Source organism: Streptomyces sp. NPDC051243 (assembly GCF_044455405.1).
Taxonomy (GTDB): Bacteria; Actinomycetota; Actinomycetes; order Streptomycetales; family Streptomycetaceae; genus Streptomyces.
In genome coordinates this window covers 373,943-430,631 of record NZ_JBITES010000006.1, presented here as the reverse complement: position 1 = coordinate 430,631, position 56,689 = coordinate 373,943, and the positions used below count along the sequence as shown (strand labels likewise).

Annotated in this window: 49 protein-coding genes and 4 pseudogenes (1 of these 53 only partly in view); 23 read left to right on the top strand and 30 right to left on the bottom strand. The window is 70.5% G+C overall.

Annotated features, from left to right (window positions below):
• Positions 1–488 carry the 3' end of a pyridoxal-phosphate-dependent aminotransferase family protein gene (locus ACIBAG_RS18215; protein ID WP_399106143.1) on the top strand. The gene continues 622 nt to the left of window position 1, outside the view, so only the last 488 of its 1,110 coding nucleotides appear in the window; the start codon falls outside the window, past its left edge; the stop codon is at positions 486–488.
• A gap of 3 nt (positions 489–491) precedes the next feature.
• Here ACIBAG_RS18215 and ACIBAG_RS18210 read toward each other — a convergent pair whose 3' ends face one another.
• Together ACIBAG_RS18210 and ACIBAG_RS18205 are read right to left on the bottom strand one after the other, a co-directional pair.
• Positions 492–3,446 (bottom strand): tetratricopeptide repeat protein, encoded by a 2,955-nt coding sequence (locus ACIBAG_RS18210; RefSeq protein ID WP_399106141.1) that lies wholly within the window; start codon positions 3,444–3,446, stop codon positions 492–494.
• A gap of 176 nt (positions 3,447–3,622) precedes the next feature.
• Positions 3,623–4,099: a hypothetical protein gene (locus ACIBAG_RS18205; RefSeq protein ID WP_399106139.1), complete on the bottom strand. Its 477-nt coding sequence runs from the start codon at positions 4,097–4,099 to the stop codon at positions 3,623–3,625.
• Between the two features lie 106 nt (positions 4,100–4,205).
• Between ACIBAG_RS18205 and ACIBAG_RS18200 the strand changes: the two genes are divergently transcribed.
• The 5 genes from ACIBAG_RS18200 to thpD all read left to right on the top strand — a co-directional run bounded on the left by ACIBAG_RS18200 (position 4,206) and on the right by thpD (position 8,219).
• Positions 4,206–4,730: a DinB family protein gene (locus ACIBAG_RS18200; RefSeq protein ID WP_399106137.1), complete on the top strand. Its 525-nt coding sequence runs from the start codon at positions 4,206–4,208 to the stop codon at positions 4,728–4,730.
• A 305-nt stretch (positions 4,731–5,035) separates the two neighbouring features.
• The gene (gene ectA, locus ACIBAG_RS18195; protein WP_399106135.1) at positions 5,036–5,542 is read left to right on the top strand and encodes a diaminobutyrate acetyltransferase; all 507 of its coding nucleotides are present in this window, start codon (positions 5,036–5,038) and stop codon (positions 5,540–5,542) included.
• A gap of 55 nt (positions 5,543–5,597) precedes the next feature.
• Positions 5,598–6,869, top strand: a complete 1,272-nt coding sequence (gene ectB, locus ACIBAG_RS18190) for a diaminobutyrate--2-oxoglutarate transaminase (RefSeq protein WP_399106133.1) — start codon at positions 5,598–5,600, stop codon at positions 6,867–6,869.
• A 51-nt stretch (positions 6,870–6,920) separates the two neighbouring features.
• Positions 6,921–7,325 (top strand): ectoine synthase, encoded by a 405-nt coding sequence (locus tag ACIBAG_RS18185; protein ID WP_399106131.1) that lies wholly within the window; start codon positions 6,921–6,923, stop codon positions 7,323–7,325.
• A 15-nt stretch (positions 7,326–7,340) separates the two neighbouring features.
• Positions 7,341–8,219, top strand: a complete 879-nt coding sequence (gene thpD, locus ACIBAG_RS18180; protein ID WP_399106342.1) for an ectoine hydroxylase — start codon at positions 7,341–7,343, stop codon at positions 8,217–8,219.
• Positions 8,220–8,231: 12 nt separating this feature from the next.
• Here thpD and ACIBAG_RS18175 read toward each other — a convergent pair whose 3' ends face one another.
• From ACIBAG_RS18175 to ACIBAG_RS18150, 6 genes are all read right to left on the bottom strand, one after another.
• Entirely contained in the window at positions 8,232–9,251 is a 1,020-nt protein-coding gene (locus ACIBAG_RS18175) for a maleylpyruvate isomerase family mycothiol-dependent enzyme (protein WP_399106129.1), read from the bottom strand.
• 103 nt (positions 9,252–9,354) lie between these two features.
• Positions 9,355–9,972, bottom strand: a complete 618-nt coding sequence (locus tag ACIBAG_RS18170; RefSeq protein WP_399106127.1) for an RNA polymerase sigma factor — start codon at positions 9,970–9,972, stop codon at positions 9,355–9,357.
• A gap of 45 nt (positions 9,973–10,017) precedes the next feature.
• Positions 10,018–11,070 (bottom strand): aminotransferase class V-fold PLP-dependent enzyme, encoded by a 1,053-nt coding sequence (locus ACIBAG_RS18165; RefSeq protein ID WP_399106125.1) that lies wholly within the window; start codon positions 11,068–11,070, stop codon positions 10,018–10,020.
• Between the two features lie 106 nt (positions 11,071–11,176).
• Positions 11,177–11,893, bottom strand: a complete 717-nt coding sequence (locus tag ACIBAG_RS18160) for a DsbA family oxidoreductase (RefSeq protein WP_399106123.1) — start codon at positions 11,891–11,893, stop codon at positions 11,177–11,179.
• 76 nt (positions 11,894–11,969) lie between these two features.
• On the bottom strand, positions 11,970–12,476 hold the full coding sequence (locus ACIBAG_RS18155; protein WP_399106121.1) for a GNAT family N-acetyltransferase: 507 nt from the start codon (positions 12,474–12,476) through the stop codon (positions 11,970–11,972).
• Entirely contained in the window at positions 12,473–13,468 is a 996-nt protein-coding gene (locus tag ACIBAG_RS18150; RefSeq protein WP_399106119.1) for a GlxA family transcriptional regulator, read from the bottom strand. The genes ACIBAG_RS18155 and ACIBAG_RS18150 overlap by 4 nt, the downstream gene beginning before the upstream one ends.
• 70 nt (positions 13,469–13,538) lie before the next feature.
• On the opposite strand from ACIBAG_RS18150, the gene ACIBAG_RS18145 reads away from it, so the two are divergent.
• A complete protein-coding gene (locus ACIBAG_RS18145; RefSeq protein ID WP_399106117.1) occupies positions 13,539–14,927 on the top strand; it encodes an MFS transporter in 1,389 nt (462 codons plus the stop codon).
• Here the strand turns inward: ACIBAG_RS18145 and ACIBAG_RS18140 are convergent.
• Both ACIBAG_RS18140 and ACIBAG_RS18135 read right to left on the bottom strand, forming a co-directional pair.
• On the bottom strand, positions 14,887–15,498 hold the full coding sequence (locus ACIBAG_RS18140; RefSeq protein WP_399106115.1) for a DUF1349 domain-containing protein: 612 nt from the start codon (positions 15,496–15,498) through the stop codon (positions 14,887–14,889). The genes ACIBAG_RS18145 and ACIBAG_RS18140 overlap by 41 nt on opposite strands.
• A gap of 54 nt (positions 15,499–15,552) precedes the next feature.
• Positions 15,553–16,149: a hypothetical protein gene (locus ACIBAG_RS18135; protein ID WP_399106113.1), complete on the bottom strand. Its 597-nt coding sequence runs from the start codon at positions 16,147–16,149 to the stop codon at positions 15,553–15,555.
• A 246-nt stretch (positions 16,150–16,395) separates the two neighbouring features.
• Between ACIBAG_RS18135 and ACIBAG_RS18130 the strand changes: the two genes are divergently transcribed.
• Together ACIBAG_RS18130 and ACIBAG_RS18125 are read left to right on the top strand one after the other, a co-directional pair.
• The gene (locus ACIBAG_RS18130; protein ID WP_399106340.1) at positions 16,396–18,120 is read left to right on the top strand and encodes a sensor histidine kinase; all 1,725 of its coding nucleotides are present in this window, start codon (positions 16,396–16,398) and stop codon (positions 18,118–18,120) included.
• A 93-nt stretch (positions 18,121–18,213) separates the two neighbouring features.
• A complete protein-coding gene (locus ACIBAG_RS18125; RefSeq protein ID WP_399106111.1) occupies positions 18,214–18,876 on the top strand; it encodes a response regulator in 663 nt (220 codons plus the stop codon).
• 40 nt (positions 18,877–18,916) lie between these two features.
• Here the strand turns inward: ACIBAG_RS18125 and ACIBAG_RS18120 are convergent, their stop codons facing one another.
• Entirely contained in the window at positions 18,917–20,446 is a 1,530-nt protein-coding gene (locus ACIBAG_RS18120) for an aldehyde dehydrogenase (NADP(+)) (RefSeq protein ID WP_399106109.1), read from the bottom strand.
• Positions 20,447–20,578: 132 nt separating this feature from the next.
• Between ACIBAG_RS18120 and ACIBAG_RS18115 the strand changes: the two genes are divergently transcribed.
• From ACIBAG_RS18115 to ACIBAG_RS18090, 6 genes are all read left to right on the top strand, one after another.
• Positions 20,579–21,352 (top strand): IclR family transcriptional regulator, encoded by a 774-nt coding sequence (locus ACIBAG_RS18115; RefSeq protein ID WP_037743746.1) that lies wholly within the window; start codon positions 20,579–20,581, stop codon positions 21,350–21,352.
• 19 nt (positions 21,353–21,371) lie between these two features.
• A complete protein-coding gene (locus tag ACIBAG_RS18110) occupies positions 21,372–21,842 on the top strand; it encodes a GNAT family N-acetyltransferase (protein ID WP_399106338.1) in 471 nt (156 codons plus the stop codon).
• Between the two features lie 171 nt (positions 21,843–22,013).
• The gene (locus ACIBAG_RS18105) at positions 22,014–23,030 is read left to right on the top strand and encodes a hypothetical protein (RefSeq protein ID WP_399106106.1); all 1,017 of its coding nucleotides are present in this window, start codon (positions 22,014–22,016) and stop codon (positions 23,028–23,030) included.
• The gene (locus tag ACIBAG_RS18100; RefSeq protein ID WP_399106104.1) at positions 23,027–24,283 is read left to right on the top strand and encodes a sensor histidine kinase; all 1,257 of its coding nucleotides are present in this window, start codon (positions 23,027–23,029) and stop codon (positions 24,281–24,283) included. The genes ACIBAG_RS18105 and ACIBAG_RS18100 overlap by 4 nt, the downstream gene beginning before the upstream one ends.
• Entirely contained in the window at positions 24,280–24,942 is a 663-nt protein-coding gene (locus tag ACIBAG_RS18095) for a response regulator (protein WP_399106102.1), read from the top strand. The genes ACIBAG_RS18100 and ACIBAG_RS18095 overlap by 4 nt, the downstream gene beginning before the upstream one ends.
• Positions 24,943–24,997: 55 nt before the next feature.
• Positions 24,998–26,443 carry a peptidoglycan D,D-transpeptidase FtsI family protein gene (locus ACIBAG_RS18090; protein ID WP_399106100.1) on the top strand — a complete coding sequence of 482 codons (1,446 nt, stop codon included), beginning with the start codon at positions 24,998–25,000 and terminating at the stop codon, positions 26,441–26,443.
• Positions 26,444–26,456: 13 nt separating this feature from the next.
• Here the strand turns inward: ACIBAG_RS18090 and ACIBAG_RS18085 are convergent, their stop codons facing one another.
• Positions 26,457–27,908, bottom strand: coding sequence for an NCS2 family permease (locus tag ACIBAG_RS18085; protein ID WP_399106098.1), 1,452 nt, complete (start codon positions 27,906–27,908; stop codon positions 26,457–26,459).
• A 249-nt stretch (positions 27,909–28,157) separates the two neighbouring features.
• On the opposite strand from ACIBAG_RS18085, the gene ACIBAG_RS18080 reads away from it, so the two are divergent.
• From ACIBAG_RS18080 to ACIBAG_RS18065, 4 genes and pseudogenes are all read left to right on the top strand, one after another.
• Positions 28,158–28,727 carry a SigE family RNA polymerase sigma factor gene (locus ACIBAG_RS18080; protein ID WP_399106096.1) on the top strand — a complete coding sequence of 190 codons (570 nt, stop codon included), beginning with the start codon at positions 28,158–28,160 and terminating at the stop codon, positions 28,725–28,727.
• Positions 28,724–29,575 (top strand): hypothetical protein, encoded by an 852-nt coding sequence (locus tag ACIBAG_RS18075; RefSeq protein ID WP_399106094.1) that lies wholly within the window; start codon positions 28,724–28,726, stop codon positions 29,573–29,575. The genes ACIBAG_RS18080 and ACIBAG_RS18075 overlap by 4 nt, the downstream gene beginning before the upstream one ends.
• 84 nt (positions 29,576–29,659) lie before the next feature.
• Positions 29,660–30,394 (top strand): annotated as a pseudogene (locus tag ACIBAG_RS18070) (pectate lyase); the annotation flags it as partial.
• 96 nt (positions 30,395–30,490) lie between these two features.
• Positions 30,491–30,754: pseudogene (locus ACIBAG_RS18065) on the top strand (polysaccharide lyase family protein); the annotation flags it as partial.
• A 97-nt stretch (positions 30,755–30,851) separates the two neighbouring features.
• Here the strand turns inward: ACIBAG_RS18065 and ACIBAG_RS18060 are convergent.
• Positions 30,852–32,006 (bottom strand): right-handed parallel beta-helix repeat-containing protein, encoded by a 1,155-nt coding sequence (locus ACIBAG_RS18060; protein WP_399106092.1) that lies wholly within the window; start codon positions 32,004–32,006, stop codon positions 30,852–30,854.
• Positions 32,007–32,241: 235 nt separating this feature from the next.
• Between ACIBAG_RS18060 and ACIBAG_RS18055 the strand changes: the two are divergent.
• The 4 genes and pseudogenes from ACIBAG_RS18055 to ACIBAG_RS18040 all read left to right on the top strand — a co-directional run bounded on the left by ACIBAG_RS18055 (position 32,242) and on the right by ACIBAG_RS18040 (position 38,131).
• A pseudogene (locus tag ACIBAG_RS18055) lies at positions 32,242–34,436 on the top strand (family 43 glycosylhydrolase).
• A 264-nt stretch (positions 34,437–34,700) separates the two neighbouring features.
• Complete coding sequence (locus ACIBAG_RS18050) at positions 34,701–35,099, top strand: hypothetical protein (RefSeq protein WP_399106090.1); 399 nt, start codon at positions 34,701–34,703, stop codon at positions 35,097–35,099.
• 165 nt (positions 35,100–35,264) lie between these two features.
• Positions 35,265–35,885, top strand: a complete 621-nt coding sequence (locus ACIBAG_RS18045; RefSeq protein ID WP_399106088.1) for an ABC transporter ATP-binding protein — start codon at positions 35,265–35,267, stop codon at positions 35,883–35,885.
• Positions 35,882–38,131: an ABC transporter permease gene (locus ACIBAG_RS18040; protein WP_399106086.1), complete on the top strand. Its 2,250-nt coding sequence runs from the start codon at positions 35,882–35,884 to the stop codon at positions 38,129–38,131. Before ACIBAG_RS18045 ends, ACIBAG_RS18040 begins: the two co-directional genes overlap by 4 nt.
• Positions 38,132–38,218: 87 nt before the next feature.
• Here ACIBAG_RS18040 and ACIBAG_RS18035 read toward each other — a convergent pair whose 3' ends face one another.
• The 17 genes and pseudogenes from ACIBAG_RS18035 to ACIBAG_RS17955 all read right to left on the bottom strand — a co-directional run bounded on the left by ACIBAG_RS18035 (position 38,219) and on the right by ACIBAG_RS17955 (position 56,529).
• Positions 38,219–39,331 (bottom strand): pectate lyase, encoded by a 1,113-nt coding sequence (locus ACIBAG_RS18035; RefSeq protein WP_399106084.1) that lies wholly within the window; start codon positions 39,329–39,331, stop codon positions 38,219–38,221.
• Between the two features lie 39 nt (positions 39,332–39,370).
• Positions 39,371–40,543, bottom strand: a complete 1,173-nt coding sequence (locus tag ACIBAG_RS18030; protein ID WP_399106082.1) for a dienelactone hydrolase family protein — start codon at positions 40,541–40,543, stop codon at positions 39,371–39,373.
• A 32-nt stretch (positions 40,544–40,575) separates the two neighbouring features.
• Complete coding sequence (locus tag ACIBAG_RS18025; protein WP_399106080.1) at positions 40,576–41,610, bottom strand: pectinesterase family protein; 1,035 nt, start codon at positions 41,608–41,610, stop codon at positions 40,576–40,578.
• Between the two features lies 1 nt (position 41,611).
• Positions 41,612–42,748 carry a pectinesterase family protein gene (locus ACIBAG_RS18020; RefSeq protein ID WP_399106078.1) on the bottom strand — a complete coding sequence of 379 codons (1,137 nt, stop codon included), beginning with the start codon at positions 42,746–42,748 and terminating at the stop codon, positions 41,612–41,614.
• An 88-nt stretch (positions 42,749–42,836) separates the two neighbouring features.
• Positions 42,837–44,150 (bottom strand): polysaccharide lyase family 1 protein, encoded by a 1,314-nt coding sequence (locus tag ACIBAG_RS18015; protein WP_399106076.1) that lies wholly within the window; start codon positions 44,148–44,150, stop codon positions 42,837–42,839.
• 41 nt (positions 44,151–44,191) lie between these two features.
• Complete coding sequence (locus tag ACIBAG_RS18010; protein ID WP_399106074.1) at positions 44,192–44,989, bottom strand: rhamnogalacturonan acetylesterase; 798 nt, start codon at positions 44,987–44,989, stop codon at positions 44,192–44,194.
• 108 nt (positions 44,990–45,097) lie between these two features.
• Positions 45,098–46,441, bottom strand: a complete 1,344-nt coding sequence (locus ACIBAG_RS18005; protein WP_399106072.1) for an ABC transporter substrate-binding protein — start codon at positions 46,439–46,441, stop codon at positions 45,098–45,100.
• A 49-nt stretch (positions 46,442–46,490) separates the two neighbouring features.
• Positions 46,491–46,721 carry a hypothetical protein gene (locus ACIBAG_RS18000; protein WP_399106070.1) on the bottom strand — a complete coding sequence of 77 codons (231 nt, stop codon included), beginning with the start codon at positions 46,719–46,721 and terminating at the stop codon, positions 46,491–46,493.
• 161 nt (positions 46,722–46,882) lie between these two features.
• Positions 46,883–47,905 (bottom strand): annotated as a pseudogene (locus ACIBAG_RS17995) (pectinesterase family protein); the annotation flags it as partial.
• A complete protein-coding gene (locus ACIBAG_RS17990) occupies positions 47,902–48,783 on the bottom strand; it encodes a PmoA family protein (protein ID WP_399106068.1) in 882 nt (293 codons plus the stop codon). The gene ACIBAG_RS17990 and the pseudogene ACIBAG_RS17995, both read right to left, overlap by 4 nt.
• Complete coding sequence (locus ACIBAG_RS17985; RefSeq protein ID WP_399106066.1) at positions 48,783–49,937, bottom strand: Gfo/Idh/MocA family protein; 1,155 nt, start codon at positions 49,935–49,937, stop codon at positions 48,783–48,785. Before ACIBAG_RS17985 ends, ACIBAG_RS17990 begins: the two co-directional genes overlap by 1 nt.
• Complete coding sequence (locus ACIBAG_RS17980; RefSeq protein WP_399106064.1) at positions 49,934–51,187, bottom strand: pectate lyase; 1,254 nt, start codon at positions 51,185–51,187, stop codon at positions 49,934–49,936. Before ACIBAG_RS17980 ends, ACIBAG_RS17985 begins: the two co-directional genes overlap by 4 nt.
• Complete coding sequence (locus ACIBAG_RS17975; RefSeq protein ID WP_399106062.1) at positions 51,184–52,080, bottom strand: carbohydrate ABC transporter permease; 897 nt, start codon at positions 52,078–52,080, stop codon at positions 51,184–51,186. Before ACIBAG_RS17975 ends, ACIBAG_RS17980 begins: the two co-directional genes overlap by 4 nt.
• Complete coding sequence (locus ACIBAG_RS17970; RefSeq protein WP_399106060.1) at positions 52,077–53,012, bottom strand: carbohydrate ABC transporter permease; 936 nt, start codon at positions 53,010–53,012, stop codon at positions 52,077–52,079. Before ACIBAG_RS17970 ends, ACIBAG_RS17975 begins: the two co-directional genes overlap by 4 nt.
• Positions 53,013–53,219: 207 nt before the next feature.
• Positions 53,220–54,950 carry an L-arabinonate dehydratase gene (araD, locus tag ACIBAG_RS17965; protein WP_399106336.1) on the bottom strand — a complete coding sequence of 577 codons (1,731 nt, stop codon included), beginning with the start codon at positions 54,948–54,950 and terminating at the stop codon, positions 53,220–53,222.
• Positions 54,951–54,955: 5 nt separating this feature from the next.
• The gene (locus ACIBAG_RS17960) at positions 54,956–55,864 is read right to left on the bottom strand and encodes a dihydrodipicolinate synthase family protein (RefSeq protein ID WP_399106058.1); all 909 of its coding nucleotides are present in this window, start codon (positions 55,862–55,864) and stop codon (positions 54,956–54,958) included.
• Positions 55,861–56,529 (bottom strand): GntR family transcriptional regulator, encoded by a 669-nt coding sequence (locus ACIBAG_RS17955; RefSeq protein ID WP_399106056.1) that lies wholly within the window; start codon positions 56,527–56,529, stop codon positions 55,861–55,863. The genes ACIBAG_RS17960 and ACIBAG_RS17955 overlap by 4 nt, the downstream gene beginning before the upstream one ends.
• Positions 56,530–56,689: the final 160 nt, after the last annotated feature.

The following is a 56,689-nucleotide window of genomic DNA, read 5'->3' as shown; positions in this document are numbered from 1 at the left end:
AGCGGTGGGTCGACGGCGGCCGGAAGGTGCTGCTGCATGCGCCCGCGCAGCTGGAGATGCTGGCGCTGGAGGCGTGTGTGGAGCGGCTCGAGACGGAGGGCCTGGATGCGGTGATGGGCCGGCATCGAGCCGCTGCGCTGTCTACCCGGGAGGGAGCGTTGGCGCTGGGCGGGGGTTTGGAGCCGTATGTGTACGAGGCCGGGGAGGCGGCGCCGGTCGCTACGACGCTTCGGACCACTTCCGGCGTGGATGCGTCGTCGGTGGTGGCCAAGGCACTGAGCACAGCCCCTGCCGCACCGCTGGCGGCGGGTGGGGGTCCCCTGGCCGGCGAGATGATCCGCGTGAACCACTACGGCCAGGATGCCTGCCAGGACCTGGTGGAGACCTGTCTGGTCGCCTTGGGCACGGCGCTCGCGGAGTTTGGGGTGACGGTGGACCCGGAGGCGGCTCGGCGGGCAGTCGCCGCAGCCTGGGCGCAGGGGAAGTAGCGCTCAAGGACTCTGTTGGGCGGCCAGGAACTCCCTTACCTGCGTCAGGGGTTCGGCCGCCTCTTCAAGGCCTCTGTGTACGGCTTCGACCAGCCAGGGCTCGGCTTGTGCCAGCTGCCCGCGCCGGGCGAGCAGGACGCCGAGGTTGAGGGCTGCCCGCGGGTGCCCCGCCTCGGCCGCCGTACGGCACCAGCGCTCCGTGTTCTCCTCGTCCTCGCGCTGTGCGAAGTAGGACGCGTATTGGAAGGCCTCGTCCGCGTCCGCGTGCTCTTCGCCCCGCTGCAACCAGTACTCGGCCTCTGTGTGATCGCCGGGTTTGTCGAAGAGCAGCAGACCCAGCAGGAAGGCGGCTTCGGAAAACTCGTCGGCCAGTTGCCGCAGGCGCTCCTCCGCTTCGTCCGGCGCCCCCGAATCGATGAGCCATGCGGCGAGTTTGAGGCTTGCCCGGCGGTGGCCTGCCTCGGCGGCCCTGCGCCACCAAGAGGCCGCCTCCTCATCCTCGTCGCGCTTGGAGAGCAGGGAGCCGACGTTGTATGAGGAGGCGGGGATGCGGGGGGCGGCGACACGCCACCAGCGTTCCGCGTCTTCGGCCAACCCTGCCGCGTAGTAGTGCAGCCCAAGGTTGTGGGCGGCGTCGGGGCGTCCGGCTTCGGCGGCCCAGTGCAGGATGGTCCGGGCCGTCTGCGGCCTCCCGGCACTCCGGAGCCTTTCGGCGAATGTGAGGGCTGCTTCCGCGCTGTCGGGGTCACTGAGCAGTCCGAGAAGGAGCGGCTGGGCTTCTTCCGGCCGCTCTTCGCTGATCAGCAAGTCGATCAGGTTGAGGCAACCGAGGACATCACCGGAGTCCGCGGCTCGGCGCAGCGCCACCTCGGCGGCGGCGAGGTCACCCTCCTGGCGCAGCAGATTCCCAAGGTTGTTCAGGGACTCGGAGTTCCCGGCCTCGCCGGCCCGCCGGTGCCAGTCCTTGGCGGCCTCGACGTCACCCTCGTCGAAGAGCCATTCGGCGAGGTTGAACATGGCCACCTCGTGACCGCCCTCGGCCCCCTTGGCGTACCACGTGGCGCCCTCGGCCCGCTCGCCCCGAGTGCTGAGGAGCACTCCGAGCTGGTTGGCCGCCTCCAGGTTTCCCGCCTCGGCGGCCATCCTCCACCAACGCTCGGCATCGGCGAGATCACCGCGCCCGTCGGCCGCGCGCCCCAGTATCTCCGCGGCTGTGTCATGGCCTTGTTCAGCGGCACGGCGCAGCCACATCTCGGCCTCGTCGTTCCCACGCAACCGGAGCAGGTGCCCGTGAACGTACATGGCCTGGGGATCTCCCGCGATGGCTGCCTCGCGCCACCACGGCTCCGCCTCGGCCTCGTCACCACGCTTGTGCAGGAGCGTCGCCAACGTGGTCATAGCCTCGACGTAGCCGTCCTCCGCTGCCCTCCGCAGCCACCTCTCGGCCTGCTCGTCATCGCCCTTGGTGCGCAAGTGCATGAAGAGGCTGTAGGAGGCGATGGACACTCCGGCCTCCGCGGCCGCCAGCCACCATCTCTCGGCTTCGTCGTCCGCGTTCTGCATCTTCAGGACACCGGCGAGGTTGAGCTGGGCGAGCGGACTCCCGGCCTCGGCGAGCGGACGCAGCAGCGGTTCGACTTCGGCGGGATCCGCACGCTGGAGCAGTTGCGCGAACGTGTAGTTGATGACCGCTTCCTCCACGCCGGCCTCAGCCAGGGGCTTCAATGCCTGCTCGGCGATCGCCCACCGGCCGCTGAACGTCGCCGTCCACGCGATCACTTGGCGCGTCCGGTCGTCGGCGTACTTCAACGCGGTGAGCCACATGGAGTCCGGTGGGTCGGGCACCTCGGGATCGCGGGCGACCGAGTCGACCAGGTAGTCGAAGGGCCGCTTGGTCCCTTCCTGCTCGCCTTCCATCAGCAGGCTGGCGACGCCGTACCGGACCTGGGAGGCCCACTCGAGGGCCTCGGCGTAGGACTCCGGGCGCAGTACGGATCCGCCGAGGGCACGGAGGTAGGCTTCGTGCGCCTCGCGGAGCAGGGCTTCCGGCAGGTCGCCGATCAGGCCGATGTGGGCGAGGTCGACGGCAGCCGCGACGAGTGCGGCACCTCGGGGGTGTCCGCCCTTGGCGGTTGCTCGCTCCGCTCTGCGCCACTCGCCGAGAAGTTCCGGTCCGGCGGCCAGGTACTCGGCGATGCCGTGTGTGCCATGCCGCCCGTGTGCTTCGTTCAGGCGGCTGTCGTTCATCTGTGCCACCCGCGCCAGCTCCGCGTCGCTCCACAACCGCCGCACCGCGATGGGCTCCACCATGTTGAGTACACGCAGCCCGGTCTCGGCGGCCATGCGGTTGGGGCCGCCGTCCCCGGAGAAGCCGTCGGCTGCTTCCCGGAGGGTGTCGTAGCGCTCGTCCCGCAGGGTCGCCAGCACCACCAAGCCCGCTCTGCTCAGGGACGTCAGCAGGGACGGTTCGAGGCAACCGGGTCCGAGGTAGTGCTCCAGATCGTCGAGCCACAGGACATGCCGGTCGTACCCGGGCTCGCCGGGCGCCCGGCGCAACGGCCGCAGGTCGGCTCCCGATGGCGGGGCAAGGAGCACATGGCCGGGGAGCACGGCCCGTACCGCCTCGAGGGCCGTGCGGCTCTTGCCGGCGGTCGAGTCACCGGTGAGCAGCACGAGCCCGCCGGTCTCTGCCGCCCTCCTCAGTTCGGTCCGTACCTGGCTGTCCACGTCGCGCAGGACGTAGGGCGGCAGCGCCGAACCGTCGCTTTCCCCGGCACGCGCCCGGTGCACCCCAAGGCCGAGCAGCTCGATCTGGCTCACCGGCTGCCAGTTGCCCAGGGCCGTCAGCTCCGCAGCGGCTGGGGTGTAGTGGTGGTGGATTCCACCGGCGACATAGTGCGCCGCGACCCCGCCGTGGGCGGCGAGGACATAGGCCGCCTCGGTGCCGGGCCGAGGCACTGGAGCGGCGACGCACGCGTCTTCGGGAACGCTCAGTTCTCCATTGGGAGCGGCTGCGGAGGATGCCAGGGGGCCGCGTCCTGTGCTCGGCACGGCTTGGTCGGCGCGATACGCGAGAGCCCTGGACGCAATGGGGGCGACAGCGGGCAGGGTTGGGCTCGAGTCGGCCGGTCCGTTCAGCCCTGGGACGGATCCGGCGTCTGAGGGCGTCCGATGTGCGCGCCTCCATGGATGACGCCCGCCGCGATCGAACCGCCCTCGGCGCGGAAGTCCGCATTGCCGCCCACGGCCAGGCCTCCCTGCCCGGCCGATGCCCTGCTTTGCGGGGTCTGCTCGGCCAGCAAAGCCCGCAACTCCTCGGCGGCTCGCGCTCGTTCCTCCTGGTCCAGGTTCTCCAGCAGGGCCTCGATGCGCGCCTGCCAGGCCGCTTCCTCACGGATGCTCAGGCGCTCCGCCTGGTCCGCCTCCGCGGACCGAAGCTCATCGGCGGTCCGGTCCAGGCGTTCGAGTTCCGCGTGTTCGCGCTGTCCGTCACCGCGGCTGAACCAGCGCGCCACGGCCTGGCGCAGCCCGGTCCACGCATCCGTCCCCGCCGCCTGCACCACTGCCGCTCCGCCGGCTGCGGCCAGGGCTGTCAATGCTTGCTCCAGCATCCCCGTTCGCCCTCCCCAGGACCACTGATCTCGTCAGAAAGGTACGGCCGCGGCCCGGTCCCGCGCAGCAATACCGGAAAAGACCCGCATGGGCCATGGTGGCACCATGACCACCACCGCCCAGACCCTCCCGGACGGCCGCCCCGTCCCTCTCATGACCGGCCCCGAGCGCCCCATGCTCGAAAGCTGGCTCGACTTCCATCGGGCCACCCTGGAGCTGAAGTGCGCGGGGCTGGACGACGCGCAACTGCGGCTCGCCTCCGCCGACCCTTCCGAGCTGACCCTGCTCGGGCTCGTGCAGCACCTCGCCGAGTGCGAGAGGAACTGGTTCCAGCGGGTGGTCGGCGGGCTGGACGTGCCGCCGGTGTTCGAGGAGGAGACAGGGTACGTCCTCGACGCCAGGCGCGGGATCGACGAGGTGCTCGGCGTGTGGCGGCGGGAGATCGCACGAGGGTTGGAGGCGTGCGCCGGGCGTTCGCTGGAGAGTGTGGGCCGGATCGCAGATGGCCCCATGGCAGGCCTGGAGGTCAGTCTGCGCTGGGTGTTCATTCACATGATCGAGGAGTACGCCCGGCACAACGGCCACGCCGACATTCTCCGGGAGCGCATCGACGGAGTTACCGGGGCTTGAATTCCGGGTAATTCCCGAATTCCTTTCCAGGGCAGCTTCCCATTCTCTTCTGCCCGCTTTCGGCAGACCTAAACGCAAAGATTCCGCGAACACCAACCGGCGTAATTCGGGCAGATCTCGTGAGAGTTACATGGCTGTGACGAGTTCCACATCGCACCCTTTTTGTCCGGTATTAACCGGACAGACCTGGCATTCCACAGCCCTCTCGCGCCACCCCTCACGCCCGCGTGATAACACACCCGGAGCTCACACGTAACCCCTCACGGCCATGCAATTTCAAATTTCCCTCGGTAAATTCAATTCGCATGACTGCCGCACAAGCAGACCTGCAAATCGACCGTCCGGCGGTGGCCGACGGGGCCGCGCTGTGGCGGATTGCCAGAGACTCCAAGGCCCTCGACCTCAACTCGTCGTACAGCTATCTGCTGTGGTGCCGCGACTTCTCCGGCACGTCGGCCGTCGCGCGCGACGAGCGCGGGGAGCCGGTCGGCTTCGTCACCGGATACGTACGGCCGGAACGCCCGCGCACCCTGCTCGTCTGGCAGGTGGCCGTGGACGACGCCTACCGCGGCCGCGGCATCGCCGCCGCGCTGCTCGACGGGCTCGTCGCACGGGTCGGCGGCGAGTACGGCGTCACGAGCGTCGAGACCACCATCACGCCCGGCAACACCGCCTCCGAGCGGCTGTTCACCTCCTTCGCGGAGCGGCACGGCGCCGCCCTGGAGCGCGAGGTGCTGTTCCCCACGAGCGTGTTCCCGGACGGGCCCCACGACCCCGAAGTCCTGTACCGCATCGGTCCCCTCTCCCGGTGACCTGCCCACTGACTCCCCCACTGACCTCCCCCCACGCAACGAGGAGCGATTCGTCGTGACCATCACCCAGCCCGACCTCAGCGTCTTCGAGACCCTGGAGTCCGAGGTACGCAGCTACTGCCGCGGCTGGCCCACCGTCTTCGACCGTGCGCGAGGCAGCCGCATGTACGACGAGGACGGCCACGAGTACCTGGACTTCTTCGCCGGGGCCGGCTCGCTGAACTACGGGCACAACAACCCGGTCCTGAAACGGGCGTTGATCGACTACCTGGAGCGGGACGGCGTCACGCACGGGCTCGACATGTCCACCAGCGCCAAGCGCACCTTCCTGCAGACCTTCCAGGACCTGGTGCTGCGGCCGCGCGACCTGCCGTACAAGGTCATGTTCCCGGGCCCGACCGGCACCAACGCCGTGGAGTCCGCGCTGAAGCTGGCCCGGAAGGTGAAGGGGCGCGAGGCCATCGTCTCGTTCACCAACGCCTTCCACGGGATGTCGCTGGGCTCCCTCGCCGTCACCGGCAACGCCTTCAAGCGGGCCGGCGCCGGGATCCCGCTGGTGCACGGCACGCCCATGCCGTTCGACAACTACTTCGACGGCACCGTCCCGGACTTCCTGTGGTTCGAGCGACTGCTGGAGGACCAGGGCTCCGGGCTCAACAAGCCCGCCGCCGTCATCGTGGAGACCGTGCAGGGCGAAGGCGGCATCAACGTCGCGCGTCCCGAGTGGCTGCGCGCGCTCGCCGAGCTGTGCGAGCGGCAGGACATGCTGCTGATCGTCGACGACATCCAGATGGGCTGCGGGCGGACGGGTGCCTTCTTCTCCTTCGAGGAGGCGGGCATCACCCCCGACATCGTCACCGTGTCCAAGTCCATCAGCGGCTACGGGCTGCCCATGTCGCTGTGCCTGTTCAAGCCCGAGCTGGACATCTGGGAGCCGGGCGAGCACAACGGCACCTTCCGCGGCAACAACCCCGCCTTCGTCACGGCCACCGCCGCCCTGGAGATGTACTGGGCCGACGGCAGCGCGATGGAGAAGCAGACCCGGGCGCGCGGCGAGCAGGTCGAGCAGGGCCTGATCGCCATCTGCGAGGAGAACCTCGCCGATGTGAAGGAGTACCGGGGCCGCGGGCTGGTGTGGGGCATGGAGTTCCACGACAAGGAGCGGGCCGGGCGGGTCGCCCAGCGCGCCTTCGAACTCGGGCTGCTCATCGAGACGTCCGGCCCGGAGAGCGAGGTCGTCAAGCTGCTCCCCGCCCTCACCGTCACCCCGGACGAGCTCGACGAGGGCCTGAGCATCCTCGCCCGCGCCGTCCGCGAGACCACCTGACCAACCCCTCATCCACCGAGCACACCACCACCTAGGAGGCATCGCAGCACCGTGATCGTCCGTTCGTTCAAGGACATCGAAGGCACCGAGCGCCATGTGAAATCGGCGTCCGGCACCTGGGAGAGCAAGCGCATCGTCCTCGCCAAGGAGAAGGTCGGCTTCTCGCTGCACGAGACGGTCCTGTACGCGGGTACGGAGACGTCGATGTGGTACGCGAACCACGTCGAGGCCGTCGTCTGCGTCGAGGGCGAGGCCGAGCTGACCGACCACGAGACCGGGCGGACGTACACCATCACGCCCGGAACCATGTACCTCCTGGACGGGCACGAGAGGCACACGCTGCGGATCAAGGAGGACTTCCGCTGCCTGTGTGTCTTCAACCCGCCCGTGACCGGCCGGGAGGACCACGACGAGAACGGCGTGTACCCGCTGCTCACCGAGCCCGAGGAGGTGTGAGACATCGTGACGACGATGACTGACCTGTACCCCAGCCGCGGCGCCACCGAGGTGTCGACCCCGCGTCAGGACCCCGTGGTGTGGGGCTCCCCCGACACCCCGGGCCCGATCGCGACCACCGACCTCCAGTCCTTCGAGCGCGACGGCTTCCTCGCCATCGACCAGCTGATCACCGAGGACGAGGTCGCGGTCTACCGGCAGGAGCTGGAGCGGCTCGTCACCGACCCGGAGATCCGCGCGGACGAGCGGTCGATCATCGAGCCCAAGTCCAAGGAGATCCGGTCCGTCTTCGAGGTGCACAAGATCAGCGACGTGTTCGCGGCGCTTGTGCGCGACGAGCGCGTCGTCGGCCGGGCGCGGCAGATCCTCGGCTCGGACGTGTACGTCCACCAGTCGCGGATCAACGTGAAGCCGGGCTTCGGGGCCAGCGGCTTCTACTGGCACTCGGACTTCGAGACCTGGCACGCCGAGGACGGTCTGCCGAACATGCGGACGGTGTCCGTCTCGATCGCGCTGACCGAGAACTACGACACCAACGGCGGGCTCATGATCATGCCCGGCTCGCACAAGACCTTCCTGGGCTGCGCGGGCGCCACGCCGAAGGACAACTACAAGAAGTCCCTGCAGATGCAGGACGCGGGCACGCCCTCGGACGAGGCGCTGACCAAGATGGCCTCCGAATACGGCATCAAGCTCTTCACGGGCAAGGCCGGTTCGGCGACCTGGTTCGACTGCAACTGCATGCACGGCTCCGGGGACAACATCACGCCGTTCCCGCGCAGCAACGTGTTCATCGTGTTCAACAGCGTGGAGAACGCGGCCGTGGAGCCCTTCGCGGCTCCGGTACGGCGGCCGACGTTCATCGGAGCAAGGGACTTCACGCCGGTGAAGTAACCGAAGCGGCCCTCACAGCCACGACAGCGACGCGGCCCGCTCCAGTACGTTCCGTACGGCGGCCGCGTCGCCCGTTTGGCCCCTGGGCACCGCCTCCGGGGCGTACCGTCCGCCGACGAGCAGGCAGAAGTCGACGGGATCGAGGCTGAGTTCGGCCTGGACGGGCTCGGCGTCGGAGCCCAGTACCCACTCCTCGCCCCCGGTGACCGAGAACAGCACCGGGGGCGCCGTGGGTCCGAGGGCGAGGCCGAGGACGCGCACGGCGAGGCGGATCAGCTGCCCCAAGTGCTCCGCGGGCGGCGGCGGGACGGCGAGGCCCAGGGCGCGGCCGATGTCGTCGGTGTGGATCCACGTCTCGAAGGCACGCACCAGGAAGTGGTCGGCGACGGGCAGCCGCATCCCCATCAACGTCACGGCACGTGCGGCGAGTTCGGGATCGTGGGCTTCGGGCGAGGCGAGCAGGGAACTCGCCTGCGCGGACCAGGCGGCGACCGTCTTCTCGGGGCTCCGGCGTCGCTCGTGGACGATCACGTCGGCCGTGCGCCGGTTCCAGTCGGCCTCCCAGCCCGCGCCCTCCTCGACCCGCGAGGGCGGCACCTGCGCGTCGATCCCGAGGAGAACCGCCAGATGCTCGTCGGCGGCGAGGAGATGGGCGACGGTCGCGTGCACGTCCCAGTCGTGCACGACCGGGGCGCGCCAGCGGTCGTACCCCCAGCGGCCGTACACCTCGGGCAGCAGGCCCTTCAGCCCGGCCACGGCGGCGGCATAGGGCGCGGCGTGCCCGGCGACGCGCGGCGCGGCGGGCCGCTCGCGCAGAGCGCGGGACAGCACATCGGTGGCCGGCCGCTCGGGGATGCCGGGCAGCGCCGGCCCGTCCAGCAGCCGTACCGTCTCCCGCAGCCGTTCCGCCTCCGCCGCGCAGCTCTCGCACGCGGCCAGGTGTGCCGGGACCGTCTTCTCGTCGGCCGGGTCGAGGGCGCCGAAGGCCCAGGCGGCCAGCAGGTCGCGTACCGCCTCGTGATCGTCGGTCATCCCGCGCCTCCTCCCCCTGGCCCGCCCCTGTGCCCGTGCCCGTGTCCGCGCATGTGCCCGTGTCGGTAGCCGTGTCCGTGCCCTGCTCGTACCCCTCTCGCCATCATGCGCCCCTTTCCAGCGCCGGGTCCGGCGGGTCGGCCAAAGTTTCCGCCAAGGAGCGCAGGGCCGTGCGCAGCCGGGTCTTGGCCGTGCCCTCGGGTATCCCCAGCTCGACGGCGGCCTGCCGGTAGGTACGGCCGGCGAAGTAGGCAAGGTGGACCACCTCCCGCTGCTGCTGCGGGAGTTCGGCGAGGGCGGAGTGCAGCAGGAGGGAGCGCTCCCGGTCGACGACCGTCTCGTCGGGGCCGGGCCCGGCGTCGGGGATGGCCTGGAGCGCCGAGTCGTCGGACCCGGCGTCCTTGCGGTGCCGGGCCTCGCTGCGGACCCAGTCCACGGCCCGCCGGTGGGCGAGCACGGACAGCCAGGTACGCAGCGTGCCGCGGTGCGGGTCGAAGGCGTACGGCCTGCTCCACAGCTGGGCGAAGACCTCCTGCGCCACGTCCTCGGCGCCGCCCGGCGAGCGCGTGACCCGCACGGCGACCCGCCGCACCAGCCCGCCGTACTCCGCGTACACCTCGGCCAGCGCGGACTCGTCGCCGTACACCAGCCGCCGGTGCACCTCCGCGTCGGCAAGCGGCCGGCCGGACGTGTCGCCCGTGGACTCCACCTGCACCACCACCCCTGGTGCCCTTCCTAGCGTCCTCGGCGGGCCCGCGCCAGTGGTTCAGTCGGACAGGGCGTCCAGCAGGCGGTCGACGTCCTCGACGGTGTTGTAGAGGTGGAAGGCCGCGCGCAGGTTGCCCGCGCGGTCGGAGACCTGGATTCCGGCGTCGCTGAGCGCGGGCTGGCGGTCGCCGAGTCCGGGCACGGAGACGATCGCCGAGCCGGGTGAGGGCACCGGTTGGTGGCCGAGGGCGGCCAGTCCCGCCCGGAAGCGGTCGGCGAGGGCGAGGTCGTGGGCCTGGATCGCGGGCACGCCGAGTTCCTCGATCAGCTCCATGGAGGCGCGCAGTCCGGCGTAGGTGAAGAGGCTGGGGCTGATGTCGAAGCGGCGGGCGGAGTGGGCGAGGTCCTCGACGGGGCCGTAGCAGCTGTCCCAGGGGATCTCCCCGGCGACCCATCCGGCGAGCAGCGGTGTCAGCCCGCCGAAGTCCTCGGGGACGACGCAGAAGGCGGCACCGTGCGGGCCCAGCAGCCACTTGAACCCGACCGCGGCGACGTAGTCGTACGCGCCCGCCTCCAGCGGCAGCCAGCCGGCCGACTGGGAGGCGTCGATGTAGGTGCGGGCCCCGTGCTCCAAGGCGGCGGCGCGCACCGCGGGCAGGTCGGCGATCCGGCCGTCGGCGGACTGCGCGGCGCTGACCGCGACGAGGGCGGTGTCCGGGCGGACGGACTCGGCGAGGCGGTCCAGCGGGACGGCGCGCACCTTGAGGTCGCCGCGCATGTGGAAGGGGTTCACGAGGGAGGAGAAGTCGCCGTCGGCGGTGAGAACTTCGGCGCCGGCGGGCAACGAGGCGGCGATCAGCCCGCCGTACTCGGCGACCGAGGCCCCGGCCGCGACGCGCTCGACGGGGACGCCGACGATCCGGGCGAAGGAGGCGCGGACGGCCTCCACGTCCTCGTAGAGCGGGCCGAGCGGGACGCCCTCGGCCCGCATCCGCACCGCCCGGTCCAGGGCGGCCACGGTGCGGGCCGGGAGCAGCCCGTTGCTCGCGGTGTTGAGATAGACGTTCTTCGGGGCGAACTCGGCGCGGACCAGGCTCTCGAAGGTCTTCATGGCTCCACTGTGGGCCCTGAAGACCTATCAGTCCATTGCGATTCTTTACGTGGTTTCGCTAAGGAACGCTTATAGATCCGCCACCACCTGCGCGTTCGCCGACGGCTCAGTGCTGCGGCACCGCGCACCCGTCGGGACCGCACGCCTCGGCGTCCCCCTGGTCGACGATCCGCAGCGGCGAGCGCTCGCCCCACGCCTGCGTCAGCGCCCGCTCGAAGACCTCGGCGGGCTGGGCGCCGGAGACGCCGTACTTGCGGTCCAGGACGAAGAAGGGCACGCCGTTCGCGCCGAGCTGGGCGGCCTCGCGCTCGTCGGCGCGGACGTCGTCGGCGTAGGCCTCCGGGTCGGCCAGCACCTTGCGGACGTCGTCGGCGGCGAGCCCGGCCTCGACGGCCAGCTCCACCAGCCGCTCGTCGCCCTCGGAGAAGACGGACCGCTCCTCGGCGAAGTTGGCCCGGTAGAGGATCTGGATCAGCTCGTCCTGCCTGCCCTGCTCCTTGGCGAGGTGCAGGAGGCGGTGCATGTCGAAGGTGTTGCCGTGGTCGCGGCCCTCGGTGCGGTAGTCGAGACCCTCCGCGGCGGCCTGCGCACCGAGGTTCTGCTCACCGGCCTGGGCCTGCGCCGCGCTCATCCCGTACTTCTTGGTGAGCATGGTGATCACGGGCTGGATGTCGCCCTTGGCGCGCCCCGGGTCCAGCTCGAACGAGCGGTGCACCACCTCGACCTGGTCGCGGTGCGGGAAGGCCTCGAGCGCCTTCTCGAAGCGGGCCTTGCCCACGTAGCACCAGGGGCAGGCGATGTCGCTCCAGATCTCGACGCGCATGTCTGTGGCTCTCTCCAGCTCGTACGGGAAACGGAGACTCCCTCCGTCGACTGGATGAACGTTCAAGCAGCGGGGTTCATTCCCGGGGAACCTCCAGGCGCATGGCGAGGTGGTGACTCCCGTCCCGCGGCTCGGCGATCCAGCCCTGGCGGAGGTAGAAGGCCTGCGCCCGCTGGTTGTCGACGTGCACGTCGAGGACCGCCGTGCGCTTGCCGTCGGCCCGCCACTCCTCGGCACAGGCCGTGTGCAGGGCCGTACCGATGCCGGCGCGCCAGTGGTCGGGGTCGACGTGGAACTGGAAGAGCTTGACCGTGTCGGCGGGGGTGCCCTCCGGGGTGCGGAAGGAGGCGACTGCGATGATCCGGCCCTGCTCGACGACGCACAGCACGTGGCCGTCGGGCCGCTGGACGGCGGTCCGCCAGGCGGCGAGCCAGTCGGTGCCGTCGTCCGGGACGCCGTCCGGGTAGTAGGTCGCCCGGGCCCGTGCGTGCAGTGCGACGATGGACTCCACCTCGGCGGACACGGCGGTGCGGACGACTCTGCCCGTCCTGACCGGGCCCGTCCTGACTGGTTCGCTGATCATGCAACCGAGGACGTGCCCCCGCCCGCCCCGGTTCCGAGCCGGCTGAACTGCGCCCGATAGGCGCTCGGCGTCAGTCCCGTACGGCGGACCAGATGCCCCCGCAGCGAGTCGGCCGTGCCCAGGCCGCAGGCGCGGGCCACCTGGTCCATGGGCAGGGCGGTGGTCTCCAGCAACTCCTTGGCGCGTTCGATGCGCTGGTGGAGCAGCCACTGCAGCGGACTCACCCCGCTCTCGGCGTGGAAGCGGCGGGTCAGGGTGCGGACGCTGACGCCCGCGTGGCGGGCCAGGTCGGTGAGGGTGAGCGGCTTGTCGAGGTTGCGCATGGCCCAGCCGCGCGTGTCGGCACAGGCGTTGCCGCGCTCGGGCGGCAGCGGGGTCTGGGTGAACTGGGTCTGGCCGCCGGGCCGTACGGGGGCGACGAGGGCGCTGCGGGCGACCTCGTTGGCGACGGCGGCGCCGTAGTCGGTGCGGATGACGTGCAGGCACAGGTCGATGCCGGCGGCGTAGCCGGACGCCGTCAGATACGGGCCGTCCTGCACGTACAGCACGTCTGCGCACAGGTCGATCTGCGGGTACCGCCTGCGCAGTTCCTCTGCGTGCGCCCAGTAGGTGGTGGCCTTGCGGCCCTGGAGCAGGCCCGCCTCGGCCAGCTGGAACGCGCCGGTGCACAGCGACGCGATGCGCTTGCCGGCGACCGCCGCCTCCCGGAGGGCGGCCACGATCCGCGCTTCCGGCTCGTACGGCGCCCCGGTGCCGGCCACGATCACCGTGTCGGCCTCGCGCACGGCGTCGAGGCCGTGGCGCACGTACAGGTCGAGGCCGCCGGAGGTGGGCACGGGACCCGGCTCGGCCGCGCAGACGATCACCTCGTAGCCCGGCCGCCCGTCGCTGACGACCTTGCCGAAGAGCATCTCCGGGATGGCGAGGTTGAACATCGACACGGGCGACGGCGCGATGACGGCGATGCGGTGCGGCGCGATCGGCTGCGACATGGCCAGAACCTCCGGGTGCATGGCATTCCGGCCACTACTGTACGGCGGCGAAGATCCGCAGCATGGAGCCATGTCAACGAACCCGACCCTCAAGGGCGACCAACTTCCCCTCGCTCACGGCGAGTCGGACCCCAAGACGCCCTCCGCCGCTCTCACCCTCACCGCCGGTCTCCTCGGCTTCGCGCTGGTCTGCCTCGACGCGTCCATCGTGAACGTGGCCCTGCCCGCCATGGGTTCGTCCCTCGGCGCCGGGATGTCCGGCCTGCAGTGGGTCGTCGACGCCTACACGCTGGCCTTCGCCGCGCTGATGCTGTCGACCGGGGCGTTCTCGGACCGGGCCGGGGCGAGCCGGGCGTACGCGCTCGGTGCCGCCGTCTTCACGCTCGCCTCGGCGGCCTGCGGCCTGGCGCCGAATCTGCCCGCGCTGATCGGGGCGCGGCTGGTGCAGGGCATGGCGGCGGCCGTCGTGCTGCCGGCCTCGCTGGCGCTGGTGCGGCAGGCATACGCCGATCCGGCGCGGCGGGCCCGTGCGGTGGCCGTGTGGGCGGCGGGCGGTTCGGTGGCGGTGGCGCTGGGTCCGGTGGCGGGCGGTGTGCTGGCCACGGCCTGGGACTGGCGCGGGATCTTCTTCGTCAACCTCCCCGTCGGAGCGTTGATCCTCGCCCTGCTGCTACGGGCCCCGCGCTCGGAGCGCCGTCCGGCTCCGCTGGACCTGCCCGGTCAGGTGACGGCGGTGGTGGCTCTCACGGCACTCACGTTCGCGGTGATCGAGGGCGGACCGGAGGGCTGGGCGGCGCTCGCGGTGGCGGTGGTGGCGGCGGTCTCCTTCCTCCGGATCGAGGCGCGCCAACCGCACCCGGTCGTCCCGCTCGACCTCTTCCGCAACCGGACCGTCGCGGTGACCGTGGCCGCGGGAGCGGCGGTGAGCGTGGCCTTCTACAGCCTGGTGTTCGTCTTCTCGCTCTTCTTCCAGCAGGTCCAGGGCCGTTCCGCGCTCCAGGCCGGGCTGATGTTCCTGCCGATGACAGGCCTGATCGCGGTGACGAACGTGGTCGCGGGCAAGCTCGCGGGCCGCCACGGCCCCCGGCTGCCCATGCTCGTGGGGCAGGGGCTCGCCGTCACGGGACTGTTCGTGATGCTGTACGTCGACACCGGCACGCCGCCCGTTCTGGTGGCCCTGCTCCTCGTCCCGATGGCGCTGGGCTGCGCGCTGACGGTGCCGCCGCTGACGGCGGCGATGATGGACGCCGTGCCGGCCGAGCGGGCGGGCCTGGCGGCCGGCGTCCTCAACGCGGCGCGGCAGATGGCCGGGGCCCTGGGCATCGCCGTCTTCGGGGCGCTGGTCTCCGGCGACTTCGTGGCCGGGATGCGGCTGAGCCTGGTGATCAGCGCGGTCCTGCTGGCCGTGACGGGCCTGCTCAGCTTCCGTCTCGCAGGTCCTTCGGCCAGGTCGGCCTGAACTCGATGTGGTCGTACGTCACCACGCACCCCTCCCCCAGCGGCGACTGCGCCATGAAGCCGACGAGGGCCGCGCCGGTCTCCGTCTCGTCGCCGAGGGTGAACAGCCGGACGAAGGTCCACCGCTCGCCGTCCCGGGAGGCGTGGAAGGCGAAGGCTCGGCCGGTCCGGCTCACCCGCAGCCACACCGAACTGCCCTCCACCGTGAAGGAGTTGGCGTCGTCGGAGTGGCCCCGGGTGACGACCGTGCAGACGGTGGGCACGTCCGGGGAGTACTCCAGGCACAGCTTGGCCCAGGCCCGCTCGCCGACGTGGACGTACAGGACCCCGGCGTCGAAGGCGCCGGCGAATCCGACGGTGACCCGGGCGATCAGCTGGAAGTCCCCCTCGGGCGCGCCGAGCAGCCGGGGCGCGTCGGAGGCGGCGTCCAGCGCCTCACCGGTGGGCGGCACGAAGCGGTCCTGCCGGGGGCCGGCCCATCCGGAGAGGATGCCGTCGTCCTCGTAGGACCAGTGGCCGTCGGGGCCGTAGGTGCGCAGCGGGAAGGGGAGTTCGGGGATTTTCAGGTCCATGGCGGAATTCTTCCAGGCCGTCCCCCGCGCCGGGTGCCCGAGGGGTCATCCCGGTCAGCGGGACTGGAGCGCGTCCAGGGCGACGGCCTGGGCGATGGCGAGGCGCAGGTCCAGATCGGGCGAGGCCACGTCGAGCAGATAGCGGTCGCGCAGCCCGATCTTCTTGTCCACCCGCATCACGTGCTCGTCGCCGGAGGTGAAGTCGAAGTGGTACGGCCACACGAAGGGTATGAGGTCGAGCGGGAGCAGCTCCCAGACCCGGCGCAGCACGGCCACCACCCGGTTGCGCTCCCGGCCCACGGCCGCGACGGAGCCCGGCTGGTCCAGCTCCCACGTCGAGCGCAGCAGGGAGGCGGCGAACTTCTTGCGGAACGTGCCGACGGGGTTGCCCATCGCGTCCCGGACGTCGTAGACGGCGCCGACGTCGAGGACCTGGCGGGCCTTGGCGGTGAACAGGAGGCGGTCCTTGGACTCGTCGGTGTAGAAGGTCATCTGCTCCTTGAGCGTCATCCGCTTCTGCTCGGCGAAGGCGACGACGCGGCCGTCCGAGCCGTCCGGCAGCGTCTCGGTCACGACGTACCGGTTGATCATGAGGGTGGTCTTCTGCCGGATGCTGAAACGCTCGTTCGCCTGCTGTCGCGCACTGTCCACTGTTCCGCTCCCCGAGCCGGTGGTCCCTGCCGCCGGCACTCCGGTCCGGCGGGTCCGTCCATGGTCATCGCGCGCCCCGGGCAGGGTCAGTCTCCGTAAGTCGCCGTCCGCAGCGACGAAAGATGACGGGGCGGGGGGGGTGCCGGGTGTCGACTTTCGTCGTTCGGGGCCGCGCCGAAGGGCGGATGCGGGCGCCCACGGGTGGCTGTCTATCGTCTGCGGGTGGACGCAGCCAACGCTCTGCGCATGGACGCAGGCAACACACCCCGCCCCGACAAGCCGCTCCGGTCCCGGCTCGCCGCCGCCTCCCCCTGGCCCCGCAAGCGGATCGTCGGGGAGACGGTGCTCGCCCTCGTGCTCGCCGGGATGGCGGGGCTCTTCGACGAGCAGCCGGGTTTCGGGGCCCGGACCGTCGCCGTGGCCTTGGCCGCCGCCGTCCTGTCGCCGGCCCGCCGCTCACTGCCGGCGACGGTGCTGCTCCTGGCGTCGGCCATGAGCGGGGAGGTGGCGGGCGCGGCCCCGCTGCTGATCTGCGCGAGCTGGTCGGCGGGCAGCCGGATCCTGCGCCCCGGGCGCGCACTGGCCGCGTACGCCGCCGCGTTCGGGCTCTACTTCGCCGTGGCCGCCCTCGACGCGGGCGACGAGGCATTCCAACTGTCTCTGCTCCTGACGGGCGCGCTGGCGGCGGGTACGTTCCTCGCGCTGGCCGTCGTGCCGGGGCTCGCCTCCCGCTACCGCGCCCAGCGTCACGCGCTGCTCGACGCGCTGCGGCGGCACAACGCCCAACTGGTGCGCGAACAGGCGATGGTGGCCCGGCAGGCCCGGCTCCTGGAACGCCAGCGGATCGCCCAGGACATGCACGACAGCCTCGGTCACCAGCTCGCCCTGATCGCCGTCCACGCCGGGGCGCTGGAGGTCGACCCGGAGCTGAGCGAGCGGCAACGGGAAGGGGTGGGCATCCTCCGCGAGGCCTCCAGGACGGCCATGCAGGAGCTGCGCGAGGCGGTGGGCATCCTGCGCGACGGCGTCGAGGCGCCGACCGGGGACCGGCCGGACCCGGCCGACGCCGAGCACCCCGCGGCCCGGGGGGCGGCCACCGTCGACGGGCTCGTCGAGTCGTCGCGGGCCGCCGGCGCGGCGGTGGAGCTGCACCGCTCCGGAACCGTACGGCCCCTCGCGCCGGCCGCCGACCACGCGGCGTACCGCATCGCCCAGGAGGGCCTGACCAACGCGCACAAGCACGCGCCGGGCGCCCCCATCACCGTGGCCCTGCGCTACGAACCCGACAGCCTGGTCGTCGAGGTGGCCAACGGGCCCGTGCCGGCCGGAGCGCCGGCGGCCCCGCCCGCGGTCAGCGGCGGTCAGGGGCTGGCCGGCCTGCGGGAGCGGGCCCGGCTGGTCGGCGGCATGGTGCACACCGGCCCGACGCCCGACGGCGGGTTCCGGCTCGCCGGTGTGCTGCCGTACGGCGGCGGCGAGACCCTGCCCCGGCCGAAGGACGCGACCTCCGTCGCCCCGGACGACGACTTCCGGGGGCAGATCGACGGGGGTGCGGCGGGCGACGGTGGAGCGGTCATCGACCGTTCCGATCCGCAAGGGGAGTTCGCCGCCATCATGAGCAGCAAGAAGAAGGTCGCACTCGGCTGCGCCGTCACCGCCGTCGCCCTCGTCGTGGGCGTCGTCGCCCTCGGGGCGTGGGGGCTGAAGGCGCTGTGGGACGAGGTGAAGAGCGGCACGATATCGGCGGACGTGTACGAGTCCGCGAAGGTCGGCGACGCCGAGGCCGATCTGAAGGCCAAGCTGCCCGAGGGCAGTTCCCTGCTCACCGACGGCCAGGACAAGCAGGGCCCGCCGCTGCCCGAGGGCGCGACGTGCCGTCACTACCTGGACGTCGACGACGACATCGTCTACCGGTTCTGCTTCCGCGACGGGAAGCTGGTCGCGAAGGAGTCCTTCAAGGACAAGCTGTGACCGCCGGCACGCGGTCGCCCCGGTGACCTGATCGGGCATGATGGCGGGGCTTTTGTCATCCGTTCATCACACCGACACCGCGCAGGAGGCCGCGTGATCCGGGTCCTCGTCGCCGACGACGAGCCGCTCATCAGGGCCGGCATCAGGATGATCCTCACCTCGGCCGACGACATCGACGTCGTCGCCGAGGCGGCGGACGGCCGGGAAGCGGTGGAGACCGCCCGGAGCACCGCGGTCGACGTGGCCCTGCTGGACATCCAGATGCCGGTGATGGACGGGCTGAGCGCGCTGGCCGAGCTGGGACGGGCCGCGCCGGGGGTGCGCGTGCTGATCCTGACCACGTTCGGGGAGCGCGAGAACGTCCTGCGGGCGCTCGGCCACGGCGGCGCGGGTTTCCTGCTGAAGGACTCCGCGCCGCAGGAGCTGATCCACGCGGTGCGCGCGGCGGCGGCCGGCAACGCCTATCTGTCCCCGGCCGCCACCCGGCACGTCGTGGACACCCTGGCCTCCCCCGCCGCCACCGCGCGCGGCGAGGAGGCCCGCCGCCGCCTGGCCGGCCTGACCGAACGGGAACGCGACGTACTGGCCCTGCTGGGCGAGGGCCTGTCCAACGCGGACGCGGGCTCCCGGCTGCACATGAGCGAGGCCACGGTGAAGACGTACGTCAGCCGCATCCTGACCAAGCTCGACTGCGAGAACCGGGTACAGGCGGCGCTCCTGGCCCGGGACGCGGGCCTGGAGTCGAACGCGAACTGACCGATCTCAGAGCCTGTGTCATATCCCCGGCCGGATCAGCTCAGCGCTCGAGGGCGCCGTTGAACCTCCGGGGCAGCCCCAGCGGGTTGTCGTCCCGCAGTTCCGCGGGGAGCAGTGCCTCGGGCGCCCCCTGGTAGACCACCGGCCGCAGCCACCGCTCGATGGCCGTACCGCCCACCGACGTCGAGGTCGAGGTCGTCGCCGGGTAGGGGCCACCGTGATGCTGGGCCGGCGCCACCGCGACGCCCGTCGGCCACCCGTTGACCAGCACGCGGCCGGCCAGCGGCGTCAGCTCCGCGAGGATCTCCGCGCCGCGTCCCTCGCCGGCGGCCTCCTCGGCCGACAGGTGAACCGTCGCGGTGAGGTTGCCCGGCAGCCGGGACAGTACGGCCCGCGCCTGTGCGTCGTCGTCGTAGCGGGCGACGACCGTCACCGGCCCGAAGCACTCCTCCAGGAGCAGGTCGTACGCCCCCTCGCTGGTCAGCTTCTCGGCCGCGACCGACAGGAACCCGGCGCTGACCGTGTGCTCGCCGCCCGCGCCCGGCGTCACCGGCGACTCCACGTCCGGCAGTTCGGCGCGCTCGGCGACCCCGGCGATGAAGTTGTCCCGCATGCGGTGGTCCAGCAGGACGCCCGCCTCGGTGTCGCTGACGGCGTCCGTGAGGGACTTCACCAGGCCGTCGCCGGCCGCACCGGACGGCACCAGCACCAGGCCCGGCTTCACACAGAACTGTCCGACGCCCAGCGTCATGGACCCGGCAAGGCCGGTGCCGATCGCCTCGGCCCGCTCGGCCGCGGCCGCCTCGGTGATCACGACGGGGTTCAGGGAGCCCAGCTCGCCGTGGAAGGGGACCGGGACCGGGCGCGCGGCGGCGGCGTCGAAGAGGGCGCGTCCGCCTCGCACCGAACCGGTGAAACCGGCGGCGGCGACCAGCGGGTGCTTGATCAGTTCGATGCCGGCCTCGAAGCCGTGCACGAGACCCACGACGCCGGCCGGGATGTCGTGCTCGGCGGCGGCCGTACGCAGCACGTGGGCGACCAGCTCGGACAGGCCCGGGTGGTCGGGGTGGGCCTTGACGACGACCGGGCAGCCGGCGGCCAGCGCGCTCGCGGTGTCGCCGCCGGCGACGGAGAAGGCGAAGGGGAAGTTGGAGGCCGAGTAGACGGCGACGACGCCCAGGGGCACCTTGTAGCGGCGCAGGTCCGGGATGGGCGGGGTGGCGGTGTCGTCGGGGTGGTTGATGACGACGTCGAGGAACGCGCCCTCGTCGACGATGTCCGCGAATGCCCTCAGCTGGTAGCAGGTGCGGGCGAGTTCGCCGGTGAGGCGGACCGGGCCGAGCGCGGTCTCGGCGTCGGCGGCCTCGACGAGCTGGTCCTTGGCGGCCTGGAGCTTGTCGGCGGCGGTGCGCAGGAAGGCCGAGCGGACCGTGCGGTCGGCGAGCGAACCGCGCGCCTCGTGCGCGGCGCGGACGGCGGCGTCCACCTCCTGGGCTGTGGCCTCCACCGCAACCTGTTCACGCTGCTTCCCGGTTCGGGGGTCGACACTCCAGACTGGTGCTGCTGCCACCGCGGGTCCCTCCACACATGTAATGCCGCAGTACGGGGTCATCCACCAGGGACGTTCGATATACTGAACACTGTCTCTGATGATGAATACGCTGTGGAGACTATTTCCCGTCGAACGAAGGGGTCAAGGGCGATGTCGGCTGGCGAGACGGGGGGCGGGGCGCAGGTCAAGTCCGCGGTGCGGACGGTTGAACTGCTCGAGTACTTCGCCGGACGCCCCGGTATGCACTCCCTCGCGGCGGTCCAGGAGGCCGTCGGCTACCCCAAGTCCAGCCTCTACATGTTGCTGCGCACGCTCGTCGAGCTGGGCTGGGTGGAGACGGACGCGACGGGCACGCGGTACGGCATCGGGGTACGGGCGCTGCTCGTCGGCACCTCCTACATCGACGGCGACGAGGTGGTCGCGGCGGCGCGTCCGACGCTGGACCGGCTGTCGGACGACACGACGGAGACGATCCACCTGGCGCGGCTGGACGGCACGAACGTCGTCTACCTGGCCACCCGCCAGTCCCAGCACTACCTGCGCCCCTTCACCCGGGTGGGCCGCCGCCTCCCCGCCCACTCGACCTCCCTCGGCAAGGCGCTGCTCAGCACCTACACGGACGAGCAGGTCCGCAAGATGCTCCCGGAGACGCTCCCCGCGCTGACCGAGAACACGATCACCGACCGCGAGAAGCTCATCGAGGAGCTCCACCAGGTCCGCGAGCAGGGCTTCGCCGTGGACCGCGAGGAGAACACCCTCGGCCTGCGCTGCTTCGGCGTCGCGATCCCGTACCGCACCCCGGCCCGGGACGCGATCAGCTGCTCGGTCCCGGTGGCCCGGCTGACCCCCGCCCACGAACAGATGGTTAAGGACGCGCTGTTCGACGCGCGCGACCGGCTGACGCTGGCCACTCGTAGGCTCTGACTCCATGGATTCCGACTTCATGGATGTGGCACTGCGCGAGGTTCACGACAGCGATCTGCCGGTCTTCTACCGGCAGCTGAACGACCCGGAAGCCCTGCGCATGGCGGCCTTCACCCCCAAGGACCCGGCCGACCGGGACGCCTTCGACGCGCACTGGGCGCGGATCCGCTCCTCGGGGGACGTCCTGCGCACGATCCTGGCCGACGGTGACGTGGTGGGAAGCGCGGCCGTCTACGGGGAGCCGGGCGAGCGGGAGGTGACCTACTGGGTCGACCGCGCGTACTGGGGCCGGGGTGTCGCCACGGCCGCGCTGCGGGTGCTGCTCGCCGAGGTCCCCGAACGCCCGCTGTACGCACGGGCGGCGGCGGACAACGAGGGCTCGCTGCGGGTCCTGGCGAAGTGCGGCTTCCGGGTGACCGCCCGGGCCAGGGGGTTCGCGAACGCGCGGGGCGAGGAGATCGACGAGCTGGTGCTGCAGCTGGAGGGCTGACGGGCTGGTGCTGCAACTGGAGGGCTGACGGGCTGGTGCTGCGGCAGGGGGACTCGCGGGCTGGTTCGGCAGCAGAGGGCCGGCGGGTTGACGGCCTCTCCGCCGTCAGGGGGAGACGGATCGTCGGCGCGCAGGACGTGCCCGGTGCCTGGCGCGCGGGAGCGTGGACGCATGACGCAGACACTCTCGCCGGCGCCCGCCACCGACCCCGCCGGTCCCTTCGTCCTCAGCCGGCCCCGTCGGGTACTGCGGGCCGTCGCCGTCGTCTCCTGTGTGCCGTATCTCGGGCTCAAGGTGGCCTGGATCGCCGGGAGTCACATCGGGATCCCCGACGGCAGCTCGCTGCTCGACCACCGGACGACCATGGCGATCGTCAACGGCGTCTCCGTGCTGCTGGACAGTGCCGTGATCGCGCTGGCGCTGGTGCTCACCAGGCCCTGGGGGCTCAGGGTGCCCGCCTGGCTGCTGGCCTTCCCGGTGTGGGTGGCCACCGGGCTGCTCGCGCCGATCATGGCCGGGTTCCCGCTGCAGCTCGCGGTGCGCGCCCTCGGCGGCAGCACGAACCACGGGCAGCGGGGCTCGGGGCGCGAACTCTTCCTTCACGAGTGGGTGTTCGGGGTCGTCTACAGCGGGTTCATCCTGCAAGGGCTCGCGCTGGGAGCCCTGTTCGTGCTGTACGCCCGGGACCGGTGGGGACACCTGTGGCGGGGGCGGGTGTGGGAGCTGCCGGTCGGGGTCATCGGCGCGGCACAGCGGGCGACCGCCGGCGCCGCCGCCCTCCTCGCGCTGTTCCCGCTGACCGCACACCTGTTGTGGGCCTGCGGTTCCACGGCGGGGCTCTCCCAGGGGCGGGCGGCGGAGCGCACCAGTGACTTCCACATCCTGGAGGCGATGTACGTGGTCTTCCTCGTCGCCGCCGTCACGGGCGCCGTGCTGCTCGCCTTCCGGCGCGGCCGCGCGCTCCGGGTGCGCACGCCGCTCGCGCTGGCCTGGGTCGGCTCGGCGGCCGTGGCCTGCTGGGGCGGCTGGCTGTCGCTGGCCTCCCTCGGCGGCCTCGACGACATCGCCGACCGCCCGACACCGCTGATGAACCTCGCCTACGCTGGCCAGATGATCGTCGGCATCCTGGTGGCCGTCGTCGGCGCGTACTACTTCGCGGAGCGGTCCGCGGTGAAACGGCCGGCGTGAGCACGTACCTCCGGTTCCTGTTCGGCAGGCGGGCGCGGCGCCGATGGCTCCACCTGATCATCGGCGGCGCGCTCGCCATGCCGTACGTGTTCGTCGGGCAGCTCGTCGTCGGTCCCGCCACCGACTCCCGGTACGTCTTCAACGACCTGCCCCTGCAACTCCTCTCCTTCGCCGTCGGGTTGCCGCTGGCCTCCGTCACCTCCGTGCTGTTCCCGCTGACCCGGCCCCTGGAGGCCGGCGCCGTGTGGTGGTTGTGCGGCATCGACCGGGACCGGCTCGCCCGCGGGCCGGCCCGGACGCGGGCCGCGAAGGGGCGTACGGCGGCCTGGTTCACGCTGCATCTCGGGCTCGGCGGGATCATCTCCGGGATGTCTCTGGCGGTGCCGCCGTTCGCCGGGTTCCTGGCCGCGCTGCCGCTGCTCGTGTGGCTGGGCGGCGACGAGCTCGTCGAGCTGCCCGACGCGCTCGACCACACCTGGGTGCTCGCGCTCGCGCCGGTCGCGGGCGTGGCGACGCTGCTCGCGCTCGCCGCCTGCGCGGCCGTCGCCGGAACGTTCCTCGCCCGCTGGGCGCCCGCGCTGCTCGGGCCCACGCCGGAGGACCGGCTCGCGGCGGCCGAGGCGCGCGCAGCCGACCTCGCCGTGCGCAACCGGCTCGCGCGCGAGCTGCACGACTCCGTGGGCCACGCCCTCAGCGCCGTCACCCTCCAGGCGAGCGCGGCCCGCCGGGTCCTCGACAGCGACCCGGAGTTCGTCCGCGAGGCCCTCGCCGCGATCGAGGAGACGACTCGCCGCACGGTGGGCGAACTCGACGCCGTGCTGGGCGTGTTGAGAGACGGTGACGCTCCCGGTACGGCGCCCGCGCCCACCCTCGCCGCCGACCTGGACGGCCTGCTGCGCCGCACACGCGCGGGTGGGCTGCGGGTGACGGCCACGGTCGGCATCGACCCCGAGGCCCTGCCGCCGGTCCTCGCCCGCGAGGCCTACCGCATCGTGCAGGAAGGGCTGAGCAACGCCCTCAAGCACGCCGGTGAGCGGGTGACCGTGCGGCTGCGGATCGAGGTGGCCGACGGGCACCTGGAGATCACCGTCGAGAATCCCGTCGCCGACACCCCCGAGTGCCGCCCCGGCGGCGGCCACGGCCTGCGCGGCATCGCCGACCGGGCGCGGCTGCTGGGCGGCACGGCCCAGGCCGGTGCCGCGCGGGGGATGTGGCGGCTGTACGTACGACTGCCCGTGAAAGGACCCGCATGACGCCCCGCCCGACCGTCCGGATCGTCCTCGCCGACGACGAGCGCATGGTGCGTTCCGCCCTGCGCGCGATCCTCTCCGCCGAGCCGGACCTGGAGGTGGTCGGCGAGGCGGCGACCGGTGCGGAGGCCGTGTCGGTCGTGCGGGAGCGGCGGCCCGACGTGGTGCTCATGGACGTCCGTATGCCCGAGATCGACGGCATCCGGGCCACCGAGCAGATCCTCGCCACGCTGACCGACCCGCCCCGGATCGTCGTCGTCACCACCTTCGAGAACGACTCCTATGTGTACGACGCCCTGCGCGCCGGAGCCGCCGGGTTCCTGCTGAAGCGGGCCGAGGCCGATGCGCTCGTCCAGGCCGTACGGCTGGTGTCGCACACCGACACCCTGCTGTTCCCGTCGGCCGTCCGCGGCCTCGCCGCCGAGCACGCGCGCGCGTACCCCACGCCGCCGCCCTGGGTGGCGCGGCTCACGTGCCGGGAGAGCGAGGTGCTGCGCCTGATGGCGCAGGGCCTGACCAACGCGGAGATCGCACGCCGGATGGACGTCGGTCCGGCCACCGTGAAGTCGCACGTGGCGGCGGTCCTGGCGAAGACCGGCACCCGGGACCGCACCCAGGCCGTGATCGCCGCGTACGAGGCGGGCTTCATGAACGCTCGATGAGAAAACGGGGCGCAAGGGAACGATTGCGCTCATCCCGCTCGTCCTCTCGAGTGGGATGAACAAGACGATCAGGCGGGTGTCCGTCTTCACGCTGCTGCTGGTGTTGGCTCTGCTGGTCAGGGCGACCTGGGTGCAGTTCTACGAAGGCCAGGCCCTCGCGGACGACAAGGACAACCGGCGGAACACGATCGCGCTGTACAGCGAGCCGCTCGGCAACATCGTCGTGGGCGGCGAGGCGGTCACCGGCTCGGCGCGGACGACGAGCGGTGACCTCGCGTACAAGCGGACGTACAAGGACGGCTCGCTGTACGCGGCGGTGACCGGCTACAGCTCGCAGGCGTACGGCGCCACCCAGCTGGAGGGCATCTACCGGGACCTCCTCGACGGCACCGACAACCGGCTGAAGAGCGTGCTGGACACGGTCACGAACAAGCGGTCCGACCCGGGCAACGTGATCACGACGATCGACCCGGACGTGCAGAAGGCGGCGTACGACGCGCTCGGCGACAAGAAGGGCGCCGCCGTCGCGATCGACCCCACGACCGGGAAGATCCTGGCGGTCGTCTCGACTCCGTCGTACGACCCGTCGCGGATCACCACGGGCGACTCGGACGCCTGGAAGCGGCTGACCACGGACGACGACAAGCCGATGACGAACCGCGCGCTGCGCCAGCCGCTGCCGCCGGGTTCGACGTTCAAGCTGGTCGTCGCGGCGGCCGCGCTGGAGGACGGGCTGTACTCGTCGGTGGACGAGAAGACGGACAGCCCGGATCCGTACCCGTTGCCGCAGTCGAGCAGCGAGCTGACGAACGAGAACCCGTCCGCTCCCTGCGAGAACGCCTCGATCCGGGTGGCCCTGCAGTACTCCTGCAACAACGTCTTCGGGAAGATGGCCGTCGACCTGGGCCAGGACAAGGTCAGGGCGATGGCCGAGAAGTTCGGCTTCAACGACGAGAAGCAGGACGTGCCGGTGCGGGCGTACCCCAGCGTGTACCCCTCCGACATGGACAAGCCGCAGACCGCGCTGTCCGGTATCGGCCAGTTCGACGTCACGGCCACGCCGCTGCAGATGGCCATGGTGTCGGCAGCCATAGCCAACGGCGGCAAGCTGGTCTCTCCGCACATGGTGTCGCAGATCACCGACAGCGGCGGGGATGTGTTGGAGGACTACGACGACCGGGCCGGCACCGAGGAGATCGTCAGCTCCGACACGGCCGAGCAGCTCCAGTCGGCGATGCAGACGGTCGTCGAGGAGGGCACGGGCACCAACGCCCGGATCTCCGGCGCGACGGTCGGCGGCAAGACGGGCACGGCCCAGCACGGCGAGAACAACAGCAAGACGCCGTACGCCTGGTTCACCTCGTATGCGAAGACCGAGGGCAAGGAGGTCGCCGTGGCGGTGGTGGTGGAGCAGTCGGATGCGGCGAGGTCGGAGGTCAGCGGTAACGGGCTGGCCGCCCCCGTGGCCAAGAAGGTGATGGAGGCGGCACTCGGGAGCTAGTCGAAGGGCTGGCTCACTTGACGCCCAGGATCTGCTCGATCGGGTCGATGGCGAAGTAGACCAGGAACAGCGCCGAGGTTCCCCACATCAGCCAGTGGATCTCCTTCGCCTTCCCGAGCACCGCCTTGATCACGACGTAGGCGACGAAGCCCGCCCCGATGCCGTTGGTGATCGAGTAGGTGAACGGCATCACCGCGATGGTGAGGAACGCCGGGATGGCGATCTCGTACTTGTCCCAGTCGATGTGCTTGACCTGGGTCATCATCAGGAAGCCTACGGCGACGAGGGCGGGCGCGGCGGCCTGGAGCGGGACGATCGTGAGCAGCGGGGTGAGGAACAGGGCGAGTCCGAACAGTCCGCCGGTGACCAGGTTGGAGAAGCCCGTGCGCGCTCCCTCACCGACACCGGCCGCCGACTCGATGTAGGACGTGGCGGAGGAGGCCGACGCCGCACCGCCCGCGGCCGCCGCCGCACCGTCGATCAGCAGCACGCGGCCGAGGTTGGGCACCTTGCCCTGCTCGTCGAGGAGGCCGGCCTCCGCGCTGATGCCGACGACCGTGCCCATGGTGTCGAAGAAGTCGGACAGGACCAGCGTGAAGATCAGCAGGACGACGGTGATGGCCGTGGTCTCGCCGAACGCGCCGAACAGGCTGAAGTCGCCGATGAGTCCGAAGTCGGGGGTGTCGACGACCTTGTCGGGCCAGGCCGGCGTGGTCAGCCCCCAGGCCTTGATGTCGGCGATCGAGTTGATGATCACCGCGACGACCGTCATGGTGACGATGCTGATCAGGATTGCGCCCTTCACCTTGCGGGCGAGCAGACCGATCGTCAGCAGAACTCCGAGGCAGAAGACGAGAATCGGCCACCCGCTGAGCGTGCCGGTGCCGCCCAGCTGAACCGGCACGGTGGTGTTCGCGGCGTCCGGGATACGGCTGACGAACCCGGCGTCGACGAAGCCGATGAAGGCGATGAACAGGCCGATGCCGACGCTGATCGCCTGCTTGAGCGGCTGCGGGATGGCGTGCATGACGGCTTCACGCAGACCGGTGACCACGAGCACGCAGATCAGCAGGCCTTCGAGGACGACCAGGCCCATCGCGTCGTCCCACGCCATCAGCGGCGCGATCTGGAAGGCGACGACGGCGTTCAGCCCCAGACCCGCCGCGAGGGCGAGCGGCAGGTTGCCGCCGACGCCCATGATGATCGTCATGACCGCGGCAACCAGGGCGGTGGCGGTGGTGAGTTGGACGGCATCCAACTGCTCGCCGAACTTGTCCTTCGCGCTGCCGAGGATGATGGGGTTCAGGACAAGGATGTAGGCCATCGTGAAGAACGTGGCGAAGCCGCCGCGTATCTCACGGGCGAAGGTGGATCCCCGTTCGGAGATCTTGAAGAACCGGTCGACGCTGTTCACGCCCGGTGGCGTGGCATCTGACCGGTCGGCCACCTTCTGGGACTCGGACATGACGGTTGCTCCTTGTTGCCTGATTGATCGGTGTGCGGATGCTGGCTGGATTGTTCCCTTGTTGAACTCGTTTCAGGTTTTCTCCGTGTTACGGAATCAGCGCCGCTCAACGTACGGCCCGCCACACGATGTTCGAAGCCACGTACGAAACACGCAATCGATCACTGCTACGCTTCCGGCTCTCGACCGGATGATCTCCGGACGATCACACGTCATCCACATGCCACTCACAGGCAGGAGAGGTAGCCCGTGGGCACAGTCGTCGACGACGCCGCCTCCGTGGAGTTCCATGCCTTCTTCGAGCGCCACTACGCCGAACTGTCACGCCTGGCCCATCTGCTGACAGGTGAGGCGGACGCCGCCGACGATCTGGCGGCGGACGCGCTGCTGGCGCTGTGGCACCGCTGGGACCGGGTGCGCGCGGCCGACCATCCGGTGGCGTACGCACGCGGGGTCGTGGCCAACCTGGCGCGCACCAGGATCCGCGGCGCCGTCCGGGAGCGGCGGCGTATCGCGCTGTTCTGGTCGCAGCGCGAGGAGAAGACCGAGAACCCGGATGTGGCGGGGGTCGTCGACGTCCAGGAGGCATTGCGTAGACTTCCGTTCCGCAAACGCGCCTGTGTGGTGCTGCGGCACGCCTTCGACCTCTCCGAGAAGGACACCGCGCTCGCCCTCGGCGTCTCGGTCGGTACGGTGAAGAGCCAGACCTCGAAGGGGATGGCCGAACTGCAACGGCTGCTCGGGGCGCAGGGCGCTCCGCCCAAGGTGCACGCGGCGGCGATGGCCCGCACCGGGAACACCGGAGGAAGGAACCGATGATGCAGCGGGACGTGCACGACGAACTGCGCGCCCGGCTGCACGAGGCGGCCGAGGCGCACGAGCCCAACCGTGAGCGGATCCTGGCCCGGATCGAGCGCGGCATGGCCGCACAGACCCGTCCCGGCCACCGGGCGACCCGTCCGCCGGTGTACGGCTGGTTCCGCGTCGTGACCGCGACGGCCGCGGTCGCCGGTGTCCTCGCGGTCGGCGGGTACGCGGTGGCGTCCGCCGTGAAGGAGGACACCCCGCAGCAGTCGGTGGCCACGTCGCCGACGCCCACCCCGTCGCCGGACGCGACGAGCCGCGCCCCGGTCCCGCCCGCCCCGCCGGGCGACCCGACGCCCAAGGACACCCCGGAGTCCCGCGAGACGACCGGGACACCGCAGCCGACCGCCCCGGCACAGCCGCCCGCCGCCCAGGGCGAGAAGGACGGCCCCCTGTCGTCGGACGGCTCCGTGGACCCGAACAGCAATGAGTTCTGGGCGCAGAGCGATCTGACCCTCAGGACGAGCGAGCAACTCACCGCGCTCACCGTGCAGTTGAAGGTCGCCCAGACCGGCGGGGTCACCTCCACCGGCGCCTGGCGCGCACTGCCCGAGGACGACTTCACGCTGACGGTCGGCGAGCAGGACGGTTTCCTCGTCTACACCTGGGTGCTCAAGGAGGGCCGTACGGTCCCGAAGGGCGAGTGGGTGTTCGCGGGGCAGTACAACCATGCGCGCGGCAGCCGGGACGCCAAGGACGACAGCTATGCGATGACGGCCACCGCGGGCGGCGAGCAGGTATCCGTGGCGGGCGGTTTCGCGTCGCAGGACGGTGCCGGCTCGACGTCCGGCGGGGACTCGTAAAAAAACCTCCCGGACCGGCAACCTTTTCCTCACGCGTGGCGACCAGGAGACGCACGGATCCCCCTCCACGCAAGGAACCGGGTCATGACAGCTCAGTCCGAACAGCGCGTCCGTCACCGCCGCAAGGTCACCAAGCGGCGGGCGGTGGTCGCCGGGATCTGCGCGCTCGGCATCACCGGCGCGGCGCCGCGCCGGGCCGGCCGTCACCACACGTCGCTACTGCCCTCGGCCGGCGCGGCCGCTTCCTGGCCATTGGCGAACGGCAGCAACGCGGTGTCGTCGACCATCAAGGTGTCGGGCACCTACGACGGCAAGCTGACGAAGTTCTACGGCTCCGGCGCCCTCGGCGGCAGCGGCCTGGAGGAGGGCCAGGACCCCGTCTTCCAGCTGGCCGACGGCGCGGTCCTGAAGAACGTGATCATCGGCACCCCGGCCGCGGACGGCGTCCACTGCCTGGGTTCGTGCACCCTGCAGAACGTGTGGTGGCTGGACGTGGGCGAGGACGCGGCCACCTTCAAGGGCAAGTCGTCGTCGGCCGTGTACACGGTCTACGGCGGCGGCGCGAAGAACGCCGACGACAAGGTCCTCCAGTTCAACGGAGCGGGCAAGCTGGTGGTGACCAAGTTCCAGATCGAGAGCTTCGGCAAGCTGGTGCGCAGTTGCGGCGACTGCTCCACGCAGTACAAGCGCACGATCATCGTCAACGACGTGGACGTCACCGCGCCCGGCAAGTCGATCGTCGGCATCAACTCCGACTACGGCGGCACGGCCGCCCTGCGCAAGATCCGCATCCACGGCGACAGCGCCAAGAACGTTCAAGCACTTCCCCCGGGACGCCTCCGTCGCGGGCGGTACCGGGCTCCTCTGCTCGGCTTCCGCCGCGACCTTCGGCCATCAGGACGACGGCGAGAACCGTTCCTCAACGGCCGTCCGCGCATCACCGTGAACGACTGGGTTTCGGCCGTCCCCACGGCCCCCTCCCAGCCCTCGACCCGCTCCCTCACCACAGGTTCGTACCGGGGGAACAACCACATGTTCACCTTCAACGTCCCTAATAGTGCGTGGAAGACGGACACGACCCAGTACAACGTCCTGAAGATCGACATCGTCAGTGGTTCGACCGGCTCGGCCTACCTCAGTCCGGGAACGTCGTTCGACTGCATCGACCTGCCGGCCTGAGCCCCCCTCGGCCGGCAGCGCCGACCAGAGCCCCCCTCGGTCGGCGACAGGAACGCCCCGCCAGTGACGACTGGCGGGGCGTTTCCCTTCCCGGCGCTCAGTTCATCGTCGAGCCGATGGTGGCCGAACCCGTGGTGAGGAAGGTGGTGGCCGGCAGTGAGCCGTCCGCCTCGCGGGCACCGTACGCCGTCGTGGCGTCCGTCGACCTGAAGGACGGGGTGGAGACGCCGCGGTCCCAGTTGTTCGCGGCGGAGACCGCCGACGACCCCAGCTTGGCCAGGTCCTTCTTGTTGCTCACGGCGAGGTTGCGGGCGAGCTTCGCCTTACCGGTGGCGAAGTAGAACCCCGACTCGGCGTTGGAGTAAGCCGTGTTGCGGTACATGACGACGGCACCGGTGTTGGAGTTCTCGGTGAAGCCGTGCAGGGTGTTGTCCCAGGCGGCGTTGTTCTGCACCTTGTGCGCCACGGACGCCCCGCCGCCGCCCAGCTTGAATCCGTTGCCGTTGCCTTCGAAGGCGGAGTCGCTCCACCGGTTCCTGCCGTTGCCGAAGGCCCAGGAGTTCTTGACGGTGACGGGCGTCGAGAACTGCCAGAGGTCGATGCCGTCGTCCGAATTGTTGTAGAGGCGCGCTCCGTCCACGACGTTGCCGGTGCCCGAGCCGAACTTGATGGCGATCCCGTCGGCGTTCTGCCCGTGCCCGGCCGGATCGTAGTTGCCGTAACTGTCCAGGTTCTGCACGAGGTTCCCGGTCGTGCCGTCGCCGCGCAGGGTGAAGCCGGAGTCGCCGTTGTCGGCGGTGACCAGGTTCTTGAAGACGCCGCCCACCGACGACGTGGCGACGAAGCCCTGGGCCGGGGAGTTGACGAAGATGAGGTCCCGCACGGTCCAGTAGTCGCCGTAGATCCCGGCGAGCCAGGAGCCGTCGGGCAGCTTGGAGCCGTCGATCCTGACCTTCTCGCCGCCGTACGCCCGCAGCGTGATCCGCGCCGAACTCGTACCGTTCGCCGTGGACTTGAGAGTGGCGGTCGGCTGGTAGGTGCCGCCGCGCACCAGGATGGTCGTACCGGCGACGGCATTCCTGACAGCCGACTCCAGCTGAGCGGTGCCGGCCACGGTGACCGTCGTCGAGGCGGCTTCGGCGCCGCCGTCGGAGAGGCCGAGGTAGACGCCGCCCGCTCCGGAGGCGACGGCGATCGCCGCGGCGATGGAGAGGGTGCGGGTCCTGCGGTGACGGCCGGTGCTCAGACGCACGGGGCGTTCCTTTCCTCGGGAATGGGGGGCGAAGCGGGCCGGAGGGGCCGCCCCGGCCCGCTTCTGACATCCGGTCGCCGCCATGGCCGCGAAGGTTGCCGCGCCTCGCCGAAAACAAGCGAAACTTTCGTCTGCCCTCATCGCGTTCTCACCGATTGACGTGCTGTTTCCCGCTGGTGACACTCCCAAGGCGCACACCATCCAACAGGAACCCCCACACTCACACAGGACGGACATGCGCCCACGAATCCTCCTCGTCGCCTGTCTCTCGCTGCTCCTCGCCCTCCTGACCACCCCGCCCAGCACCGCGAACTCCGGAGCACCACCCGTGAAACAGCCCAAGTACGCCGGCTACCTGTTCGCCTACTTCACCGGCGAGGGCACCGCCGACGGCGAGCAGATCCGCTACGCCCTCAGCCGTGGCAACGACCCGCTGCACTGGCGCGAACTGAACGCCGGGAAGCCGGTGCTCACCTCCACGATCGGCGAGAAGGGCCTGCGCGACCCGTTCGTGATCCGCTCCCCCGAGGGCGACAGGTTCTACATGATCGCCACGGATCTGCGGATGTATCAGAACAGCAGTGGCAGCTGGGACCAGGTCCAGCGGCACGGCAGCAAGTCGATCATGGTGTGGGAGTCCACCGACCTGGTCCACTGGACCGACCAGCGCCTGGTGAAGGTCTCTCCCGACAACGCGGGCAACACCTGGGCGCCGGAGGCCTACTGGGACGCCGGCCTCGGTGAGTACGTCGTCTTCTGGGCGTCCAAGCTCTACGCGGCTGACGACCCCGACCACACCGGATCGACGTACAACAAGATGCTGTACGCGACCACGAAGGACTTCCGCACCTTCAGCGAGCCGAAGGTCTGGAACGATCCGGGCTACTCGGTCATCGACTCGACGGTCGTCGCGCACAAGGGCACGTACTACCGCTACACCAAGGACGAGCGGGACCCGAGCTCCTCCAGCCCCTGCTCGAAGTTCATCACCGCGGAGCGACGAGCCTGACCGACACGTCGTACGACTTCGTGGCCGACTGCATCGGCAGCGGTGCGCTGAGCCGTGGTGAGGGCCCGACGGTGTTCAAGTCGAACACCGAGGAGAAGTGGTACCTGTTCATCGACGAGTACGGGGGCCGCGGCTATGTCCCCTTCGAGACGACCGACCTGGACTCGGGCAAGTGGGCCCCGTCCACCGACTACCAGCTCCCGGCAAGCCCCCGGCACGGCACGGTGATCCCGGTGACGCAGGCCGAGTACGACCGGCTGCTCGCCGCGTACCCCGCGAGCCCGACCTCGGTCGTGGACGCGACGGCCAAGGGCCAGAAGGGGTACGCGATCGTCACCGAGAGCGCCTCGAAGGTCGTCCTGCCGATGCGGCCGGACACCGATCTCGCCCGCCTGGCCCCGCGGTTGTGGGTCGGTGAGGGTGCGACGGTCACCCCGCCCTCCGGCACCCGGCGCGACTTCCGCAGGCCGCAGACGTACACCGTGACCGCGGCGGACGGCACGCAGCGCACCTGGACGGTGGAGGCGGTGCGGACCGGAAGTCCCGTCCTGCCCGGCCTCAACGCCGACCCGGACGTGCACTACCTGAACGGCGAGTACTGGATCTACCCGACGACCGACGGCTTCCAGGGCTGGAGCGGGACCAGGTTCAAGGCGTACTCGTCGAAGGACCTGGTCCACTGGAAGGACCACGGCGTCATCCTGGACCTGGGCCCCGACGTGTCCTGGGCGGACAAGTACGCCTGGGCGCCGGCGATCGCCGAGCGCGACGGCAGGTACTACTTCTACTTCTGCGCCGAGCAGCAGATCGGCGTGGCGGTGGCGGACTCACCGGCGGGCCCGTTCAAGGACGCGCTGGGCAAGCCGCTGGTGGCGAAGGGCGGTTCACTGCCCGGCCAGATGATCGACCCGGCCGTGTTCACGGACGACGACGGGACGTCGTATCTCTACTGGGGCAACGGGCACGGGTACGTCGTCCCGCTGAACGACGACATGGTGTCGTACGACACGTCGAAGGTGCGGGACATCACGCCGGACAACTTCCGTGAGGGCTCGTTCGTGATCAAGCGGAAGGGCACGTACTACTTCATGTGGTCCGAGGACGACACCCGCAGCGAGAACTACCACGTGGCGTACGCGACCGGCCCGTCCCCGCTCGGCCCGTGGACCAAGCGCGGCACGATCCTGCACAAGCGCCCCGAGTACGGCATCCTCGGCACCGGCCATCACTCGGTGGTCAACGCCCCCGGCACGGACGACTGGTACATCGTCTACCACCGCTTCGCCCTGAACGGCCCCGGGAGGCCGGGCGGTGACGGTATGCACCGGGAGACGACCGTCGACCGCATGACGTTCGCGGCCGACGGCACGATCGAGGCGGTGGTGCCGACGCTGGAGGGGATCAGGCCGGTGCGGGGGTGAGCCTCCGGGCGCGCGGCGCTGATGGAGAATCCGGGCTTCGGGTTCCGTTCCGTTCGGGGGGTGTCTGTGAATGATGTGCATGGCACTCGCAAATGATCGCCCCGAGCGCGTCACCTTGATCAAATACCCAATCCCCTTCCAGCCATGGCGTGTTAACGTTCCCAGCGCCCGATGATCAAGGTTGTCGTCGGGAAAACGGGAGGAAAACAAGTGAATCGAAAGCTGGCTGTCAGTGTGCTCGCGACCGGGCTCTTTCTGACTGGCATGGGGACGGCGTTCGCAGGCGCGGACGGGGGAAGCAGCGAGTTCCAGGCGCGCGCCGCCTGGAAGGACATTCCCAAGCTCACGAGCGGAGGGGTGGAGTTCTACAAGGGGCAGTACAAGTGGGAGCCCGCGCACACGAACCACGGCGCCTTCCACTGGAAGGGCAACCTCAAGGACGCCAGCCCCAACGACGGGCACAACGTCTACATGCAGGTCAAGGTCGAGGGCTACGACTGGAACCGCTTCGACGGCAAGCAGAAGAAGACCGTCTGGCTGGACAAGCTGGTCTGGGACGGCGCCGCGCTGCACACCGATGAGGCCTGGATACGGGCCTGTCGTGACCGGGGCTCGCTGCGTCCGGACAACTGCTCGGTGACCAAGCACTACAAGCGGCCGTAAGTCAGACTGACGGATCAATCCGTCAGTCACAGCACACCCTTGGGCCCCGGACTGACCGCCGGGGCCCTCCGGCTCCCGGGGGACACGATCAGTACCAGTACGTCAGACACGTCACACATCCTCTCCGCGAGCGGAGTCGACTTCTCGTACGGCTCCACACCGGCCGTGCGCGACGCCCGTCTCGCTCTCGCGCCGGGCGAGGTCGCGGCGATCACCGGGGCGAGCGGATCCGGCAAGTCCTCGCTGCTCTACTGCCTGGCGGGAGTGCTTCCTCCGTCCCGAGGCCGGATCAGTTTCGAGGGGCGGGTCTACGCCGACCTGGACGACGAGGAGATCAGCGCCCTGCGCCGGGAGCGCTTCGGATTCGTCTTCCAGTACGGCGAGTTGCTGCCCGAGCTGACCATCGAGGAGAACACCGCCCTGCCGCTGCGCCTAGCCGGTCAGCGCAAGCGGCCCGCGCTCAAGGCCGCCGCCGAGGTGCTCGACCGGCTGGGGATCGCCGATCTGCGTGAGCGGCGGCCGTCCCAGGTGTCCGGCGGGCAGAACCAGCGCGTCGCCGTCGCCCGGGCCCTGGTGCACAAGCCTGCTGTCGTGTTCGCGGACGAACCGACCGGCGCCCTCGACAGTGCCAACGCCGGTACCGTTCTGAGGGAGTTCCTGGACCTGGCCCGCTCGCAGGGCACCGCCGTGCTCCTGGTCACCCACGATCAGACGGTGGCCGCGCAGGCCGACAGCCGCTACACGATGGCCGACGGAATGCTCGCCCCGGTGGGAGCTGCGGAATGAGGGAGTTTCTGCTCGGACTGCGGCTGCTGTTCGGCTCCGGTCGGGGCAACCGCGTCCGCTTTTTGCTGATGACCCTGGGCGGGTCGCTCGGCGTGTGCTGTCTCGCGCTCGTCCTCACCATCCCGGCGATCCTCGACGCCCACGACGGCCGGGCCGCCGCCCGCGAGCCCGAGCTGCTCCGGGGCAATCGATCCGGTCAGCCCACGCTTGTCCTCGAACGCTCCGACGCGCACGGTTCGAAGATGTTCGGCCGTGTCTTCCTCGCCACCGGCACCACGGACACGCCGAAGCCGCCCCCGGGCCTGAGCAGGCTCCCCGAGCCGGGCGAGGTGTACGTCTCCCCCGCGCTGCACGACCAGCTCCGGCGCGAGCCCGGCCTCAAGGGGCTGCTGCCGGGCAAGGAGAAGGGTCTGATCGGGCCGGCGGGTCTGACCGACCCCAACGAGCTGTACGCCTACATCGGCACCACACGCGACCACATCGGGGCCGAGGGCCGCGCCCTGAAGAGCTTCGGATCCCCTTACCCACCCACCACGGCGGTCGAACCCTCGACCCTCGACATCCTCCGCTTCACCCTGGCCACCCTCGTCCTTCTGCCCCTCGGCGTCTTCCTGTCGGTGTGTGCCAAACTGTCGGCCGCCAGCCGCAACCGCCGGCTCGCGGCCCTGCGCCTACTCGGCGTGAGCGCGAAAGGCACCCAGCGGGTCAATGCCGCCGAGACGGTGGTCGCCGCGCTGCTCGGCGCACTGCTCGGGCTGGGCGAGTTCGCGCTGCTCAACCGGATCATGTCCTCGACAGGGCTGCCCGGACTGAAGTGGTATCCGGGCGACGGCGCGCTCTCCGGCAACACGATCGCCATCTGCCTGCTCGGCTGCCCGGCGCTGGCATGGTTCGTCGGGCGCATGAGCGCCCGCGCCGCGGCCACCGATCCGCTGAGCACGCGCCGTTCCGCGGCACCTCGCGCACCCCGCGTGTGGACGATCCTCGTGCTCGTCGCGGGCCTGGGTCTCGTCATCGGTTACAGCTCCACCGGGCTCACCGCCCACCCTGCCCAGAGCCAGGGGATACACGCCGTCCTGGTGGTGGCGGGGGCGCTGCTGACCGGCCTCGGCCTCGTCCTCACGCTGCCTCTGCTGTCGTACGCCCTGGCCAAGCGGCTCGCCCGATCCGGCAACCTCGCCCTCAACCTGGCCATGCGCCGCAACGAGGTCGAGCCCGGCAGCGCGATGCGTGTGGTCACCGGCCTGGTCCTGCTGGTGTTCTCCGCGTCCCTCGCCCAGGGCGTTCTGGTCGAGTTGAGCCAGGTGTCCCGCAACACCGCGCCCGCGCAGCAGTACAGCCTCTCGCTGGACCGGCTCACGCAGGAGCAGCAACGGCGACTGCGTGGGATTCCCGGCGTCGAGGCGAGCGCCGTCGTCATGGACGACGTCAATGCCGACAGCGACATCGCCAGCGCCCTGATCGCCACCTGCGCGGAGGTGGCCAAGATGGTGCAGGAGTCCAAGGGCTGTGTCGACGGCAAGGCGATGCGCCTGGTGAACGTGGACGGGGCCCCGGTCTCCGCGAGTGAGACCAGCTATGTCGTGCGCAAGGACGGCAAGCGCACCACCTTCCGTGTTCCCGGGCCGAAGGACACGGTGCTGTATGTGTCCAGCACCGTGACAGGTCTCGGCGGCGACATCCTGATCCCGCCCTCGGCACTCCCCACCGGTGCCACTCCCATGGGTGCCTACCTGGTCCTCTCCTCCAGCTCCGACTCGTCGACCGTGCGCAGCGTCCTCGACCGGATCGGCGCCATCGCTCCCACCTCGGAGGTCGATCTGCAGGGCGTGAATGTCGAGGCACTCCAGCAGATCACCGTCATCGAGACACTGCTGTTCCTGGGCATGGTGATGGGTCTGGTCATCGGCGTCGCCGCCTTCCTCGTCTCCGTCACCGACCGGGCCGTCGAACGCCGCGCCCAGGTCACCGCCCTCGCCCTCATCGGCGCCCGGCCGCGCACCCTGCGGGCCGTGCAGTGTCTCCAGGTGGTCCTGCCGCTCACCATCGGACTCGTCCTGGCCCTGGTCTGCGGAAAGCTCGCGGAGTCCGCCTACCTGGTCACCGGTGGCGGCGCGGTCTTCTGGGACGGCGCGGGCGTGCCGCCGCTGCTGGCGGCCACAGTCGGCGTCCTCGCCATAGCGATCGTCGGCACCCTCCCCCTGGTCGGCCGCCGCATCGACCCCGAACTGATCCGCCGGGACTGACGGGACGTACACGACCGCCCACGAAGGCGGGCCGGAGGACGCGGTCCTCCGGCCCGCTTCGGTCTTCACAGGACATCACACGTCAGGTCAGTCCATTGTCGCCCCGATGGTCGTGCTGCCCGTCGTCAGGAAGGTCGTCGCCGGCAGAGTGCCGCTGGAGCTGCGGGCGTTGTACGTACTCGACGCATCCGTCGACCGGAACGCCGGGGTCGCGATCCCGGAGTCCCAGTTGTTGCCGGCCGAGACCACCGAGGAGCCCTTGTTCACCGGACCGCTGCCGTTGCTCACGGCGAGGTTCTTGCCGAGGCGGGCCGCTCCGGTGGCGAAGTAGTAGCCCCACTTGGCGTTGGCGTAGGCGGTGGTGCGGTTGATGACGATGGCGCCCTTGTTGCTGTTCTCGGTGAATCCGTTGCCCGCGTTGTCCCAGGCGGCGGAGTTGTTGACGACGTGCGCCACGGTCTCCCCGTCGCCGCCCAGCTTGTAGCCGTTGCCGTCGCCCGCGAAGGCCGAGTCGGACCAGCGGTTCTTGCCGTTGCCGAAGGCCCAGGTGTGCTCGACGGTGACGGGCGAGGAGAACGACCAGAAGTCCAGACCGTCGTCCGAGTTGTTGTAGAGGCGGGCCCCGGTGATGAGGTTGCCCGTGCCGGAGCCGTACTTCACGGCGATGCCGTCGGCGTTCTCGCCGTGGTTGGCGGGGTCGTAGTGGCCGTAGGAGTCGATGTTGCGGACCATGTTGTTGACGGTGCCGTCGCCGGTGAGCGTGAAGCCGGAGTCGCCGCCGTTGATGGTCTTGATGTTGTTCCAGACCGTCCCGGTGCAGGACTGGCAGACGACCGCGCTGTCCGGGGAGTTCTGGAAGGTGATGCCGGAGACGTTCCAGTAGTCGGCGGTCAGCTTGAAGATCCAGTCGCCGTCGGGGAGCGACGAACCGTCGATCTTCACCGTCTCCGAGCCGTACGCCGTGAGCGTGACCGGCGACGACGAGGTGCCGTTGGCCGTGGACTGCAGGGTGGCCGTCGGGTAGTAGGTGCCGCCGCGGACCTGGATGACGGTGCCGGCGGTGGCGCTCGACAGAGCGCTGGACAGTTCTGCCAAGGTGTCGACCACGACCGTCGCGGCCTGGGCCTGGGTGGGAAGTACGGCGAGCCCGGAGCCCAGGGTGAGGGCGGCCAGGGCGGCGAGGGCGGTACGACGAGACATGGAGAGCGGTTCCTCTCTCGTGCGGGGTGGGGGGACGGTTCACCGGACGGGGTCGAGCAGGACCGTGTCGAGCCAGTCGAAGACCTCGTCCTGCATGGGTGCGGTGAAGACATGGCCGAGGTCGGGCCAGGTCCGCAGCCGCAGCCGCTCCTCGGCGCGGCGGGACCGCCAGACGGCGCGCAGCTTGTCGTAGGCCACGCGGACGCCGTCGGCGGGGAACAGCGGATCGAGGCCGCCGCCCAGGAAGAGCATCGGCCTGGGGGCGGCGATGCTCGCCACGTCGGGGAAGTCGAGATGCCGGGCGAGCCCGGGGTGGAGCATGTAGTACGACGACTGCCCGCGCAGCGTGTTGTTGCCGGGCACCATCATTTCCTTCAGGCCGGTCATCCAGCCGACGCTCACCGCGGCGGCGACGTGGTCGCTGAGCGCGGCCGTCTGCCAGGCGCGGTAGGCACCCATGGAGAACCCGACGGCCGCGACCCGGCGCGCGTCCACGCGGTCGAGACCGGCGAGGAAGGCGGCGGACCGGGCGTCCTCCCTGGCCATGAGCCCGGCGAGGGAGGAGCCGAGGTTGTAGAAGTTGGAGGCGAGGGCCTGCTGCTGGTCGTAGGCGAGCGGACCGCGGTCGGCCCAGCCGAGGGCGTCCGCGCAGAGGACGACATAGCCGCGCCGGGCCAGTTCGTCGCCGACGAAGCGCCCGCTGAAGTACTTGTCCGCCCAGGCCTGCGCGGAGGCGAGCCGTGTGTCGTCGTACCAGGGGCGGACCAGCTTCTCCTTCCCGATGTCGAACCTGGCGCCGTGGTCGTGGAGCAGCAGTACGGCGGGGAAGGGGCCGGTGCCGTGCGGGGTGAGCAGGACGCAGCGGACGCGTTCGTAGGGGGTGAGGGAGAGGGTGACCGACGCGCGGTCGTATCCGTCGCCTCGGGGCCCGTCCGCGATCTCGGGATCGTACGGCGTCCCGTCCGGCCGTGGCACGAGGAGGTGCTCCTCGACCTTGGCGCGGGCGGCCCGGCGCCAGGCGCCGAAGTCGCGGATCGGGGAGCGTCCCCAGGCGAGCGGGAAGGTGAGCGCGTCCTTGAGGGCGGGGTGGAAGTCGGGCAGCGGCCCGTCGGCCACGGCCGCCTCCGCCCCGCTCACCGCTCCTCCGGCCAGCAGCGCCGCCCCGGCACCGACCACGAAGGCCCGGCGTCCCACCGCTTCATGGCCGCTCATACTGCCTCCCGGTGCCGGGGAGGGCGGCCACCCTACGCATACGGCCGCCAGTCCCCGAGATACGCCCTCGGCGTGTGGAACCGCGCCTGGGCGGGGGCGAGTTGAGGCCGGTTCTCCGGGACCGTGACCATCGCACCCGGTCCGCTGTTGCGGTACTCGGCGAACCGCATGGTCTGCCACGGGTACTGCTCCCGCATGTTGGTGTACGGCGCCACCGCGTCGATCCCCGGCCCGATCCGGGTGTCCCGCACGACGAGGGACGGCCAGGCCGTCGTCTCGTACGACGGCACCCAGGGCCGGGCCAGCTTGTACGCCCCGTCCTCGGCGCCGGAGGTGATACGGCAGCGGACGGCGAGGATGCCGTACGGGTTGGCGCGGGCGGTGGACGGGGCGAAGACCATGCCCTTGGGGGTGAAGTCCACGTCCCGGCGCAGCGTGCGGAAGTGGCAGTCCTCGAAGACGGCCGTGGCCCGCCCGAAGACGAAGTCGACGTCGCCCTCGACGTAGCAGTGGTGGAAGTACTGCCGGTCGAAGGCGTCGAGCGCGGTCGTGTCGACGAAGAGTGTGTCCTGGTGGGCGAGGAAGCGCACGTTCCCGAAGGACGACCGGTCGCCGGTGACGTACGCCGCCACCGCCTGCGTGCCGGTGATGTCGGGGTGGTCGGCGCGCAGCCAGTCGTTGGCGAGGGTCAGGTCGCGGACGGTCAGTCCCGGGGCGGCGGAGGTGAAGGTGGCGGAACCGGCGGTGCCGTGGATGCCGGAGCCGTCGGGTTTGGGGGTGCCGTTGGCGTTGTCGTACACGATGACGGCGTCGCGCGGGTCGCGGGTGGCGCCGCGCAGCGTCAACTCGGCTCTGCCCGCCGGGACTTTCACCACCTCGCGATAGGCGCCCGGATGCACGACGATCGTCCAGCCGGGCCCGTCCACCGCGTCCACGGCCGCCTGCACGGAGTCGCCGGGCCGGACGTGCAGCACCCGACGGGCGTCACCGGCGAAGGCGGGCGACCCGGCCGCGACGAGTCCCCCGGCGATCCCCGCCATCCCTGTCAGCAGAGTCCGCCTGCGCATCTCAGCGCCCCTCCTTCCAGGGCGCCCAGTCCCCGAGGTAGGCCTCACGAGTCGCCGACTCGGCTTGCGCGGCGCTGAGTTGGGGGCGGTTCTCCGGGGCGGTGATCTCCGCTCCCGGCCCGGTGTTGCGGTACTCGGCGAACCGCTGCTCCTGCCAGGGGAAGGACGCCGACATGTTGGTGTAGGGCGCGACCGCGTCGATGCCGGGGCCGAGGTGGGTGTCGCGGACGGTGAGCGACGGGCGGGCGGTGGGATCGGAGCTGGGCACCCACGGGCGGGCCAGCTTGTAGTAGGCGTCCGGGGCCTCGCTGGTGACGCGGCTCCTGGTCACCAGGTAGCCGCGCGGGTTGGCGCCCGCCGTCGAGGGGGCGAAGACGAAGCCGTACGGGGCCGAGGCCAGGTCGGTCCGGGTCAGGGTGCGGAAGTGGCAGTGCTCGTAGACGGCCGTGCCCCGCCCGAAGACGAAGTCGACGTCGCCCTCCACGTAGCAGTGCGAGAAGTACTGGCGGGCGAAGACGCCGAGGGCCATGGAGTCGGCGTACAGGGTGTCCTGGTGGCCGAGGAACCGGCAGTGGTGGAACGCGGACCGGTCGCCCTGCACCTTGATGGCGACGGCCTGGGTGCCGCTCATGCCGGGGTGGTCGGCGCGCAGCCAGTCGTTGGCGAAGGTGATGTGGCGGGCGCTGAAGCCGTCGGCCTGCAGGAGGGTGGTGGCGGAGCCGGTGGTGCCGTAGGTGCCGCCGCCGGGCTTGGGGGTGCCGGCCGCGTTGTCGTAGACGATGACGACCTCGCGCGGGTCGTCGCCCGCGCCGAGCCAGGTCATCCCCGTACGGGTCACGTCGACGGAGACCGTCTCGCGGTACGTCCCCGGCGCGATGACCAGCGTCCAGCCGCTGCCGGACGCGGCGGTCACGGCGGCCTGGACGGTGGTGAAGTCGCCCTGGCCGGACGGGTCGACGTAGAGGGTCCGCGGGGTGAGGCGCGCGGCCGGTGATCCGTACCGGCCGAAGGGGCAGGGGGCGTGGCCGGCGGCCCGTGCGGGGGCCGGCGCGAGGGCGAGCGCGGTGCCGAGGGCGGCGCTCGCGGTGAGGAATCCCCTTCTGGTCAGGGGCAGTCGGAAGTGGGGCGAGGAGGGCATGCGGGTGCTCCTTCGCAGGGCGGCGCGTGCTGGGGGTTGCCGGGGAGGGGCGGCCGAACCTGGTGCGCGCCCCTCCCCCGCCGGGGCGTCAGCGCAGGCGGCCGGCGCCGGCGCAGTTGTCGACGATCCCGGGGACCGCCCTGGGGTTGTCGACCTTCGTGCGCAGCGTCGGGGCCCAGCCGGCGCCGGACTGGAGGGTCTCCGACGGGATCTCGGCGTTGTGGACGGCGATGAGATCGGTCAGCTTGCCGTTGACGTAGTTGTTCTCGGCGGTCAGCGGCGACTCGTTCCACTTCTTCAGCACCTTGCCGACGCCGGTGCCCTCCGGCAGCGAGATGGCGTTGTCGCTGGCGTACAGCTGCGAGGAGATGCCGACACCGAAGATGTAGTAGTCGTTTTTCTGTTCCTCGTTCACCACGTAGTGGTTGTTGTAGACGTCGACCTGTCCGAACCGCACACGCGGGGAGCGCTGGAGGATCCCCTCGAAGCGGTTGTGGTGCATGGTGACCTTGAGCTTGCCGGCGTCGATGGCGGCGAGGCCGTCGCCGTTGCCGATCAGCATGTTCTTGTCGTGGTTCTCGAAGGAGTTCCAGGACACGGTCACGTAGTTGGAGCCGCGCACGATGTCGGTGAGCCCGTCGTGCTGCTGGAAGACCTTGCCGAAGTAGACCGGCCGCTCGCTGTCGGGGAAGCGCCCGTCGGTGAGCGTGTTGTGGTCGATCCACACATGGTCGCTGCCGTAGACGACCACGGTGTCGTACTCGGAGTTCCAGTTGCCGGTCTTGTTGTCGTCGGTCGGGTCCCACTTGGGGAAGCAGTCGAGCGGGGCCTCGATGGTGAGGTTGCGCAGGATGACGTTCGAGACGCCCTTGATCTGCAGGCTGCCGCCGAGGATGCCGGAGTTCCTGCCGACGCCGACGATGGTGGTGTTGCTGGGGATGTCGGCCTTGATCTGCGTGTCCTGCTTGGCGGCGGACGCGACCCGGGCGTCCTCCTGCGGGCCCTTGGCGACTTCGTCGTTGCCGTAGACGGCCGGGTCGTAGTCCTTCAGGTACTGCTGGAGGTCGTAGCCGTCGGTCACGAAGGCCTCGCAGCCCTGGGAGACGGCGTCGATCATGCCCTCGACCTTGATGATCTTCGGCGCGTCACCGCCCGCCTTCAGCGCGGCCTTGAACTCGGCCCAGGTGGTGACGGTGTAGACGTGCTCGGCGTCGGCGGCCGAACCACCGGTCGTCCCGGCCCCTTCCGAGCCCCAGCCGTCCCCCGCGCCGAGGACCTGACGGCCGAGGTCACGGGGCCCGGCCTGCGCTCCGGTGCCGGTCAGCCCGAGGCCGAGCGCGGTGCAGCCGATCAGAACAGCGACCCTCTTTATGGCATGCCCATGCCATGTCTGTGTGTTCATTGTGCGGCTCTCTCTTCTGCGATCCGGGGGTTGGTCGAGCGTTACGCGGCGGGGGCCGCCGGCCAGGTGATCCAGGACTCCGGGATCTCCTCGTCGAGCCGGCGCACGTCCCGCGGGCCGAGCACCCGCGTACGCAACAGCTCCCGCGCCACAAGACGGGCCACGGCGATCGCGCCGGGCGGGTTGAAGTGCGTGTTGTCCTGCTCGGTGGCGGTCCAGTTGAAGTACTTCTTCGTCACCTCGACCCCGAGCCGCTGCCACAGCGCGAGCGACAGCGCCTGGAGATCGAGCAACGCCACGCGCTCCTCCTCGGCGAGCGCGCGCATCGCCGCCGGATAGTCGCCGTGGGTCGGCACGGCGTTGCCGCCCGCGTCGAACCGGCGACGCTCGACGGCGGTGGCCAGCACGGGCCGCGCACCCCGGGCCCGCGCCCCGTCGATGTACAGCCGCAGATAGTCCTGGTACGTCGTCCAGGGCTCGGTGTACCGGGCGGGGTCGGCGACCTTCTGGTCGTTGTGCGCGAACTGGATGAGCAGGAAGTCGCCGGGCCGAATGGCCTGGAGGATGGCGTCCAGCCGACCTTCGTCGACAAAGCTCTTGGAACTGCGCCCGTTCACGGCGTGATGGGAGACGAGCAGGTCCTTGCGCAGAAAGAAGGGGATCGCCATGCCCCACCCGGTCTCGGGAGCGGCGGGGGCGTATTTCTGGGCGGCGGTGGAGTCGCCGGCGATGTAGAGAGTGCGGTGGCGCTGCGCTGCCTGAGCGGTACCGGTGACCGCGAGGGCGAGAGGAACGGCGGCAACGGCCGCCAAACTGACCTGTCTGCGGCTAAGGGACACAAGGGTGCCTTTCAACAGGGGGAAGCGAAGCTCCCTCAGGGGCGCGGGGAACTGCGCGACCAGCCACAACAAACCCGCAGCCGGCCGCGCACAGAACCAACCGAGCTCTCAGCCGTTCCTTTCCGTCCACTCGGCCTGAGCCTCATTCAGCTGCTCGGCCATCGTGTCCAGGAATTCCTTCGCGCTCATGTCCCCGTTCAGCACCTTCTGGAAGTTCGGCTCGTTGTCGGCCTTGGAGATGGTGTTCCAGTCAGGCAGGTAGTACGGCAGCTGCACGATCGTCGTAGAACCGTCAGTCAACGCCGCGGCAGCCAACTTCGTCGGCTCGGCCTCGGAGATCCACGCGTCCTTCGCGGCGTCATTGTTCGAAGGGACCTGCCCCGCCGCCTCGTTGAACTTCGAGTTCTCCGCGTGCGAGGTCGCGAACTCGATGAACTTCCAGGCGGCCTCCTTGTTCTTTGAGCTCTTGAAGAGCCCGATCCCGTCAACGGGGTTGGAGACCTGAACGCGCTTCCCGTCGGCCTGCGTCGGCTGCGGAATTCCCCGGAACTTGTCCGTGCCCAGCGCCTTCACATGGTCCTGGTACGACCCCAGGTTGTGGTTCAGCATCCCGATCGTGCCGGAATCCCACTGGGCGACCATCTTGGTGAAGTCGTTGTTGAGGTCGGCCGCCGGAGTGACCTTCTTGTAGAGCGCGGCGTACTTCTCCAGGGCGGCCACGTTCTTCGGGTCGTTGACCGTGGTCTTGTCACCGTTCCAGAAGGACGCGATCCCGGACTGCCCGTACATCGCGTCCAGCGCCTGGGCGATGGACCCGGCACCACCACGAATGGTGTACCCGAACTCGTTCTTCTTGGCGTCGGTGAGCTTCTCCGCGGCCTCGTAGAACTTGTCCCAGGTCGTCGGCTCGTCCAGCCCGGCCTTCTCGAACAGGTCGGTGCGGTAGTACAGCACACCGTTGTTCGCGGAGGTCGGCACCGAGTACAGCTTGCCGTCCCCACCGCCCGCGGCCTTCAGCGAGGTCACCATGTCCTCGTTGAGCTTGCCGTTCAGGGACGACTTGGCGAGCCGGTCGTCCAGCGGCTCCAGCGCGTTCTGCGCGGCGAACCCGGCGAGCATCGCCGCGCCGACGCCGCCGACGTCCGGCAGGCCGCCGCCCTGGATGGCGGTGTCCACCTTGGACTGGTAGTCGGTGGACGGGATCCCGACGTACTCGACCTTGATGTCCGGGTTCGCCTTCTCGAAGTCGGCGATGATCTCCTTCCAGATGTCGGTGCGGACACCGCCGTTGTTGTCCCAGAAGACGATCTTTCCCGTGCCGCTGCCCTCGGCGCCCTTGTCCCCGCCCGCGCTGCTCCCGTCGTCACCGCAGGCGGTGGCGGTCAGGGCGAGGACGGACCCGAGGGCAATGGCGGTGGCAGCGCGCCTGCTTCTACGGATGCTGATCTTCATTGGTCGGCTCTCTTCGTTCTGGATCCAGCGGAGATGTGAAGTTGCGGGGTCAGTGGTGGTGGGCGTACGGCTGCCGGCCGTCGGCGCCCCGGAGGTAGTCGGCGACGGTGTGGGACCGCGCCTCGTCATCGCTCGGCTGCGGCCGGTCCGCGGTCACGGCGGCGCCCGGCCCGAAGTTCCGGTACTCCGTGAACCGCGCGTCCTTCCACGAGAACCCGCTCATGTCGGTCCACGGCGAGGACTTGATCGCGGCGGGCACCTCGGTGTTCCTGATCAGCACCGGCGACCGGCGCCGTCCCCATCGAAGCCGAGTCAGCGATGACCGGAGCCTCGTTCCAGCAACGGGGTCAGGCCAACAGCGTGTCCTGGTTGCACGCACCCGCTGTCCATGAGGGCGCCTCATCGGGACGCCCTCATGGACAGCGCCCGTTCAACGGGCTCGTGCGCGGCCTCGTCGAAGTCGTTGCCGAACGTGAGGTGGCGGGCGGCGACGTCGTTCGCGGCGATCCGGACGGTCGCGCTCCCCGTCGAACCGCCGGACGCGGCGGGCGTGTCGAAGACGATGACGGTGTCCGACCGGTCCCATCCAGTCCCCTTTAGCACGATGTTCGGCTTGTTCGCGGGGATGAACACCTTCTCGCGGTACGTCCCGGGCGCCACGGCGATCACGACCCGGCCGGCGTTCCCGGCCGGCACCGCGTCGACGGCGGCCTGCACACTCGTGTAGTCCCCGGGGACCCGCAGCGTCACCGAGCCACCGATCCGCTTCTGCGGCCCGGAGAACCGCTTCACGAGCGCGGGCACGGCCGCGGCCGGGTCCAGCCGGTAGTTGTAGAACTCCCGTGGGTCGAAGGCGGCGCCCCACTCGTCGGTACGCCCCGTCGTGTTCCGCAGGATCGACCCGCGCTCGACCAACTCGGCCGTCGCGTCGGCCTGGTAGGGGTGCTGGACCCCGTCGTAGTAGCTGTTCTCGATGACCATGCGCGTCCTGCCGCGCGACCAGTTCCCGTACGTCCGCGTCGGGTCCCCGTCGGCCACCTGCGCCGACAGGTAGTTGTTGTTCAGGTGCGCGTAGGCGCAGTTGTCGGCCGACGGGTTGCGCTGCTTGGTGCCCGTGAACCAGTTGTGGTCGACGGTGATCTGCGTCCGGAGGTTGGTCGTCCAGCCGATGCCCTGGTCGGGGTCGCCCCAGAAGATCCAGAAGCGGTCTTCGTGGTGGCGGAGGGAGGGGGCCCACACTCCGCAGTCGTGACGGGGCTGGGGGAACTCCTCGGCCGGTTCCAGCCGGTCCAGGGCGTGCCCGACCAGGGTCCGGTTGACCAGGTCGCGGGAGTGCAGCAGGGGCAGGCCCGGGAGGCGGCCGAAGCTGGAGGCGGTGAGGTAGAAGTCGTCGCCGACGCGGACGACGTCGGGGTCGGACCAGTCGGCGTTCAGGACGGGGTTGCGGTACACGTCGGCGGTCACGGGCTCACCGCCTTGCGGACCAGGGCCGCCACCTCGAGACGGGGCAGGCGTCCGTCGGCGACGACGGTGACGATGCGCCGTACGACGGTCTCGCCCGGCGCGACGGCCAGCCGCTCCTCGCAGGCCAGCGAGGACCCGACGCCCGGGTACTCCTCGGCACGCACGAACCACGGGTCCTGCCGGGTCCGGTCGGTGGCCCCGGCGAAGATCAGGGTCCAGGATCCCCCGCTCTCGGCTTCGCCCGAGCGGGGGGACCCCCATCCCGCGAGGGCGACCCAGTCGGCGCGGGTGCCGTGGATCGCCGCCTCGCCCTCGCGGTCGGCGGTGAAGACCCGCGGGGGTTCCTGCTCCTTGCGGGCCCGCCAGAAGAAGCCGCCGTACGCGGCGCCGGGGCGGCCGTTCGTCGCCGGGCTGCCGATCGACAGCGGGGCGGAGGTGACGTTGGTCAGGGAGAAGGTGAAGTCCAACGCCCAGGCGATGCCGGTGAGTTCGGTGGCGGCGACCGTACGGCGCTCGCGCAGCAGCTCGGCGCCCGCCGCCACCCAGCGCAGTTCCTCGACGAAGCCGTCGGGGTCGCGCAGCTGGAAGGCGGTGTGCCGCTGGGCGCCGTGGTTGTCCAGCTCGGTCGGGCCCTGGTCGCGGACGAAGGTGCGGCCGCCCCAGAAGTCGGACCCCTCGACGTCGGGAACGGCGACACCGACGCCGAGGTGGTGTATGTGGTCGGCCGGGCTGAGCTCGGTGACCGTCGTGCCGGCCAGGGTGGTGACGGGGTGCAGGTACGGGCGCGGGGAGAGCCGGGCCGGGAGTTCGGGCCGGGTGACGTACCGGCCGACCGGGCGGCCCGCGACGCGCAGCACCGCGGTGTCGTGGGGGGGCATCAGGTGCTCACCTCATTCGTTCGTGCCGGAGGAGCCCAGGGGGCGCCCAGCTCGGAGTAGAGGGCGAGGGTGTCGGCGGCGGCCGCGACCAGGCCGTCGATGCCGGGCACCACCCGGCGCTGCTCGTCGGGGAGGAAGTGCCAGGCGTCGGCGGGCAGCGGGGCCGGGTCGGGGGCCAGGCGGATCGCCTCGACGACCTTCATGAAGGCGCCGGTCTCGTCGGGTGTGACCAACAGGTCGGTGCCGTCGGTGAGGTGCTCGACGAGGTTCTCCAGCAGGTCGGTGCGGCCGTACTCGAACTCCTCCGGGCCGTGGTTCGCGCGCTGGAGCAGGACGCGGTCCTGCTTGTACCAGTAGGTGATCCGGCCGTGTTCGCCGTGGACGACGACGTACGGGTCGTCGGGGTCCTCGGCGCACAGGGTCGCGCCGACGACGACCGGGGTGCGGCTCGTGGTGACACGGACGCAGGAGGTGTCGTCGGACTCGATGTCGTTGGCGCGCAGCAGCTCGGTCTCGATGGCCGTGACGTCCTCGGCGCGGGTGGTGCCGCCGAGTGCCAGGGCGGTGGCGACGGCGTGCGCGAGCGGGTTGGTGAGCACCCCGTCGATCACGTCGACGCCGTTCAGCCTGCGCCGGCCCGCCCAGGGCGCCCGCCGGTAGTACGCCTCGGGACGTGCCCAGGCGCCGGCTCCGCCGATCCCGACGATCTCGCCGACCGCGCCCTCGGCCATCAGCGTCCGGATCGCCGGCACCGCGTGCGAGCCCAGCGACTGGAAGCCGATCTGGCAGGCGACGCCCGCCTCGGCGACCCCGTCGGCCATGCGCCGGAACTCGGCGTACGACGGGGCGGGCGGCTTCTCCAGCAGGATGTGCACGCCCTTGCGCGCGGCCGTCAGCGCCAGGTCGGTGTGGGTCGGGATCGGCGTGCAGATCACCGCGATCCGCGCGCCGGTGGAGTCGAGCAGGGCGCCGAAGTCGGCGGACTGTTCCGGCGCGCCCAGGCCCTCGGGGAGCTCCTGTGCGGTGAGCGGGGTCAGCTCGCAGATCCCCGCCAGCCGCACGATCCCCTTGTCCTGGAGCCGGCGGATGTTGTCGAGGTGCCAGCGGCCGTGGCCGCGCGCGCCGGCCAGCACGATGGGTACGGCAGTGCTCATGGGATCCTCCCTGCGCCCGCGCCACGGGCCACCGCTCGGGCGGCGGTCTCGGCGCTGTCGATCTTTGTGTGCAGGGTAGGTGTCCAGCCGACCTCGGCCGTGAGGTCGCGCTCGCTGCCGCAGTTGTAGGCGTTGTGGATCGCCGGCAGGTCGACCGGGAAGCCGTTGAAGAGGGCGCCCGACTGGTGCAGGGCGGTGCCGTTCCAGCTCTTGACCAGGTCGGCGACCTCTGTGTGGCCGGGGGTGTGGAAGGCGTTGTTCTCGGCGTGGATCGCCGCCTCGGTCGACACGCCGATGGAGTAGCGGTAGTCGTGGGCGTCGGCCGGGACGACGTACCGGTTGTTGTAGAGGTGCACCTGGCGGAAGCGGACGCGGGGCGCCCGCTGGACGACGGACTCGAACTCGTTGTGGTGCAGGGTGACGCGGAGCCTGCCCCGGTCGCCGGTGGCCGTGTCGCCGTTTCCGATGAGGATCGCCTTGTCGTGGTCGGCGAACCGGCTCCAGGAGACGGTGACCAGGTCGGAGGCGTTGGTGATGTCGAGCAGGCCGTCGCTGTTCTCCGGGGCTGCAGGAGGGCACGTTAGCTCGATCATGTGATCGTCAGCTTGTGGGCATGTCGTGAGCTGGGCCGATCGGAGTACGGTCGCCGTGCGATCTGGGACGCCGGGTGCGGTGCCAGCGTGCGGGGCCCCTGCTCCACCACAGAGATGGTTCAGGGCCTCCCCGTCGCCTCTGGCCGCATCCATATGGCCAGGTCGTGAGGGACTCAGCCCTTCCGGGACCGGACCACGGACAGGATCCGTGTCGCCGCCCGGAGGCGAAACCGGACGACCAGCACGCCCAAGACCGTTCGGGGCGTGCCAGTAGGCGCACTCACTCCCGCTCACTGTCCAGGAACGGTCGTAGGCGGCCAGGTACTTCTTCGTGCTGTAGCCGCCGGTGGCGTAGTCGGCGCAGCTCAGGCGGGCGCCGGTGGCGTCAGTGTTGGCGACGATCGCCCCGGCGATCCTGATGATCTCCGGAGCGGCGCTGCCCCCGTCGAGGGCGCGGACCAGTTCACTCCGGTTGCCTACGGTGAAGACGTGGGCGTCGTCGGCGGTGGAACCCCCCGTGGTACCACCGTCGGCCGCCGCCCAGCCGTCGTTCGCGGCGAGGGTGTCACGGCTGATGTCGCGGGCGTCGTCGGCGTGGGCGGGAACGCAGAGCAGTCCCAGCAGCGTGGTCACTGCGGCGATCTGACGGAGTCTCATCCCTTCACCGCCCCCGCGCTGAAGCCCGTGATCAGCCACTTCTGGATGAAGGCGAACACGATCACGACCGGTACCGCCGCGATGATGCCTCCGGCGGCAAGCGCGCCCAGGTCGACGCTGTCCGCGCCCATCAGGGTGTTGAGGCCGACCGGGATGGTCTGCTTCTCCTGGTTGTTGAGGAACATCAGGGCGAACAGGAAGTGGTTCCAGGAGTGCACGAAGGCGAAGGAGCCGACGGCGATCAGACCGGGCCGCAGCAGCGGCAGGACGACGATCCTGAAGGCCGTCATCCGGTTGCAGCCGTCGACCCAGGCCGCCTCCTCCAGGGAGTACGGCACGTTCTTGATGAAGTTGCTGATCAGGATCATCGACAGCGGCAACTGGAACACCGTCTCGGCGATGATGACGCTGCCCAGCGAGTTGATCATCTGGAGTTCGGCGAAGATCTCGAACAGCGGCACCAGGAGCAGCGCGCCCGGCACGAACTGGGAGCAGAGCAGGGCGAGCATGAACGCCCGCTTGATCTTGAAGTTGAAGCGCGCGAGGGCGTAGCCGCCGGCCAGGGCGACGAGGGTCGTCATCAGCAGGGTGACGACGCCGACGAGCACGCTGTTCTGGAAGTAGGTGCCGAAGGCCCGCTCCGTCCACACCTTCTCGAAGTGGTCGAAGGTCATCGGCCAGGGCACGAGGGAGGTCGAGCCGGCCGGGCGCAGGGAGAACAGCAGGATCCAGTAGAAGGGAATCAGGGTGAAGAGCAGGTAGATCGACAGGGGGAGGTAGATCTGCCAGCGCGGGACCTCGTCCCAGGCGCGGTGCTTCTTCGTCGGACGCGGCGGTTCGGGGGCGGCACGCACGGGGGCGGGTGCGGCCTTGGTGGCTTCCTTCACGCTCACTTGTCCTCACCTCCGAACTTGCTCAGGCGCAGATAGACCATCGAGCAGAAGAGCAGGATCACGAACGCGACCGTGGTCAGGGCGGACGCGTAGCCGAAGTTGTGCGCGTCGACGCTGGTGTTGGCGATGTAGAGCGGCAGGGTCGTGGTGACTCCCGCCGGTCCGCCGCCGGTCAGGGTGTACAGCAGGTCGACGTTGTTGAACTCCCACACCGCGCGCAGCAGCGTGGACAGGACGATGGCGTCCTTCAGATGGGGCAGCGTGATGTGCCAGAACTGCTTGAGCCGGCCGGCCCCGTCGACCTCGGCCGCCTCGTACAGGTCCTTCGAGACGGACTGGAGGTCGGCCAGGATGAGGATCGCGAAGAACGGCACCCCGCGCCACAGGTCGGCGACGATCGCCGCCGGGAACACGGTGGAGGTGTCCGACAGCCAGCTGGTGCCGTAGCTGCCGATGCCGACGTCGGCGAGGTAACGGGTGATGCCCGTCTGGGAGTTGTAGAGCAGCACCCAGATCGCCGAGGTCAGCACGCCCGAGACGGCCCACGGCGAGAACACGAGGGCTCGGCCGAGCGCCCGCCCCACGAAGGTCTGGTTGACGATCAGCGCGAGCGCGAGCCCGAACAGCAGCTGGAGCCCGACCTCGACGAACACCCACTTGGCACTGAAGACCAGGGTGTCCCAGAACAGCGGGTCCTCGGTGAAGGCGTGGACGAAGTTGTCGAAGCCCGTGAAGCCGTTCCGCCACGGCTTGGTGGGGTTGTACTCGTGCAGGCTGTAATAGAAGACGCTGAGGACCGGGTAGGCGATGAAGCCCAGCATGAGCAGGGCCGCCGGGGCGATCAGCAGATACGGGAGCCTGCGCGGCGTGGCGGAGGCACGGCGCCGCCGGGGTGGCGCGGGGGGTTTCGCCACGGCTGCGGCTTGGGCCATGACTGGTCTCCGTTCGTGTGCGTCGTGCGTGCAGCTTGCTTGTGTGTGGTGCAGGAAGCGCTTTCTCGTTGGGCGGAGGTCGCCCGTATCTCGCAATACGGGGTGCCTCTCGTGGTTGCGTGGCGGCTGCGGCTACGTTGTGGCTGGTCGCGCCCACGCGGCGGAGCCGCATATCGGTGCAGCCCCGCGCGCCTGAGGGTGTTGTCGTCAGCCTGCGTAGGGGTCTGGGGACTTGCCCGGGCGGGCCAGGAACTCGAAGTCGCAGCCGGTGTCGGCCTGGGTGATCTGGTCGTTGTAGAGGGCGCCGTAGCCGCGCTCGTAGCGGGCGGGCGGCGGCGTCCACTCGGCCCGGCGGCGTTCCAACTCCTCATCTTCTACGTTGAGTTCGAGCGTGCGCGCCTCGACGTCCAGAGTGATCAAGTCCCCGGTCCGCACGAGCGCCAGCGGTCCGCCGATGTACGACTCCGGCGCCACGTGCAGCACGCACGCGCCGTAACTCGTGCCGCTCATCCGGGCGTCGGAGATCCGCACCATGTCCCGTACGCCCTGCTTCAGCAGCTGGTCGGGCAGCGGCAGCATCCCGTACTCGGGCATGCCCGGACCGCCCTTGGGCCCGGCGTTGCGCAGCACCAGCACACTGTCGGCGGTGATGCCCAGCGACGGGTCGTTGATGGTCCGCTGCATCGTCCTGTAGTCGTCGAAGACGACAGCGCGACCGGTGTGCTTCAGCAGGTGCCGCTCGGCGGCGATGTGCTTGATGACGGCGCCGTCCGGGCAGAGGTTGCCGCGCAGCACGGCGACCCCGCCCTCGCTCGCGACCGGGTTGTCGCGGGGCCGGATGACGTCGTCGTTGTGCACCTGCGCGCCGTCGAGCTGCTCGCGCAGGGTGTCGTACGAGACGGTCGGCCGGTCCAGGTGGAGCAGGTCCGGGATCCGGGAGAGGAACCCGGGCAGGCCGCCGGCGAAGTGGAAGTCCTCCATGAGGTACGTCTGTCCGCCCGGCCGGACGTTGGCCAGCACCGGCACGGTCCGTGCGATGCGGTCGAAGTCGTCCAGCGTGAGCCGGACCCCGGACCGGCCGGCCATCGCGATCAGATGGATGACGGCGTTGGTGGAGCCGCCGAGACCGAGGACGGTGGTCACCGCGTCCTCGAAGGACTCCTGGGTGAGGATCTCGCTCAGCTTCCGGTCCTTGTGGACCAGTTCGACGATCGCCATGCCCGCCCTGGCGGCCATCCGGTCGTGCCCGGAGTCGACGGCCGGGATGCTGGAGGCACCGGGGACGGTCACCCCGAGAGCCTCCGCGGCGGCGGTCAGCGTGGACGCCGTACCCATGGTCATGCAGTGCCCCGGAGAGCGCGCGAGTCCGCTCTCCAGCTCGCTCATCTCGCAGTCGCCGATGAGGCCGGCGCGCTTGTCGTCCCAGTACTTCCACATGTCGGTGCCGGAGCCGAGGACCTCGCCCCGCCAGTGGCCGGGCAGCATGGGGCCGGCGGGCACGAAGACGGTGGGCAGGTCGACGGAGGCGGCGCCCATGAGGAGGGCGGGGGTCGACTTGTCGCAGCCGCCCATCAGCACGGCCCCGTCCACCGGGTACGAGCGCAGCAGCTCCTCGGTCTCCATCGCGAGCATGTTGCGGTAGAGCATCGGGGTCGGCTTCTGGAAGGTCTCGCTGAGCGTGGAGACCGGGAACTCGAGCGGGAAGCCCCCGGCCTGCCACACCCCGCGCTTCACGGCCTGAGCGCGATCTCTGAGATGGACATGACAGGGATTGATGTCGGACCAGGTGTTGAGGATCGCGACGACCGGCTTGCCGAGGTGCTCCTCGGGGAGGTAGCCGAGCTGGCGGGTGCGGGCGCGGTGACTGAAGGAGCGCAGCCCTTCGGTCCCGTACCACTGGTGGCTTCTGAGCTCCTCGGGGCGCTTCTTGTCGCTCATGTCGTTCATATGGACCACCCGGCGGCTATCGCGGCGACCTCGGCGCGCTCACCCTCGGGCAGATGCCGGCTCGGCGGGCGGACCTCGCGGCGGCACAGACCGAGGGAGGCCAGGGCCTCCTTGACGACGGTGACGTTGTCGGCGGAGCCGTTGGCGGCGCGCAGCTCCTCGAAGCGGCGGATCTGCTCCCAGACCTTCATCGCGCCTGGGTAGTCCCCGGATCGAAGCGCTTCGATCATGTTCAGCGAAACGGCCGGGGCGACGTTCACGAGCCCGGAGGTGAAGCCGGTGGCGCCCGCCGAGAAGTACGAGGGCGCGTACGGCTCCGCGAGCCCGGCGACCCACACGAAGCGCTCCAGGCCGGCGTCGCGGGCGAACGCGGCGAACCTGGCGGCGTCCGGTACGGCGTACTTCACGCCGATGACGTTCGGGCAGTCGTCGGCGAGTTCGGCCAGGCGCGCGCCGCTGAGCTGGGCGTTGCGGATGTACGGCACGACGCCGAGCTCGGGGACGGCCGCGGCGATGGCGCGGTGGTAGTCCACCCAGCCGCTCTGCGAGACGTACGGGTGGACGGGCTGATGCACCATCACCATCTGGGCGCCCAGCTCGCGGGCGTGCCGGGCGGAGGCGACGGCGGTGGGCACGTCATGGCCGACGCCGACGAGGACGACGGCGCGGTCGCCGGCCTCGTCGACGGTCAACTCGGTGACGAGGCGGCGCTCTTCGGGGGTGAGGGCGTAGAACTCGCCGGTGTTCCCGTTGGGGGTGAGGGTCCTGATCCCTCCGTCGAGGAGACGACGCAACAGGGCCCGGTGGGCGTCCTGGTCGATGGTGCCGTCCCCGGCGAACGGGGTCACCGGGATCGCCACCACGTCGGCCAGGGCCGTCCGCTGGGTCTCGAACGTCGTTGTCATGCCGGACCGTCCCCTCCCTGGGCCTCGACTCCCGCGTCCGGGAAGGCCCGCTCGACGAACGACGCGATATGGGCGTGCAGGGCGCGCGCGGCGCCGTCGGCGTCCCCTTCGAGCGCGAGCCGCAGGATCTCCCGGTGCTCGCCGGCCTCCCGCTCCCAGGAGGGCGAGGCGGCCCAGGCGACGGCGGAGACGAGGGCGGCCTGGTCGCGGACCTCGTCGAGCATCCGGCCGAGCAGCGGGTTGCCGCACGGCAGGTAGAGGGCGCGGTGGAACTCCCGGTTGGCGAGGGAGCGTTCGGCGGTGTCGGCGGCGGCGTCGGCGCGGGTCAGGGCGTCCCGGGCGGCATCCAGGGAGGCGCCGCGCCGCACGGCTCGCTTCAGCGCCTCGGGCTCCAGCAGCAGCCGCACGTCGTAGACCTCGCGCGCCATGTCCGCGTCCACCATGCGCACCGTGACGCCCTTGTACTGGCTCATCACGACCAGCCCGGTCCCGGCCAGCGTCTTGAGCGCCTCGCGCACCGGGGTCTTCGACACCCCGAACTGAGCGGCGAGCTCGGTTTCGACGAGAGCCTGACCGGGCGTCAACTGCCCGATGAGGATGCGGCGTTTGATCTCCTCCAGCACGTACTGCGTGCGCGAGGGGATCGGCGTGGGCACAGAGGTCATGCGCGCCTCTCGGATCTTCGCGAGATGGCTCTCGCGTATGGGATCTCAGGTAGGGGATCTCACGTATCGCGTCTCATATATGACGTACGAAGTACGACGCGATGAAGGTAGGAGGGGGCGCATGTTTCGTCAATGCTTCTGGCAAAGGAAGTTGAGGGTG

Coding starts and splice junctions, on each gene's coding strand:
- ACIBAG_RS18205 (WP_399106139.1), bottom strand. CDS start 4,099: ATGCTGGAGCAAGCATTGACAGCCCTGGCCGCAGCCGGCGGAGCGGCA.
- ACIBAG_RS18200 (WP_399106137.1), top strand. CDS start 4,206: ATGACCACCACCGCCCAGACCCTCCCGGACGGCCGCCCCGTCCCTCTC.
- ectA (WP_399106135.1), top strand. CDS start 5,036: ATGACTGCCGCACAAGCAGACCTGCAAATCGACCGTCCGGCGGTGGCC.
- thpD (WP_399106342.1), top strand. CDS start 7,341: ATGACTGACCTGTACCCCAGCCGCGGCGCCACCGAGGTGTCGACCCCG.
- ACIBAG_RS18175 (WP_399106129.1), bottom strand. CDS start 9,251: ATGACCGACGATCACGAGGCGGTACGCGACCTGCTGGCCGCCTGGGCC.
- ACIBAG_RS18165 (WP_399106125.1), bottom strand. CDS start 11,070: ATGAAGACCTTCGAGAGCCTGGTCCGCGCCGAGTTCGCCCCGAAGAAC.
- ACIBAG_RS18160 (WP_399106123.1), bottom strand. CDS start 11,893: ATGCGCGTCGAGATCTGGAGCGACATCGCCTGCCCCTGGTGCTACGTG.
- ACIBAG_RS18155 (WP_399106121.1), bottom strand. CDS start 12,476: ATGATCAGCGAACCAGTCAGGACGGGCCCGGTCAGGACGGGCAGAGTC.
- ACIBAG_RS18150 (WP_399106119.1), bottom strand. CDS start 13,468: ATGTCGCAGCCGATCGCGCCGCACCGCATCGCCGTCATCGCGCCGTCG.
- ACIBAG_RS18145 (WP_399106117.1), top strand. CDS start 13,539: ATGTCAACGAACCCGACCCTCAAGGGCGACCAACTTCCCCTCGCTCAC.
- ACIBAG_RS18140 (WP_399106115.1), bottom strand. CDS start 15,498: ATGGACCTGAAAATCCCCGAACTCCCCTTCCCGCTGCGCACCTACGGC.
- ACIBAG_RS18130 (WP_399106340.1), top strand. CDS start 16,396: ATGGACGCAGGCAACACACCCCGCCCCGACAAGCCGCTCCGGTCCCGG.
- ACIBAG_RS18115 (WP_037743746.1), top strand. CDS start 20,579: ATGTCGGCTGGCGAGACGGGGGGCGGGGCGCAGGTCAAGTCCGCGGTG.
- ACIBAG_RS18110 (WP_399106338.1), top strand. CDS start 21,372: ATGGATGTGGCACTGCGCGAGGTTCACGACAGCGATCTGCCGGTCTTC.
- ACIBAG_RS18105 (WP_399106106.1), top strand. CDS start 22,014: ATGACGCAGACACTCTCGCCGGCGCCCGCCACCGACCCCGCCGGTCCC.
- ACIBAG_RS18095 (WP_399106102.1), top strand. CDS start 24,280: ATGACGCCCCGCCCGACCGTCCGGATCGTCCTCGCCGACGACGAGCGC.
- ACIBAG_RS18090 (WP_399106100.1), top strand. CDS start 24,998: ATGAACAAGACGATCAGGCGGGTGTCCGTCTTCACGCTGCTGCTGGTG.
- ACIBAG_RS18085 (WP_399106098.1), bottom strand. CDS start 27,908: ATGTCCGAGTCCCAGAAGGTGGCCGACCGGTCAGATGCCACGCCACCG.
- ACIBAG_RS18075 (WP_399106094.1), top strand. CDS start 28,724: ATGATGCAGCGGGACGTGCACGACGAACTGCGCGCCCGGCTGCACGAG.
- ACIBAG_RS18050 (WP_399106090.1), top strand. CDS start 34,701: ATGGGGACGGCGTTCGCAGGCGCGGACGGGGGAAGCAGCGAGTTCCAG.
- ACIBAG_RS18040 (WP_399106086.1), top strand. CDS start 35,882: ATGAGGGAGTTTCTGCTCGGACTGCGGCTGCTGTTCGGCTCCGGTCGG.
- ACIBAG_RS18035 (WP_399106084.1), bottom strand. CDS start 39,331: ATGTCTCGTCGTACCGCCCTCGCCGCCCTGGCCGCCCTCACCCTGGGC.
- ACIBAG_RS18030 (WP_399106082.1), bottom strand. CDS start 40,543: ATGAGCGGCCATGAAGCGGTGGGACGCCGGGCCTTCGTGGTCGGTGCC.
- ACIBAG_RS18025 (WP_399106080.1), bottom strand. CDS start 41,610: ATGCGCAGGCGGACTCTGCTGACAGGGATGGCGGGGATCGCCGGGGGA.
- ACIBAG_RS18020 (WP_399106078.1), bottom strand. CDS start 42,748: ATGCCCTCCTCGCCCCACTTCCGACTGCCCCTGACCAGAAGGGGATTC.
- ACIBAG_RS18015 (WP_399106076.1), bottom strand. CDS start 44,150: ATGAACACACAGACATGGCATGGGCATGCCATAAAGAGGGTCGCTGTT.
- ACIBAG_RS18005 (WP_399106072.1), bottom strand. CDS start 46,441: ATGAAGATCAGCATCCGTAGAAGCAGGCGCGCTGCCACCGCCATTGCC.
- ACIBAG_RS17990 (WP_399106068.1), bottom strand. CDS start 48,783: ATGCCCCCCCACGACACCGCGGTGCTGCGCGTCGCGGGCCGCCCGGTC.
- ACIBAG_RS17985 (WP_399106066.1), bottom strand. CDS start 49,937: ATGAGCACTGCCGTACCCATCGTGCTGGCCGGCGCGCGCGGCCACGGC.
- ACIBAG_RS17980 (WP_399106064.1), bottom strand. CDS start 51,187: ATGAGACTCCGTCAGATCGCCGCAGTGACCACGCTGCTGGGACTGCTC.
- ACIBAG_RS17970 (WP_399106060.1), bottom strand. CDS start 53,012: ATGGCCCAAGCCGCAGCCGTGGCGAAACCCCCCGCGCCACCCCGGCGG.
- araD (WP_399106336.1), bottom strand. CDS start 54,950: ATGAGCGACAAGAAGCGCCCCGAGGAGCTCAGAAGCCACCAGTGGTAC.
- ACIBAG_RS17960 (WP_399106058.1), bottom strand. CDS start 55,864: ATGACAACGACGTTCGAGACCCAGCGGACGGCCCTGGCCGACGTGGTG.
- ACIBAG_RS17955 (WP_399106056.1), bottom strand. CDS start 56,529: ATGACCTCTGTGCCCACGCCGATCCCCTCGCGCACGCAGTACGTGCTG.